This window comes from Saccharopolyspora sp. NPDC045941 (assembly GCF_056431445.1).
Window position 1 is genome coordinate 1 of record NZ_JBWKKU010000029.1, and the last position, 57,327, is coordinate 57,327.

The 57,327-nt window shown below is 71.1% G+C and carries 50 protein-coding genes (1 of these 50 only partly in view); 21 read left to right on the forward strand and 29 right to left on the reverse strand.

From position 1 onward, the window contains the following. Positions 1-101: 101 nt before the first annotated feature. Positions 102-1,262: a trans-sulfuration enzyme family protein gene (locus AC07FN_RS23135; RefSeq protein ID WP_478397491.1), complete on the reverse strand. Its 1,161-nt coding sequence runs from the start codon at positions 1,260-1,262 to the stop codon at positions 102-104. Positions 1,263-1,326: 64 nt separating this feature from the next. Here AC07FN_RS23135 and AC07FN_RS23140 point away from each other — a divergent pair, with 64 nt between their 5' ends. Continuing rightward, positions 1,327-2,763, forward strand: a complete 1,437-nt coding sequence (locus AC07FN_RS23140; RefSeq protein WP_478397492.1) for an aminotransferase-like domain-containing protein — start codon at positions 1,327-1,329, stop codon at positions 2,761-2,763. Here AC07FN_RS23140 and AC07FN_RS23145 read toward each other — a convergent pair. The 5 genes from AC07FN_RS23145 to AC07FN_RS23165 all read right to left on the reverse strand — a co-directional run bounded on the left by AC07FN_RS23145 (position 2,715) and on the right by AC07FN_RS23165 (position 7,698). Continuing rightward, entirely contained in the window at positions 2,715-4,271 is a 1,557-nt protein-coding gene (locus tag AC07FN_RS23145; RefSeq protein WP_478397493.1) for an ArnT family glycosyltransferase, read from the reverse strand. The two genes, AC07FN_RS23140 and AC07FN_RS23145, sit on opposite strands and share 49 nt — an antisense overlap. 171 nt (positions 4,272-4,442) lie before the next feature. Next, positions 4,443-5,633 (reverse strand): hypothetical protein, encoded by a 1,191-nt coding sequence (locus AC07FN_RS23150; protein WP_478397494.1) that lies wholly within the window; start codon positions 5,631-5,633, stop codon positions 4,443-4,445. After that, entirely contained in the window at positions 5,630-6,355 is a 726-nt protein-coding gene (locus AC07FN_RS23155) for an ABC transporter ATP-binding protein (protein ID WP_478397495.1), read from the reverse strand. The genes AC07FN_RS23150 and AC07FN_RS23155 overlap by 4 nt, the downstream gene beginning before the upstream one ends. 3 nt (positions 6,356-6,358) lie before the next feature. Further along, complete coding sequence (locus AC07FN_RS23160) at positions 6,359-7,162, reverse strand: anti-sigma factor family protein (RefSeq protein WP_478397496.1); 804 nt, start codon at positions 7,160-7,162, stop codon at positions 6,359-6,361. Then, on the reverse strand, positions 7,159-7,698 hold the full coding sequence (locus tag AC07FN_RS23165) for an RNA polymerase sigma factor (protein ID WP_452613489.1): 540 nt from the start codon (positions 7,696-7,698) through the stop codon (positions 7,159-7,161). The genes AC07FN_RS23160 and AC07FN_RS23165 overlap by 4 nt, the downstream gene beginning before the upstream one ends. A gap of 219 nt (positions 7,699-7,917) precedes the next feature. Here AC07FN_RS23165 and AC07FN_RS23170 point away from each other — a divergent pair, with 219 nt between their 5' ends. The 4 genes from AC07FN_RS23170 (at position 7,918) to AC07FN_RS23185 (ending at position 15,725) form a co-directional block, all read left to right on the forward strand. Beyond that, positions 7,918-9,423 (forward strand): cytochrome ubiquinol oxidase subunit I, encoded by a 1,506-nt coding sequence (locus AC07FN_RS23170; protein ID WP_478397497.1) that lies wholly within the window; start codon positions 7,918-7,920, stop codon positions 9,421-9,423. Between the two features lie 15 nt (positions 9,424-9,438). Next, on the forward strand, positions 9,439-10,452 hold the full coding sequence (gene cydB / locus AC07FN_RS23175; protein ID WP_478397498.1) for a cytochrome d ubiquinol oxidase subunit II: 1,014 nt from the start codon (positions 9,439-9,441) through the stop codon (positions 10,450-10,452). A gap of 267 nt (positions 10,453-10,719) precedes the next feature. Beyond that, a complete protein-coding gene (gene cydD / locus AC07FN_RS23180) occupies positions 10,720-14,259 on the forward strand; it encodes a thiol reductant ABC exporter subunit CydD (RefSeq protein WP_478397499.1) in 3,540 nt (1,179 codons plus the stop codon). Between the two features lie 308 nt (positions 14,260-14,567). Beyond that, positions 14,568-15,725 (forward strand): GAF domain-containing sensor histidine kinase, encoded by a 1,158-nt coding sequence (locus AC07FN_RS23185; RefSeq protein ID WP_478397500.1) that lies wholly within the window; start codon positions 14,568-14,570, stop codon positions 15,723-15,725. Positions 15,726-15,729: 4 nt separating this feature from the next. On the opposite strand, the gene AC07FN_RS23190 is transcribed toward AC07FN_RS23185, so the two are convergent. From AC07FN_RS23190 to AC07FN_RS23215, 6 genes are all read right to left on the reverse strand, one after another. Further along, a complete protein-coding gene (locus AC07FN_RS23190; protein ID WP_478397501.1) occupies positions 15,730-16,509 on the reverse strand; it encodes an NAD(P)-binding domain-containing protein in 780 nt (259 codons plus the stop codon). A 40-nt stretch (positions 16,510-16,549) separates the two neighbouring features. Next, positions 16,550-17,971 (reverse strand): L-lactate permease, encoded by a 1,422-nt coding sequence (locus tag AC07FN_RS23195; RefSeq protein WP_478397502.1) that lies wholly within the window; start codon positions 17,969-17,971, stop codon positions 16,550-16,552. An 85-nt stretch (positions 17,972-18,056) separates the two neighbouring features. After that, positions 18,057-18,815 (reverse strand): AraC family transcriptional regulator, encoded by a 759-nt coding sequence (locus AC07FN_RS23200; protein ID WP_478397503.1) that lies wholly within the window; start codon positions 18,813-18,815, stop codon positions 18,057-18,059. A gap of 50 nt (positions 18,816-18,865) precedes the next feature. Further along, positions 18,866-19,507: a response regulator gene (locus AC07FN_RS23205; protein WP_478397504.1), complete on the reverse strand. Its 642-nt coding sequence runs from the start codon at positions 19,505-19,507 to the stop codon at positions 18,866-18,868. A gap of 70 nt (positions 19,508-19,577) precedes the next feature. Beyond that, positions 19,578-20,090 (reverse strand): DoxX family protein, encoded by a 513-nt coding sequence (locus AC07FN_RS23210; RefSeq protein ID WP_478397505.1) that lies wholly within the window; start codon positions 20,088-20,090, stop codon positions 19,578-19,580. Between the two features lie 104 nt (positions 20,091-20,194). Then, entirely contained in the window at positions 20,195-20,806 is a 612-nt protein-coding gene (locus AC07FN_RS23215; RefSeq protein ID WP_358567929.1) for a macro domain-containing protein, read from the reverse strand. Between the two features lie 205 nt (positions 20,807-21,011). On the opposite strand from AC07FN_RS23215, the gene pheA reads away from it, so the two are divergent. Then, on the forward strand, positions 21,012-21,935 hold the full coding sequence (gene pheA, locus AC07FN_RS23220) for a prephenate dehydratase (RefSeq protein WP_452613497.1): 924 nt from the start codon (positions 21,012-21,014) through the stop codon (positions 21,933-21,935). Then, positions 21,932-22,579, forward strand: a complete 648-nt coding sequence (locus tag AC07FN_RS23225) for a histidine phosphatase family protein (protein WP_452613498.1) — start codon at positions 21,932-21,934, stop codon at positions 22,577-22,579. Before pheA ends, AC07FN_RS23225 begins: the two co-directional genes overlap by 4 nt. 197 nt (positions 22,580-22,776) lie before the next feature. On the opposite strand, the gene AC07FN_RS23230 is transcribed toward AC07FN_RS23225, so the two are convergent. Next, positions 22,777-23,127: a metallopeptidase family protein gene (locus AC07FN_RS23230; protein ID WP_132479255.1), complete on the reverse strand. Its 351-nt coding sequence runs from the start codon at positions 23,125-23,127 to the stop codon at positions 22,777-22,779. Between the two features lie 25 nt (positions 23,128-23,152). Continuing rightward, the gene (locus AC07FN_RS23235; protein WP_478397506.1) at positions 23,153-24,154 is read right to left on the reverse strand and encodes a septum formation family protein; all 1,002 of its coding nucleotides are present in this window, start codon (positions 24,152-24,154) and stop codon (positions 23,153-23,155) included. A gap of 117 nt (positions 24,155-24,271) precedes the next feature. Here AC07FN_RS23235 and AC07FN_RS23240 point away from each other — a divergent pair, with 117 nt between their 5' ends. The 3 genes from AC07FN_RS23240 to serS all read left to right on the forward strand — a co-directional run bounded on the left by AC07FN_RS23240 (position 24,272) and on the right by serS (position 27,541). Further along, positions 24,272-24,964: a hypothetical protein gene (locus AC07FN_RS23240; protein WP_478397507.1), complete on the forward strand. Its 693-nt coding sequence runs from the start codon at positions 24,272-24,274 to the stop codon at positions 24,962-24,964. A gap of 3 nt (positions 24,965-24,967) precedes the next feature. Further along, positions 24,968-26,137: a glutathionylspermidine synthase family protein gene (locus tag AC07FN_RS23245; protein WP_478397508.1), complete on the forward strand. Its 1,170-nt coding sequence runs from the start codon at positions 24,968-24,970 to the stop codon at positions 26,135-26,137. Between the two features lie 141 nt (positions 26,138-26,278). Then, positions 26,279-27,541, forward strand: coding sequence for a serine--tRNA ligase (serS, locus tag AC07FN_RS23250; RefSeq protein ID WP_478397509.1), 1,263 nt, complete (start codon positions 26,279-26,281; stop codon positions 27,539-27,541). Positions 27,542-27,642: 101 nt separating this feature from the next. Here the strand turns inward: serS and AC07FN_RS23255 are convergent, their stop codons facing one another. Next, positions 27,643-28,278, reverse strand: a complete 636-nt coding sequence (locus AC07FN_RS23255; protein ID WP_478397510.1) for an endonuclease — start codon at positions 28,276-28,278, stop codon at positions 27,643-27,645. 96 nt (positions 28,279-28,374) lie between these two features. On the opposite strand from AC07FN_RS23255, the gene AC07FN_RS23260 reads away from it, so the two are divergent. Further along, on the forward strand, positions 28,375-28,965 hold the full coding sequence (locus AC07FN_RS23260) for a helix-turn-helix domain-containing protein (RefSeq protein ID WP_478397511.1): 591 nt from the start codon (positions 28,375-28,377) through the stop codon (positions 28,963-28,965). Positions 28,966-29,076: 111 nt separating this feature from the next. On the opposite strand, the gene AC07FN_RS23265 is transcribed toward AC07FN_RS23260, so the two are convergent. After that, the gene (locus AC07FN_RS23265; protein WP_478397512.1) at positions 29,077-29,949 is read right to left on the reverse strand and encodes an LLM class flavin-dependent oxidoreductase; all 873 of its coding nucleotides are present in this window, start codon (positions 29,947-29,949) and stop codon (positions 29,077-29,079) included. 126 nt (positions 29,950-30,075) lie between these two features. On the opposite strand from AC07FN_RS23265, the gene AC07FN_RS23270 reads away from it, so the two are divergent. After that, positions 30,076-30,888 (forward strand): HAD family hydrolase, encoded by an 813-nt coding sequence (locus tag AC07FN_RS23270; RefSeq protein WP_478397513.1) that lies wholly within the window; start codon positions 30,076-30,078, stop codon positions 30,886-30,888. Positions 30,889-31,196: 308 nt separating this feature from the next. Here AC07FN_RS23270 and AC07FN_RS23275 read toward each other — a convergent pair whose 3' ends face one another. Next, a complete protein-coding gene (locus AC07FN_RS23275; RefSeq protein ID WP_478397514.1) occupies positions 31,197-32,228 on the reverse strand; it encodes a peptidoglycan recognition protein family protein in 1,032 nt (343 codons plus the stop codon). Positions 32,229-32,461: 233 nt separating this feature from the next. Further along, positions 32,462-33,703 carry a glycosyltransferase 87 family protein gene (locus AC07FN_RS23280; RefSeq protein ID WP_478397515.1) on the reverse strand — a complete coding sequence of 414 codons (1,242 nt, stop codon included), beginning with the start codon at positions 33,701-33,703 and terminating at the stop codon, positions 32,462-32,464. A 285-nt stretch (positions 33,704-33,988) separates the two neighbouring features. Here AC07FN_RS23280 and glf point away from each other — a divergent pair, with 285 nt between their 5' ends. From glf to AC07FN_RS23310, 6 genes are all read left to right on the forward strand, one after another. Further along, a complete protein-coding gene (gene glf / locus AC07FN_RS23285) occupies positions 33,989-35,179 on the forward strand; it encodes a UDP-galactopyranose mutase (RefSeq protein WP_452613511.1) in 1,191 nt (396 codons plus the stop codon). A gap of 1 nt (position 35,180) precedes the next feature. Then, the gene (locus AC07FN_RS23290; RefSeq protein WP_478397516.1) at positions 35,181-37,142 is read left to right on the forward strand and encodes a glycosyltransferase; all 1,962 of its coding nucleotides are present in this window, start codon (positions 35,181-35,183) and stop codon (positions 37,140-37,142) included. Positions 37,143-37,164: 22 nt separating this feature from the next. Next, the gene (locus tag AC07FN_RS23295) at positions 37,165-37,737 is read left to right on the forward strand and encodes a phosphatase PAP2 family protein (RefSeq protein ID WP_397527406.1); all 573 of its coding nucleotides are present in this window, start codon (positions 37,165-37,167) and stop codon (positions 37,735-37,737) included. Next, positions 37,730-38,920 carry a decaprenyl-phosphate phosphoribosyltransferase gene (locus AC07FN_RS23300; RefSeq protein ID WP_478397517.1) on the forward strand — a complete coding sequence of 397 codons (1,191 nt, stop codon included), beginning with the start codon at positions 37,730-37,732 and terminating at the stop codon, positions 38,918-38,920. Before AC07FN_RS23295 ends, AC07FN_RS23300 begins: the two co-directional genes overlap by 8 nt. Positions 38,921-39,061: 141 nt before the next feature. Beyond that, entirely contained in the window at positions 39,062-39,619 is a 558-nt protein-coding gene (locus AC07FN_RS23305) for a Uma2 family endonuclease (protein WP_478397518.1), read from the forward strand. Positions 39,620-39,702: 83 nt separating this feature from the next. After that, positions 39,703-41,289, forward strand: coding sequence for an alkaline phosphatase D family protein (locus AC07FN_RS23310; protein WP_478397519.1), 1,587 nt, complete (start codon positions 39,703-39,705; stop codon positions 41,287-41,289). Between the two features lie 272 nt (positions 41,290-41,561). Here AC07FN_RS23310 and AC07FN_RS23315 read toward each other — a convergent pair whose 3' ends face one another. Then, a complete protein-coding gene (locus AC07FN_RS23315) occupies positions 41,562-42,386 on the reverse strand; it encodes a helix-turn-helix transcriptional regulator (RefSeq protein ID WP_478397520.1) in 825 nt (274 codons plus the stop codon). A gap of 100 nt (positions 42,387-42,486) precedes the next feature. Between AC07FN_RS23315 and AC07FN_RS23320 the strand changes: the two genes are divergently transcribed. Both AC07FN_RS23320 and AC07FN_RS23325 read left to right on the forward strand, forming a co-directional pair. Further along, the gene (locus AC07FN_RS23320) at positions 42,487-43,257 is read left to right on the forward strand and encodes an SDR family oxidoreductase (protein ID WP_478397521.1); all 771 of its coding nucleotides are present in this window, start codon (positions 42,487-42,489) and stop codon (positions 43,255-43,257) included. A gap of 20 nt (positions 43,258-43,277) precedes the next feature. Beyond that, positions 43,278-44,036, forward strand: a complete 759-nt coding sequence (locus AC07FN_RS23325; protein ID WP_478397522.1) for an SDR family NAD(P)-dependent oxidoreductase — start codon at positions 43,278-43,280, stop codon at positions 44,034-44,036. A gap of 111 nt (positions 44,037-44,147) precedes the next feature. Here AC07FN_RS23325 and AC07FN_RS23330 read toward each other — a convergent pair whose 3' ends face one another. From AC07FN_RS23330 to AC07FN_RS23350, 5 genes are all read right to left on the reverse strand, one after another. Further along, a complete protein-coding gene (locus AC07FN_RS23330; RefSeq protein WP_478397523.1) occupies positions 44,148-44,372 on the reverse strand; it encodes a hypothetical protein in 225 nt (74 codons plus the stop codon). A 7-nt stretch (positions 44,373-44,379) separates the two neighbouring features. After that, the gene (locus AC07FN_RS23335) at positions 44,380-45,648 is read right to left on the reverse strand and encodes an NAD(P)/FAD-dependent oxidoreductase (RefSeq protein WP_478397524.1); all 1,269 of its coding nucleotides are present in this window, start codon (positions 45,646-45,648) and stop codon (positions 44,380-44,382) included. After that, positions 45,645-46,052 (reverse strand): GtrA family protein, encoded by a 408-nt coding sequence (locus AC07FN_RS23340; RefSeq protein WP_363899998.1) that lies wholly within the window; start codon positions 46,050-46,052, stop codon positions 45,645-45,647. Before AC07FN_RS23340 ends, AC07FN_RS23335 begins: the two co-directional genes overlap by 4 nt. Beyond that, on the reverse strand, positions 46,039-47,052 hold the full coding sequence (locus AC07FN_RS23345; RefSeq protein WP_478397525.1) for a glycosyltransferase family 2 protein: 1,014 nt from the start codon (positions 47,050-47,052) through the stop codon (positions 46,039-46,041). Before AC07FN_RS23345 ends, AC07FN_RS23340 begins: the two co-directional genes overlap by 14 nt. Before the next feature lie 413 nt (positions 47,053-47,465). Next, positions 47,466-50,639 carry an arabinosyltransferase domain-containing protein gene (locus AC07FN_RS23350; protein WP_478397526.1) on the reverse strand — a complete coding sequence of 1,058 codons (3,174 nt, stop codon included), beginning with the start codon at positions 50,637-50,639 and terminating at the stop codon, positions 47,466-47,468. Positions 50,640-50,826: 187 nt separating this feature from the next. Between AC07FN_RS23350 and AC07FN_RS23355 the strand changes: the two genes are divergently transcribed. Next, complete coding sequence (locus AC07FN_RS23355) at positions 50,827-52,302, forward strand: hypothetical protein (RefSeq protein ID WP_478397527.1); 1,476 nt, start codon at positions 50,827-50,829, stop codon at positions 52,300-52,302. Between the two features lie 117 nt (positions 52,303-52,419). On the opposite strand, the gene AC07FN_RS23360 is transcribed toward AC07FN_RS23355, so the two are convergent. The 5 genes from AC07FN_RS23360 to AC07FN_RS23380 form a co-directional block, all read right to left on the reverse strand. Continuing rightward, entirely contained in the window at positions 52,420-53,721 is a 1,302-nt protein-coding gene (locus tag AC07FN_RS23360) for a hypothetical protein (RefSeq protein ID WP_478397528.1), read from the reverse strand. A gap of 317 nt (positions 53,722-54,038) precedes the next feature. Next, positions 54,039-54,869 (reverse strand): hypothetical protein, encoded by an 831-nt coding sequence (locus AC07FN_RS23365; RefSeq protein ID WP_478397529.1) that lies wholly within the window; start codon positions 54,867-54,869, stop codon positions 54,039-54,041. 271 nt (positions 54,870-55,140) lie between these two features. Beyond that, a complete protein-coding gene (locus AC07FN_RS23370; RefSeq protein WP_478397530.1) occupies positions 55,141-55,902 on the reverse strand; it encodes a decaprenylphospho-beta-D-erythro-pentofuranosid-2-ulose 2-reductase in 762 nt (253 codons plus the stop codon). After that, entirely contained in the window at positions 55,899-57,260 is a 1,362-nt protein-coding gene (locus tag AC07FN_RS23375; RefSeq protein ID WP_478397531.1) for an FAD-binding protein, read from the reverse strand. Before AC07FN_RS23375 ends, AC07FN_RS23370 begins: the two co-directional genes overlap by 4 nt. After that, positions 57,260-57,327: the final stretch of an FAD-binding oxidoreductase gene (locus AC07FN_RS23380; RefSeq protein ID WP_478397532.1), read on the reverse strand. It continues 1,297 nt past the right edge of the window; the window shows 68 of its 1,365 coding nt (coding positions 1,298-1,365); its start codon lies beyond the right edge, outside the window — the gene reads right to left on this strand; it ends in the stop codon at positions 57,260-57,262. Before AC07FN_RS23380 ends, AC07FN_RS23375 begins: the two co-directional genes overlap by 1 nt.

The window sequence follows — 57,327 nt, forward strand, 5'->3', positions numbered from 1 at the left end:
CCCGCGAGGTCTACCGCGCCCTGACCACCACACCAACCGAACGAACCAGTCAAAACGACCTTGCTCCTGCCGCTTGACATCTATAGGAGCATCCCATGTGCTCACGCGGGCAGGGCCTGGTCGAGGTCGGCCCAGATGTCGTCCGGGTCTTCGATGCCGATCGAGACGCGGATGACGCCTTCGCCGATGCCGACCGCGCGCAGCTGCTCGTCGGTGAGCTGGCGGTGCGAGGTGCTGGCCGGGTGCAGCGCCAGCGTCTCGACGCCGCCCAGCGACGGGCCGAGCGATGCCAGCCGGATCGCCTGCACGAAGGCCAGCCCGGCCGCCCTGCTGCCCAGGTCGAAGGTCAGCACGCCGCCGTTGCCGGTCAGCAGCTTCCGCGCCAGTTCGTGGCTGGGGTGCGACGGCAGGCCCGGGTAGTGCACGGCGCGCACCGCCGGGTGCTCGGCGAGCCGTTCGGCGATGAACTGGGCGCTCGCGCAGTGCTGGCGCATCCGCAGCGCGAGGGTCTGCACGCCGCGCAGCGTCAGCCACGCCGCGAAGGGATCCGCCGACGCGCCGATCTCCACCAGCTCCGGCCACAGCTCGCGGTGCAGGTCGGCGTCCGCGAACACCGCGACCCCGCCCAGCACGTCGGAGTGGCCGCCGAGGTACTTCGTCGTCGAGTGCACGACGACGTCCGCGCCTTGCTCGATCGGGCGGCACAGCAGCGGGGTGGCGAAGGTGTTGTCCACGACGTTGATCAGGCCCGCCTCGCGGCCCACCGCGAACATCCCGGGCAGGTCGGCGACCTCCACCATCGGGTTCGAGATCGTCTCGGCGTAGAGCAGCTTGGTGTTCGGCCGCAGCGCCTGCCGCGCCTCCGCCGGGCCCGACACGTAGCTGACCTCGATTCCCCAGCGGTGCGCGAGGTTCTCGAAGGACGCGAACGTGCCGCCGTAGAGGCTGCGCTGGGCGATCACGTGGTCGCCGCTGCTCAGCAGCGTCAGCAGCACCGAGTTGATCGCGCCCATGCCGGAGCCGGTCGCGAAGCCGGCCTGCCCGCCCTCCAGCTCGGCGACGGTGTCCTCCAGCGCCCGCACGGTCGGGTTGCCCATTCGCGAGTAGACCGGCGTGCCGTCGGGGTTCGCCATGCCGTCGGCGACGACCGCGGGATCGGCGAAGGCGAAGCCGGAGGTCTGGTAGAGCGGCGCGGTCAGCGGCCGCCCCACGGGGGCCTCCGGGGTCTTGACGTGGACGCAGCGGGTGTTCAAGTGGGTCATGGGAACCAGGCTTCCCCCGGCGGCGGTCCGCGGGAAGCGCCAATGCGGGTAGATTGGCTCCCCGATGGAACCAATTTCGCTGGATCGCGTCGTGGGATTGCTCGGCCGCTGGTCCGCGCAGCGCGGCGCGCTGCACGAGCTGCTCGCGGGACGGCTGCGCCAGCTGATCGAAGACGGCAGCCTGCCGCCGGACACCGTGCTGCCGCCCGACCGCGCGCTCGCCGGCGCGCTCGCGGTCGGCCGCAACACCGTCGTGGCCGCCTACCGGACGCTCCGCGAGGAAGGGCGGCTCGAACGCCGCCAGGGCAGCGGAACCCGGGTCACGTCGGCATGGCTCACCGCCGCCCGCACCGCCGCCGTCGAGTCGGTCGGGCCGATGTACCTGCACCTGCTCGAACCCGCCGACGGCGCGATCCAGCTGACGTGCGCGAGCCCGCTGCTGCCGCCACCGGAACTCGCCGAGCTGCTGCCCGCGGTGACCGCCCGGCTCGCCGGCATCGGCCCCGACATGGGCTACCACCCGGCCGGGGTTCCCGAGCTGCGGCAGGCGATCGCCGACCGCTACGCGCAGCGCGGCGTGCCGACCCGCGCCGAGCAGATCCTCGTCGTGAACGGGGCGCAGCAGGCCCTTTCGCTGCTGATCAGGATGCTCGTGGCGCCCGGCGACGAGGTGCTGCTCGCCGCCCCGACCTACCCGGGATCGTTCGAGCTGTCGCAGGAGGCCGGTGCCCGGATCCGCGCGGTCCGCGCCGGCGACGGGCTGGACTTGGCTGGTTACCTGCGCGCGGTGGCGGATCGTCCGGCGCTGGCGTACGTGATCTCCGCCTTCCACAACCCGACCGGCGAACTGCTGCCGTCGTTGCAGCGCCGCCGACTGGCGGAGACCTGCGAGCGGCACGGCGTCCCGCTGGTCGACGACGAGGTGCTGGCCGAGCTCGACCTCGACGACGCGGCCCCGGAGCCGCTGGACGGCGCGGCGGTCATCAACGTGGGATCGCTGAGCAAGCTGGTCTGGGGCGGCCTGCGGGTCGGCTGGGTGCGCGCCCCCGAGCCGCTGATCACGAGGCTGGCGCGGCTCCGGGCGGTGCACGATCTCGGCGGCCCGGTGCTGGACCAGTGGCTGGCCGCCGCGCTGCTGCCGCGGCTGGACGAGGTGCGCGAGCGGCGGGTCGGCGAACTCCGCGCCCGGCGCGACCGACTCTGCACCGAACTCGACGCGAACCTGCCGTGGACGTTCCGGGTTCCTGCGGGCGGGCAGACGCTCTGGGCCACGCTGCCCTACGGCGACGCGAGCGCCTTCGCCCAGCACGCGCTGCGGTTCGGCGTCGCGGTGCTGCCAGGTCAGTCGCTGGATCCGCAGCGGCGCAGCGAACGCTGCCTGCGCATCCCGTTCCACTACCCGCCGGACGAGCTCGCCGAGGCGGTGCGCCGGATGGCGGAGGCGTGGCGTTCCTACGACGGCACGGCCGCGGTCGCCGCGGTGAACGCGCTGGTCGTCTGAGCGCCGGGGAGTTCGGTGCCGCTGCCGGCGGTGCCGTCGAAGATGCCCATGCGCTGGAACTGCGGCCACAGCTCGGCCCACGGCCGCCGCGGCCCGCTGGCGAGCCAGATCGTGGTGCCCTCGTAGTAGGTGTCGAGCCGGGTGTCCACTGTGGTCATCGGGCGGACGTCGCGGAAGGACCGGAGCAGGTCTTCGCGGGTGCCGCCCAGGTAAACCACGTGCTCGGTGTCCTCCGGCGGGCGGCCGAGGTACCAGAATCCCCGGCTTCCGCTGTACACCTCGGGAATCCCGGCCGCGCTCCCGTAGTGGTGCAGCGCGCCGGCCGACCAGTAGTCGTGGGTGATGACGGCGGTCCGCGGGGGAGCGCGGTGGTAGGCGTCGGCCACGGCCGAGGTCAGCTGCGGCCAGCCGATGCTGCCCCGGCCGAACGTGTCGAACCGCTGGATCGACGACACCGGGAGCACCGGCAGCGCGGTCAGCGCCAGGCAAGCGGAGACCGCGAAAGCCGTGCCGGTGAGCCGGCCCGGGAACTTCGGGGCCTCCACTGCGGCAACGGCGTAGAGCAGGCCGAACAGGCCCGCGACGTAGTAGGGGCGGCCGTCCGCGAGCAGGAAGATTGCCGTGGTTCCGATGGCGGCCCAGCCCAGGTAGCGGTACGGGCGCAGGTTCGGCGAGCGCAGGAGCCGCCACGAGCCGTAGCAGGCTGCGGCCCCACCGACGAGGCCCGCGCATGCGACGGCAGTCGGGAGGAACAGCCAGCCGTACCAGTTCTCGGCGGCGATCGCGGCGGGCATGCGCAGCTGCGGCCAGCCGTGGGCGTGCTGCCAGAGCAGCGTGGGAACCGCGGTGAGCGCGGCGAAACCCGCCCCGCACCAGAGCATCGGGCGGCGCAGCAGCTCGCGCGGTCCAGCCGCGAGGGCGGCGACGCCGACGCAGAGCCACCACGCCGGGATCAGGAACTTGACCTGCAGCGCGACCGCGGTGATCACGCCGGCCCACAGCAGCAGGTGATCCCGGCGGCAGCGCGTCCAGCGCACCACCAGCCAGCCGATCACCGTCCACAGGAACGGATCGAACGACCAGGTCGCGAGCAGGTGCCCGGCGCTGGCGAACTGCACGGTGACCGCCCAGGCCCCGGCGGCGAGCACCTGCGCGCGGCGGTCGCCGCCCAGTTCGCGCGCGGTCAGCGCCGTCACGACGACTCCGGCGGCGGTGACCAGCATCGGCGGAATCCGCAGCGCCATCAGCGAATCCGGGAGCAAGATGTCTAAAGTGGACGCTATCAGCGGGATCAGCGGCGGCTGGTCGGCGTAGCCCCAGGCGAGGTGGTGCCCCGCCGCGATGAAGTAGAGCTCGTCGGCGAAGTAGCCGTAACGCGGGCTGGTCAGCAGCAACGCGATCGCGACGGCCGCAGCGATCAGCAGAACCGGCCGCACCGCCGGCGGGAACGCCGGATCCCGGCCGATTCCCTTCGGCTGCACGGCTTTTCCGGGATGGGTCAACGTCACGGATGAGCCCCTTTCCGGGCGCGCGGAGGCACCGGCCGGAATCGGGTGTTTCCGGCCGATCAGAATCGGTTCTTCGTTGGGGTTCGGTTTGCGCTGGTCAGGGCTCGTGCGTGGTTTGGAGTGCCATAGCGATCCAAAACGCGCACGAGTGCCTACCGGCCGGAACGTTCGCTAATTCAGCAGCGCCAGCGTCGCATCGGTGTCGCAATCGGCGCGTGCCGCGAAATAGGCGGTCATCCATTCGCGATCCAGCGAGCGGCCGTTCTCGAGCAGCCGCGACTGCGCGGCCTGGTACACCCGGTAGAAGGGTTCGCCGTCGCAGGTCGGGACCGTGCCGACCAACATGTTCGCCAGCCATTCGCGCTCCTGCACGGGATCCGCGAGCCGCCCGGTGACGGTCGTGTTGTGCAGGTACACGGGCAGGTCCGGGTTCGCCGAGCTGCCGAACCGCAATTCCTCCGGAGCCCCCGGGATGCCGTGGAGCTTCTCCAGCATCGGCTGGCCGAGTTCGGCGAGCTCGCCGAGCACGTGCTCCTCGTAGCGCGCGACGCAGATCGTCGGCCCGCGCGTCGTGCACACCTCCTGCATCGCCACCGGATCAGCGACCACGTGCCGGTTCAGCGGGACCGACGCGATCAGCAGCGTCAGCGCGGCGACCAGTGCCGCCGGCACCAGCACGAGCCACCGTCGACGCGACACGGCCAGGACGAGGAAGCTCGCCGCGATCGCCGCGAACCACATCGCCTGCAGCGCGCTCGACGGCACCGCGTACATCGACCCGGTGGAGACCTGTGCGGAGAAGAGGATCGTGAACAGCGCGTCGTACCCCGACATCCAACTCGCCCAGCTGGCCGCCGTGTACACCAGAAGTGCCAACGCCGGGGTCAGCAGGACGATCAGCCGCCACCGGACGAGCCGCCCCAGCACCATGCCGAATGCGGCTGCCGCGCCGTGTGCGGGGACGCAGACCAGCAGCGCCGCGATCCAGTCGGTACCGCTACCGGTGGCGATCGGGAAGACGAACATTGCCGCGATTCCCCACGTTGTCGCGATGCCGAGCACCGCGCCCAGCACGAGTGCCGCCCACGACACGAGGAACGGCTGCCAACCCGGCCGGGGCAAGGTCGCCAGGAGTTCCTCGGTGCCGCGTCTGTTCTCCCTGCTCGCGGCCCATGCACCGGCAGTCGCCACCAACGGCCAGGTGAAGATCTGACCGCTGCGCACGACCACGGCGAGATCGTTCCAGCTGCCCGCCCACCACGGTTGCACGAACAGCACCGCGACCAGCGACACCAGCATCGCCATCGCGAGCGGGCCCGCGGTTCCGCGGTAGAACTCGTTCCCGAAGATCCTCCTGCTCATGCCGCGCCCGCCCTGCTGCTGCCCAGCACCGCGCGGTAGCCGTCCGCCAGATCGCCGCCGTCGGCCAGCTCCGCCGGCGTCCCCCGGAAGACCGGCCGACCCGCGTCCAGCACCAGCAGCCGATCGCACGCCTCCGCATCGCCCATGATGTGCGTGGCGAGCACGACGCACCGATCCCGCCCGAGCTCGCGCAGCAGCTCGCGGAATTCGTCCTGCTGCTCGGGATCGAGCCCGGTGGTCGGCTCGTCGAGCAGCAGGAGTCCGGGATCGTTGACGATGGCCTGCGCGATGCCGACGCGGCGCCGCATCCCGCCGGAGAGGCGCTTCAGCTTCTCGTCGGCGCGGTCGCCGAGCCCGACGCGCCGCAGCGCCCGGTCCACGGCCGGCATCAGCTCCGCGGCCGGGACCTCCTTCAACCACCCGAAGTGCTCCACGAACTCGCGCGCGGTGAACCTCGGGTACCACCCGAATTCCTGCGGCAGGTAGCCGATTTCGCGCCGCAGCGGGCGCAGGTCGGCGCCGGCCGGCGGGTGGCCGAGCAGCCGGACCGAGCCGCCGGAAGGCGCGGTCAGCGTGGCCAGCACCCGGATCAGCGTCGACTTCCCGGCACCGTTGGGACCGAGCAGGCCGTGCACGCCGGCGCCGAAGTCCGCGGTGATCGCGTCGAGCACGCGGCGGCGGCCGAATCGCACGGCCAGGTCCTGGATCTCGATGGCGGGCATGGTTCAGCTCCTCGACGTGTGCTGGAAGTTCGTGCGGCGGAGGTAGAGCACCGCGGCGGACAGGACGATCAGCGACGACCACAGCAGCGGCAGCGGCCGGTCGAGCAGCACCGGCACCCGGGCGACGACCAGCGGGCCGCCGGCGAGCACCAGCCAGCCGGTGGCGACCGCGGCGGCCACCGGTTCGAGCCGGAACCGCGAACCGAGCGCCAGGGTCAGGCCGGTCAGCGCCAGGCACGGCAGCAGCCAGCCGACGATCGACGTCCGGTCGGTGATCGCGCCGATCACCGCGCTCGCCGGCACGGTGGTGAGCAGGATCGACAGGGTGCGCCAGAGGACCAGCGGCAGCCCGCCGAGCGCGGTGCCCGCGGTGATCTCGTAGGCCGGGTCGCCCAGCCTGCCGAAGCACAGCGCAACGCCGGCGACGGGCAGGATCGGCGCGATCAGCAGCAGCGCGGAGCCGTGCTGCGACCACCAGCCGCCGGGTTCTTCGATGCTGAGCAGGTCCATCCCGACCGCGCAGGCCAGCGCGACGAGCACCGCGAACAGCCAGGCGCCGCGCACCGCGGGGGCGGCGTTGAGCAGCACCCGCAGCCGGCGCCCCCGGCTCGGCCGGGGGAACTGCGGGGGGAGCGTGGCGAGGCCGGCCTGCGCCTGCAGCACCACCGGATCGCCGGACGCCGCGTCGTTGATCAGCCGTCGGCAGGCGGCGCAGTCGAGGGCGTGGTCCTCCACCTCGTCCGCCTCCGGCAGCAGACCCGCTGCGTAGGCACGCAGGGTGGACGCGGGGAAGTGCTCGTGCGTCATGCGAGTGCCTCCTTCAGGATGTGGCGGGCTTTGCGCGCGCGGGTCTTGACCGTGCCCTCGGGAATTCCGAGCAGCTCGGAGGTCTCCCGCACGGTCCGGCCGTCGAGCACGGTGGCCTGCAGGACCGCCCGGAGCTCGGGGGAGAGCCGGTGCAGGGCGCCGGCCAGCTCGGGGCTGAAGGCCCGGGCCAGCACCTCGTCCTCCGCGGATTCCGCGGTGATCGCCGAATCGACCGGCTCTCCGACGGGCTGGATGCGGACGTTGCGGCGGCGGTGCGCGTCGATCAGCCGGCTCGTCGCGATGGTCCACAGCCAGCCGGCGGCGCTGCGCGACGGGTCGAATCCGCCCGCCGAGCGCCACGCCGTCAGGAAGCAGTCCTGCAGCACCTCGGCGGCCAGTTCGGGATCGCCGCAGCGGCGGCGCAGCCGGACCGCCAGCCAGCCCGCGTTGCGCTCGTAGAGCGCGTCGAAGGCGGCCCGGTCGCCGCGTGCGATCCGCCTGAGCAACCGCTCGTCTTCCCGCTCTTGATCGCGCACACACCTCTAGACGCACGGACGGCCGGAACGGTTTTCGGTCGGCGTGTTCACGCAGAGGTCTTCCGCGTCGCCGGATCGCTTGGTACAAGTAATCGATCCGGTGATTTCGGCTGCCCTACGTGACCGGGACCAAGGTCCCGTCCGGGACAGGACTCTCGACCGGGCGAGATAGGGCCCTTGCCTCTGCGCATTCGCACTACGGAGCGGCAGGGTGGAGTCGTGGATCTGCTCGACATCGCCCGATGGCAGTTCGGGATCACTACCGTCTACCACTTCCTGATGGTGCCGCTGACCATCGGGCTGGCGATCCTGGTCGCCGGCATGCAGACCGCTTGGTACCGCACCGGCAAGCAGCGCTACCTGAAGATGACCAAGTTCTGGGGCAAGTTGATGCTGATCAACTTCGCCATGGGCGTGGTCACCGGCATCGTGCAGGAATTCCAGTTCGGCATGGCCTGGAGTTCCTACTCGCGCTTCGTCGGCGACGTCTTCGGCGCGCCGCTGGCCATGGAGGGCCTGCTCGCGTTCTTCGTCGAGTCGACCTTCCTCGGCCTGTGGATCTTCGGCTGGGACCGCCTGTCCAAGGGCGTGCACCTCGCCTGCGCCTGGGCGTTCTCGCTGGCCACCGTGCTGTCCGCGTACTTCATCCTGGCCGCCAACTCGTGGATGCAGCACCCGGTCGGCATCGAGGTGGTCGACGGCCGGCCCCGGCTGACCTCGATCTGGGCGGTGCTGGGCAACAACACCGTGCTCGCCGCGTTCCCGCACACCGTGTTCGGCTGCTTCGCGGTCGCCGGCTCGTTCCTGATCGGCATCGCCGCCTGGCAGATCGCCCGCCACCACCGCAAGTCCGACCCGGACGACGAGGACCGCCGCGCCTGGCACGGCTCGCTGCGGCTGGGCGCGTGGGTCGCGGTGATCGCCTTCGCCGGGCTGGCGATCTCCGGTGACATCCAGGGCAAGCTGATGTTCCAGCAGCAGCCCATGAAGATGGCCTCCGCGGAGGCGCTGTGCCACAGCGAGGCACCCGCCAGCTTCTCGATCTTCGCGATCGGCGACGTCGCCCGCCCCGACTGCGAGAACGTCAAGAGCATCACGGTGCCCTACATCCTGTCCTACCTCGCCGAAGGCGACTTCTCCAGCGAGGTCGAGGGCGTGCAGGCGCTGATCCCGGAGTACCAGGCCAAGTACGGCACGCACTACCCGGACGACCCGCGGCTGGGCTCGTTCGCGGGGCAGCCGATCGACTACACGCCGAACCTGCCGGTGACCTACTGGGGCTTCCGGTTCATGATCGGCTTCGGTGGCCTGGCCGCGCTCGGTGCGGTGTTCGTGCTCTGGTTGACCCGCAAGCGGAAGTTCCCGCCGGGCAAGTGGTGGGCGCCGCTGGCGGTGCTGAGCATCGCGCTGCCGTTCCTCGGCAACATCGCCGGCTGGGTGTTCACCGAGATGGGCCGCCAGCCGTTCGTGGTGGTGCCCAACCCCGATGCGTCCGGCGTCGACGGCGTGTGGATGTTCACCGCGTCGGCCGTGTCCTCGGGGGTGTCCCCCGGCGAGTTGCTGACCTCGGTGATCGCCCTGACCGCGCTGTACGGGGTGCTCGCGATCGTGGAGATCTTCCTGATCGTCCGCTACGTGCGCGGCGGCTTCGACGGGGTGATGCCGCCGAAACCGCCGGAGGGCGAGGAGAAGTCCGACGCCGAAGCCCTGTCCTTCGCGTACTGAGAGGCTGCACCTGCGATGGATCTGCCCACCTTCTGGTTCTGCGTGATCGCCCTGCTGTGGCTGGGCTACCTGTTCCTGGAGGGCTTCGACTTCGGCGTCGGCATGCTGCTGCCGGTGCTGGGCCGCCGCAACGAGGAGCGGCGGGTGCTGATCAACACGATCGGCCCGGTCTGGGACGGCAACGAGGTCTGGTTGATCGTCGCGATCGGCGCGACCTTCGCCGCCTTCCCCGGCTGGTACGCGTCCCTGTTGAGCACGGCCTACCTGCCGCTCCTGGTGCTGCTGCTGGCGCTGATCGGGCGGGGCGTGGCGTTCGAGTACCGCGGCAAGGTGGACACCGCCCGTTGGCGGCGCACCTGGGACGTGGTGATCGTGCTCGCCTCGTGGATCTCGCCGCTGATCGTGGGGCTGGTGCTGTCCGCGAGCGTCTTCGGGCTGCCGCTGGACGCCAACGGCGACCGGATCGGCGGCTGGTGGACGATCTTCACGCTGCCGAACGTGATCGGCGCGCTCGCGGTGTGCGCGTTCTCGCTGCTGCACGGCGCGGTGTTCCTGTCGCTCAAGACCGAGGGCGAGATCCGGGAGCGGGCGAGGCGGTTCGCGCTGCGGGCCGGGCTGCCGCTGCTGCTGCCGGTGATCGCGCTGGTGGTCATCGCGCAGCTCCGGGAGGGCGAAGCCTGGACCTGGGTGCCGCTGGTGATCGCGCTGGTCGCGGCGCTGGCCGGGCTGGCCCGGCTGTACCGGTGGCGGGACGGCCAGGCGTTCGCGCTGCAGGGCGTGGCGCTGGCCGGTGTGGTGGTGACCCTGTTCGGCGCGCTGTGGCCGAACGTGATTCCGTCCACTTTGGACCCGGCGTGGTCGCTGTCCATCGCGGACACCGCGTCCAGCCCGTACACGCTGACGGTGATCACCTGGGTGGCGGCCCTCGGCACCCCGGCGGTGCTGATCTACCAGGGCTGGACGTACTGGGTGTTCCGCAAGCGCATCGGCACCAAGCACATCCCGCCGGTGCACGTACCCGGTGCCTGACGGTTTCCGCTGGTCCGCCAGTTGGTGAAACAATGTTTGATCTTTGTCGTTGAAGCGGCGCAGCCGCTTAGCCCACCTGAGCAACTTGCACCGCCGCGGGTTCTCAGACTGTGCCCACCCCGCCGGGGTTCTCGGCGAGGACAAGCCCCGATGCCGCGTATTGGTCATACACAAATCGGGGATCCCACAGCGAGAAGGCGTCCCGCAGGGGGGCCGCTACCCGCACCGCCACGCAAAACGAGCCTGGAAACAAGTAGGGAGTTCGTGATGGGTCCGCTCGGAGCTCTGCCTCGGCTTTCGGGGTCGGCCCGGCGCGCGCTCGTCGTGGCCGGGCTGCTCTCCGTCGGCAACGCGGCCGCGCTGATCGTGCAGGCCTGGGCGTTGGGCAGCGCGCTCGCGGCCGTGGTGACCAGCGCCGCCTCGCCGGAGGAGATCGGCGACCACCTCGTGGTGCTCGCCGGCGCGGTGGTGGCGCGGGCCGCGCTGGGCTGGGCGACCGAGTCGGTGTCCGCCCGGGCCGCGGCGGGCGCGAAGGAGGAGCTGCGCGGCCTGCTGCTGGATTCCGCGCTGCGGCGGGGCCCGGAGTGGATCCACCGGCGCGGCCCGGCCGAGCTGACCGCGCTCGCCACCAAGGGCCTCGACGCGCTCGACGCGTACTTCACCAAGTACCTGCCCGCGCTGGTGACCGCGGCGGTGGTGCCGCCGCTGGTGGGGGCCTGGATCCTGTTCTCCGACTGGGTCTCCGCGCTGGTCATCGTGATCACCGTGCCGCTGATCCCGCTGTTCGCGTGGCTCGTCGGCAAGTACACCGAGCAGCGCACCTCGCGCGCCGCCGACGCGGTGCAGCGCCTGTCCGGGCAACTGCTGGAGCTGATCCGGGCGCTGCCGGTGCTGATGGCGTTCGGACGGGCGCGGGCGCAGGGCCAGGTCGTCCGCCGCGTCAGCGACTCGCACCGCCGCACCACGATCGCGACGCTGCGCATCGCCTTCCTCTCCGCGCTGGTCCTGGAGCTGCTGTCGTCGCTGTCGGTGGCGATGGTGGCGGTCGGCATCGGCCTGCGGCTGGTCTCCGGCGACCTCGACCTGGCGACGGGCCTGCTGGTGCTGGTCCTCGCGCCGGAGTGCTACCTGCCGCTGCGCGCGGCGGGCGCGGCGCACCACGCGAGCGAAGACGGCGTCGAAGCCGTCCGCCGGGTCGACGAGATCGTGCGGGACGGTCACCCTGCCGGTGCGGGTGGTCCGCAATTTCCATTGAAATCGAACCTTCGATTTCAATGGAAATTGCGGCACCCCGAACCCGGGCGGGACGGTCCTGCGGTGCGGGGGACCGGCGAGCCCGGGGGCTCGGGCGGGACGGTGCGGGTGGCCGGGTTGCGGGTGCGGCGGCGGGACGGGTTCGCGCCGGACGGCCTGAGCTTCGTGGCGCGGCCCGGCGAGATCGTGCGGCTGGAGGGCTTCGATGGGATCGGGCCGAGCGGTAGCGGCAAGTCGACGACGATGTCTGTGCTGCTCGGCTTCGCCGCCCCGGAAAGCGGCACGATCACCTGCGACGACGTGGACATCGCCGAGCTGGACCCGGCCGAGTGGCGCCGCCGCATCGCGTGGGTGCCGCAGCGCCCGACGTTCACCGGCGGCACCGTCGCCGACGAGCTCACCGTCGCCACCGCCGACCAACCCGACCTGACGGCGCACGTCGGCGAAGCGCTCGCCGACGCGGCCGCCGCCCACCTCCGCGACCGCCGCATCGACGAACTGTCCACAGGAGAGCGTCAACGGGTCGCGGTGGCCCGCGCCCTGCTGAGGCTGCGCGGCGACGCGAAGATCCTGCTGCTCGACGAGCCGACCGCGCACCTGGACGCCGCGACGGCCCACCAGGTCAACGAGGCGGTTCGCCGCGCCGCCGAAGAGGGCGCGACGGTCGTGCTCGCCAGCCACCGCCCGGAGACGGCCGAAGCCGAACCCGAAGCGGCCACCGCGGCCCTTCCGGCCGCCCCGCCCGACCTGCCGGCGGCGACCGGTCGCATCCGCGACCTGATCACGCCGCGAACGCTCCTCGGCGTCGGCCTCGGCGCGCTCTCGCTGCTCTCCGGCCTCGCGCTGACCGCGACGTCGGCCTGGCTGATCGCCCGTGCTTCGCAGCAGCCGCCGATCCTCACGCTCTCCGTCGCGGTCGTGGGCGTGCGCACCTTCGCGCTGTCGCGCGCGGTGCTCCGCTACGCGGAGCGGCTCGTCACGCATGACGCCGCCTTCCGGCTCTCCGGCCGCCTCCGGCGGCAGCTGTGGGATGCCCTCGTGCGACTCGGGCCGGTGCGCACCGCCGGGCTCCGCCGCGGCGAGGGCGTCGCGCGCCTCGTCGACGATGTCGACTCCGTCCGCGATCTGGAGCCGCGCGTGATCCTCCCGCCGCTGGTCGCGGCGGTCGTCGTGGTCGCTGCGGTGGTGCTCCAAACGCTGGTGCTCCCCGAAGCGGGCGTGGTGCTCGCAGCTGCGCTGCTCGTCGCCTTCGTCGCGAGTCCGCTCGCTGCGCTCGCCGCGGAGCGCCGCGCGACCGCTGCCGTGGCGGAAGGGCGTCGCCGCGTCGCGGCTCGTGTCCTCGCGCTGCTCGACGGCTCGGCGGAACTGCTCGCCTTCGGCGCGCACGAGGAGCGTCGAGCCGAACTGGCCGCTGCCGACGAGCGCCTCGCCGCTCGTGCCCGCCGAGCGGCCTTCGGCGCGGGTGCCGCGACGGCCGTGAACACGCTCCTCGTCGGGATCGCGGTTCTCGGCGGGGCGTGGTTCGGGGCGGCGGCGGTGGCCGAAGGCTGGTTGGCGCCGGAGCTGGCTCCGCTGCTCGGGCTGGTGCCGCTCGCCGCGGCGGAAGCCGTCGCGTTGCTGCCGCCCGCTGCGCAGCAGTGGAAGTCGTTGCGTGCAGCGCAAGCACGTCTGGCGCCGTTGCTGGCGGTCGCCTCGGGCGGTGGATCCGTTGGTGCTTCTGCTGATCGGGTGGCGTGGTCGGGTGTCGAGCTGGTCGGTGGTGATGTCCAGCGACAGGGCTCGGGTGGTGAATCTGTTGTTCCTGCCGGTTCGGGACGTCAGGTGGCGCCGTCCGGTGGTGATGCCCAGCAGCAGGGCTCGGACGGCGAACTTGCCGATCCGGAGCGCCGCGCAGCTGATCCGGCGGCACGGTCGGGTGTCGAGCTGACCGGCGTCGATGTCCGGTGGCCGGGTTCGGGCGGAATCGCCTTGCGGGGCGCGGACTTGCGGGTGCCCGCCGGGGCGCACGTCGCGGTGGTCGGACCGTCCGGCGGCGGGAAGTCGACGATCTTGGCGCTGCTGCTGGGATTCCTGGAGGCCGAGCGGGGCGACGTGCAGGTGCCGCGGAAGGTCGCGTGGTGTCCGCAGGAGCCGCAGCTGGTGTCGACGACGGTCCGGGAGAACCTGCGGCTCGCCGCGCCGGAGGCGGACGACCGCGAGCTCGGCGAGGCGCTCCGGGTGGCGGGGCTGCCGGGCTGGGAGGACCGGCTGGACGCGATGGTCGGCAGCGGCGGCACGGCGATGTCGGGCGGCGAGGCGCAACGCCTCGCGCTGGCCCGGGCCCTGCTGGCCGCGGACGCGGAGCTGGTGCTGCTCGACGAGCCGACCGCGCACCTGGACGTGCCGACCGCGGAGGCGCTGCTCGCCCGCCTGCGCCATGAGCTGCGCGACCGCACCGTCATCCACGTGACGCACCGCTGGTCGGAGACCGAACACGCGGACATCGTCCTGCGCGTCGAGGCCGGCGAGATCGCGGTCGTCCGCGAGGCCCAGAGCGAAGGCGCCCTCCCGTGACCTCCGCTGTTTACGGGGCCGTGCGTTGCAGGTGCTGTTCGAGATGTGGTGGCGTGGGGTCGTGCTAGGGCGCGTTCGGCTTCGAAGCGGTGCAGCGACCTGTCGACCGGAGCTGGTGAGGCGAACAGTCCGTTCACTCCGCACCGGCAGCGCGCACCGGCGTCGGGTGGAGGAAGCGAACGGCCTGTTCACCTCGTCCATCGGGACGAACGGTCCGTTCACCTCGCCGACCGCGTCCCGGATGGGCTGTGACCTGCGTCGTCCGGACCGGCCTTCGCACTCGCGGGAGCTATAGCCTCGTGCATGACATGGATTCCACCCTCGCCAAGCGCATGCTGGCGGCGTCCACCGAGATCACCCGGCTGGCGCTGTCCGCCGAAGATCCGGAGGCCGTCCTCCCTCTGGTCGTCCGCCGGGCCGCCGAACTCGCAGAGGCCGACCTCGGCGTCGTCACCGTGCGAGCCGACGACGGCCGCCTGACCGTCGAGGCCGCCTACGGCGCGCCCACCGCGACCGGCCCGCTCGGCGACCCGGTCGGCACCGTCCTCTCGTCGCGTTCGGCCGCGGCGCGGGTCGCCCGCAGCGGCGTGCCGGTCGTCGTCGACGACCTGATCGACGACCCGCTCACCGCCCCTTACGTCCCCGCTGCGCTGCGGGTTTACGGCCCGTTCGCGGTCGCGCCGTTCGGCACCCGCGAGCGGCGGCTCGGCGCGCTCGCCGTGTATCGGCGACGCGGTGCCAGCACCTTCACCCGGGTCGCGGTGGACGTGCTGACCTCGTTCGCGGCGCAGGCCGGGCTCGCGCTGGTGCTCGCGGAGGGCTCCACGGCGCGCCAGCGCATCGCCGTCTACCAGGAGCGGGAGCGCATCGCGCGCGACCTGCACGACGTGATCGTCCAGCGGCTCTACGCCACCGGCGTGCAGCTGGAGGTCCTGGAGCGGCGGCTGTCCGGTCGCCTCGACACCGCCGACGCCGCCCGCCTGTCCGAGACGATGGAGCAGATCGACCAGGCGATCGCCGAGGTCCGCGCCACCGCCCGCACGCTGCGCTCGGCGGATCCGGAGGACCCGGCGCACGCGCCCGCGCTCGACGATTCGATGCGTTCCGAGGTGCAGATCGCCGGGGAGCTGCTGGGCTGGCCGCCGCGGCTGGAGATCGAAGGCAATCTCAGCGACGTGCCGGTGCCGGTGGCCGACCATGCCCGGGCCGCGCTCCGCGAGGCGCTGTCCAACGTGGTCCGGCACGCCGGCGCGAAAACCGTGCTGGTGCGGGTGCGGCGCTCGGAATCGGGGCTGTTGCTGCAGGTGGTGGACGACGGCTGCGGAATTCCCCGCGACGTGAGCAAGCGCGGCCTGCGAAACCTCGAAGAGCGCGCGGTCGCGGCGGGCGGCCGCTGCGTGATCACGTCCTCGCCGGACAGCGGCACCACGGTCACCTGGGAGGTGCCGCTGACGGCGGCCACCTGAGGCGTCAGCGCCGCGGCGACTTCAAATCGGCGAGGAGCGCGTCGAGCGCCGCGCTCAGCGCGCCGACGTTCGCCGCGTCGAACCAGGTGGTGCGGATTCGCTGGTTGGTCCCGTTCGGCGTCTCGTGATCGGCCGCGATCCGGGGCAGCGGCCGCGACTCGTCGCCCAGCGCCCGGCCGGCGGCCTGGAACAGGCCGCGGACGTACCGGTCCGCGTCATCCGCCGGAATCCCCTGCCGGGCAGCCCATTCCGCGATCGTGACCAGGTACCGGTAGTGCGAGGTGATGGTCGCCGTCATCGCGGAGAAGACGTTGAACGAATCCTCGTCCGTCGCCGGGAGCGCCCCGCCGAGCCGGTCGAAGAGCGCCGCCGCGGCCGGGTGGGACGGGTAGATGACGGTGACCGATCTCCGCTCGCGCGCGGCGGGCAGCGGGATCGAGCGCACGACCGGCGCTTCGGTGCCGAGGATCCGGCGCACCTCGTCGACGTCCACGCCGGCCATGGCGCTGACCACGATCTTGTCCGCGGCGACCGCCAGCCCGCCGAGGGCCTCATCGCGGTCGGCGGGGCGGACCGCGACGATCACCACCGCGGCGCGGTCGACCACGTCCTGGTTGCCGGCGCACACCCGAACGCGCGAAAAGCGCTGGGCCAGCTCGGCGGCCGCGTCCGCGCCCCTGGGGGAGAGGAAGATCTCCGGCGGGTCGTCCACGCCCGTGCACAGGCCTTCCACGATGGCGCGGGCGATCTCGCCGACGCCGATGATCCCGACGCGATCGGTCATCGCGCGCCTCCGCTTCTGGGTTCGGTCAGGGGAGCAGCAGTCACGCAACCAGGGCCACCGCCGTCACCGCCAGGGCCGCGTACACCGCGACCGCCACCCGCAGGCCGAAGCGCAGCAGGGCGTGCTCCGCGACGCCCGCGCCCTTCACGCGGTCGCCCGCCACGGCCAGGACCAGCATGATCATCGGCAACGAGGTGAAGACGGCGTGACCCGCCGCGCTGTTCTGCAGGGCCGCGAACCACACGTCCAGGCCGCTCGGGGCGAGCTGCTCCTGCAGCGGCATCATCAGCGCGTTGCCGCCGACGTTGGAGCCGGTGAGGAAGCCGCTGAGCATGCCGAGCGCGGGCGCGGCCAGCGCGATGACCAGCGGTGGCGCCGTGGCGACCGCCGCGCCCAGCTGCTCGATCATGCCGCTGTCCGCCATCAGCCGGCCGAGCACGACGAAACCGGTCAGGGCCAGCAGCGGACGTCCGACGCGAGCCAGCGCGGCTCGGGCATCCGGGGCGTGCGGGCGGCCGCGGTCCAGCAGCAGGGCGGCGGCCAGCAGCGGAAGGCACGGCGAGGACAGCAGCGCGAAGCTCGCGGTGCCCGCGTGCAGCTCCAGGAGAGGAACTCCCGCCGCCGTCGCCGCGCGGGTGAGGACGATGCCGCCGAGGACGAGGCCGTAGGCCTGCAGGACCGCCCGCGGCGGCAGCAGCCGACCGCCCGGCTCGGTGCGGCGAACCGCACACACCACCAGCCCGATCGCCGTGGTCAGCAGCCCGGCCAGCACGCCCGCCGGCTGGACCACGCCCGCCAGGTTGAGCCCCAGCAAACCGAGCGAGAGAGACCCACCCGCGAGCACCGCCGCGATGGCGGCGCGGAGCCGTCGCTGCGGGCGGGCCAACAGCGCCGCCCATACGGTGACCAGCGGGAAGACCAGGCAGCTGGTGACCGCGGTGGCGGTGCCCAGGACTGCCGCGTCCGTGCCTGCCAGCGCGGCGCCGATGACGGTCGCGAGCCCGAGGGTGCCCCACGGCATGATGTTCATGCCGAGCATGGCCTGCCGCAGCGCGGTCCCGGGCGGCGCGAGGGCGAGCAGTACCGGCACGGTGACCAGCAGGGACACCCCGAAGCCGGTGAGCGCCTCCACCGTGGGGGCGATGCCCGCCACCACGAGGGCGATCTTCGCCGGGCCGGGCAGCGGCAGCCCGCGCACCCATTCCTGCAGGGATCGGTGCACGCCCCGGCGGGTGAGCACCTGGCTCAGGTAGACGCCGGGCAGCATGACCGCGGCGGCGTTGAGCACCAGCAGGCCGGCCCCGCCGGCCCCGTCGGTCAGCGCGTCGTCCGGCAGCGCGAAGTCCGGCAGCCACCAGGTCAGCAGCGCGGCCAGCACGGCGCCCGCGACCGCCGCCCAGTGCGCCGGCCGGCGCAGCATCGTGATCATTCCCAGCACCATGACGAGCGGGGACACCGCCATCGCCCACACCATCGTTCCGCCTTTCGCTCCGCACCGGCTCGGACCCAGCCTCGCGGCGCGACCGGCGGCGGTCTTGAACGAAAGTTCAGGGGCGGATCGCGCCGGGCGTGACCCCGAAGTACCGCTTGCAGACGCGGGTCAGGTGGGCCTGATCGGCGAAGCCCGTGGCGGCGGCGACCTCCGCGGGCCGCTGCCCGGCCAGCAGCAGCCGGCGGGCGCGGTTGGCGCGCAGCCGCAGCAGGTAGGCGTGCGGCGGCAGCCCGTACTCCCGGCGGAAGGCGGTGATGAGCGAGGCCCGCGGCATGCCGGCGGCGGCGCTGAGCTCCGCCACGGTGACGGGCTCGGTCCACCTGTCGTGCAGCAGCTGCCGGGCAAGCGCCGGGCCGCGGCGCCCGGCGGACGCGGGGGAGGCCGCCCGCCCGGCGCGGGCGTGCCGGTGCAGCACCGCACCCAGGCCGCCGAGCAGCAGGGACTCCGCGGTCAGCGGGTCGCCAGCGTGCTCCTGCTCCCGGTGAACGCGGCGCAGCCGGTCGAACAGCGCGGCGTCCCGCACGGCGGTGTCGGGGAACCAGACGTCACCGGTGCCGAGGTGCTCGCGGGCCAGTTCGGCGACCATCGCGGTGTCGAAGTAGAACATCCGGTACCGCCAGCCGGATTCGTCGGCGGCGAAGCCGGTGTGCACCTGACCCGGGTTCAAGACGACCAGCTGCCCGGCCGGGATCACCACCTTGCCGCCCGCCATGTGCAGCCCCTCCGCGCCCTGCTCGATGACGCCGACGGCGAGTTGCTCGTGGCTGTGCCGGTCGAAGGCGAAGCGCTGGAAGCGGGCGGCCAGCAGCTCCACCTGCGAACCGCCGGGCGCGGCCCACAGCCGCGCGTGCTCGCCTTCCGCGGTCAGCTCTGGCTCTGGCGGCGGGCGACCCAGGCCGCGGCCTGGGTGCGGCGCTCCATGCCGAGCTTCGCCAGCACCGAGGTCACGTAGTTCTTCACCGTCTTCTCCGCCAGGAACAGCCGCTCGGCGATCTGCCGGTTCGTCAGCCCCTCGCCGATCAGCTCCAGCACCTTGCGCTCCCGCTCGGTCAGCGCCGCGAGCTCGTCCGGTTCGGGGCTGGTGGACTTGCGCAGCCTGTCCAGCACCCGGCCGGTGGTGACCGGGTCCAGCAGCGACCGCCCGGCCGCGACCTCGCGCACCGCGTTGACCAGGTCCTGCCCGCGCACCTGCTTCAGCAGGTAGCCGGACGCCCCGGCGTTGATCGCGCCGACCAGCGCGCTCTCGTCGTCGAAGGCGGTGAGCACGAGGCAGTACGGCGGTTCGGGCAGGGCGCGCAGCTTGCGGCACAGCTCCAGGCCGTCGCCGTCGGGCAGCCGCATGTCGATGACCGCGACGTCGGGCCCGGTCGCCTGCGCTCGCACCAGGGCTTCGCCGACGCCGCCGGCCTCCGCCACGATCTCGACGTCGTCCTCGGTGTCCAGCAGGTCGCGGAGCCCGCGCCGGACCACCTCATGATCATCGACTAGCAGGACCCTCACTGGCACGCACCCCACGCTACGTACGTGCTCGGCGAGAGGTGAGCTGAGGGTTGCCTGACAAACCGGGAATTCGCGGCTACTTCTTGCCCTTCTTCGCGCCCTTGATCGCGCCGACGGTCTGGTGGGTGTGCGCGGAGACCTTGCGCGCGCGGCGCTTGGCCCGGTAGCCGACGGACGGCTTGCCGCCGGTGTCGACCGCGGTGATCAGCAGCCCGCCGAGCAGCCCGACGTTCTTGAGGAAGTGGATCTGCTGGTTGGCGCGTTCCTGCGGGTCGTCGATCTCCCAGAACGCGTGCGCGGCCAGCGTCGTGGGCACGGCGCTCCCGGCGAGCAGCAGCGCGGCCAGCCGGGGGAACCTGCCGATCGCCAGCAGGGTCCCGGCGCCGATCTTCACCGCCCCGTCGATGCGCACCAGCGTTTCCGGATCGGTCGGGAAGTGCTCGGGAAGCGAGTCCTTGAGCGGTGCCGTCGTCTTCTCCAACAGCGGCGCGGCGGCCTTCGCGTGGCTCGGCGCATCGCGCAACGCCCCGATCCCGCCGTAGATGAAGATCGCGGCGAGCATCGGCCGGGCCAAACGGCGAATGAGCATCTGGGACCTCCTGGGTGGTCGGCCGGTGCGCCCGACGGTACTCACTCGGATCGCGCTCCGCCTGATCGTCCGCACCGCCGGGCGAATCACTGGGGACCGGCTCGTCAGAGCTGCTCGACGCGGGCGAAGACCTCGTCCCACGCCGCGGCGACCTGCCGCGCGCACAGCTCCGGCGACACCCCGCCGACGCCGGTGCCCAGGCCGGGCATCGCGACGGACCGGGCCACGTGCCGGACCGGCGTGCCGTTCTCCAGCACCGCGCTCGCCCAGAGCCGCAGCACGGCCCGCGCCGCGAGGTACGGGTGCACCGTGTCGGCGGGCAGCCGCTCGCCGGGTTCCCGCATGGTGGGAGCGCTGATCAGCCAGATCGGGTTCGGGGCGCCGGTGGGCACCAGCAACGCCTCGCCGACCGGCAGCTCGCCGCCGTGGTAGGCCAGCACCGCGCTGCGGACCTGCTCCTCCACCTCGGGGAAGGTGCGGGCGTACACCGCGTCGATGCCACCGCGCATCCAGCCGTAAGAGTTCGCCGGGCTCACCACCGCGTCGACCTGCAGGTCGAGGACCGATCCCTGGTGCACGGAGAGGCCGGCTCGGCTGTCGGCGATGTCGTGCCAGGCGGCGGCCAGCGGCTCGTCCAGCGCGCAGAGGACGAGCTGCAGCTCCGGCTTCGCTCCATCCGCTGAGCGCCCCGAATCTGCGGTCACGCCCCACAGCATCGCAGGAATGCACGGCGCGGTGGCATCGGGTAGGTCACACCTGGCGCCGATTCCGGCCGCCGGTCCCTCGGGTGCCGCAGGACGCGGAAGGCCGACGCGATCCAGCCGCGCATCCGGACGATCGTCGGGTACGTCTTCCGGGGGTCTCGGTTGCGCCATCGGAACCTGCCCGCGTGCCGGGGACGTCTCCTCTTAGTCTGGGCGGGTGCCACAAATCGCGTATCTCGGCCCGCCGGGCACCTTCACCGAACAGGCCACCCGGCAGTTGACCGGTGGTTTCGACGCCGAACTCGTGCCCTTCGAGACCGTGCCGCTGGCGCTGGCCGCGGTGCGCGCCGGCGACGTGCTGGCCGCCGGGGTGCCGGTGGAGAACTCGGTCGAAGGCTCGGTGCCGGCCACGCTGGACGCGCTGACCACCGACGATCCGCTGGTCGCGGTGCAGGAGGCCGTGCTGCCGGTGCAGTTCGACCTGCTGGCCCGGCCCGGCATCGCGCTGTCCGAGATCGCCACCGTCGCGAGCCACCCGCACGCGCTCGCGCAGGTCCGCGGCTGGCTGGCCGAGAACCTGCCGGGCGCCAGCGTCCACGCCGCCAGCTCCACCGCCGCCGGGGCGGCCGCGGCGGCGGCCGGCGAGTTCGACGCGGCGATCTCCGCGCCGGTGGCCATCGAGCACTACCCGTCGCTGGTGCGGCTCGCCGGCGGCGTCGCCGACGTGCGCGACGCGGTCACCCGGTTCCTGCTGGTCCGCCGCCCCGGCGCGCTGCCGGAGCCCACCGGCGCGGACCGCACGTCGGTGTGCGCGGTGATCAGCGACGAGGTCGGCACGCTGGCCGACATGCTGGCCGAGCTGTCGCTGCGCGGCATCAACCTCAGCCGCATCGAGTCCCGGCCGCTGCGCGAGCGGTTCGGCGAGTACCGGTTCTTCCTCGACTTCGACGGGCACGTCGCGGACGCCCGGATCGGCGACGCGCTGGCCGCGCTGCACCGCCGCTGCAGCACCGTGTGGTTCCTCGGCTCCTACCCGAAGGCGGACCGCTCGCCGGCCGGCGTCCGCCCGTCGGCCTCGGAGCAGGCGTTCGAAGTCGCGGCGAAGTGGCTCGACGACGTCCGGGCGGGGCGGTTGGCATGACCGAGTTGCTGCTGGAAGCGCCGACCGGATTGCGCCTGATCCTCGCCCGCCACGGGCAAACGCCGGCCAACGTGGCGCACCTGCTCGACACGCTGCCGCCGGGCCCCGGCCTGACCGAGCTCGGCCAGCAGCAGGCGGCCCGGCTCGCCGAGCGGCTGGCCGACGAGAAGATCGTCTCGGTGCACGCGAGCCGCGCGGTGCGCGCGCAGCAGACGGCGCAGCCGCTGGCGCAACGGCACCGGCTGCCGCTTGAGGTCGTCGACGGAACGCACGAGGTCTACGTCGGCGAGCTGGAAGGCCGCGGCGACCAGGAGGCGCTGCAGATCTTCGACGACGTCTACGAGAGCTGGCACGCCGGGCGGCTCGACGTGCCGATGCCCGGCGGGGAAACCGGCCGCGAGGCGGTGACCCGGTTCGTTGAGGGGGCTCGCAACGCCATCGACGGAGCGGGTGACGGCGCGGTGGCGCTGGTCAGCCACGGCGCGATGCTGCGGCTCGCGGCGTGCGCCCTGGCGGCGAACGTCGACGGCGCCCATGCCAACGCGAGGTACCTGCCGAACACGGGCGTGATCGTCCTCGAAGCCGACCCCGACGCCCGGACGGGCTGGCGCTGCCTCTCCTGGGACGGCCTCGACGCGCCCTGATCCCAGTTTCAATTGAAACTGCAGGTCGGAACCCTGGAGGACCCGATGAACCAGTTTCAATTGAAACTGCGGTTTCCGAGGTCTCGGGTGTCCAGTTTCCATTTGGACATACATAAGTCAGGGCACCCACAGACCAGGGAGTCTCTGAGGTCCCGCTACCCGCACCGTCACGCAGAACGAGCCTGGGAACAGGCTTTTCAGCCCCAGCCGAGGGCGTGGAGCTTCTCGTCGTCGATGCCGAAGTGGTGTGCGATCTCATGCACCACCGTCACGGCCACCTCGTCGACCACTTCTTCCTCGTCCGCGCACATGTCCAGCAGGGGTTCGCGGTAGATCGTGATCCGGTCCGGCAGCACGCCGCTGTAGGTGCTGTCCCGCTCCGTCAGCGCGATGCCCTCGTACAGCCCGAGCAGCGATGGGTCCTCGGGGTTGGCGTCCTCCACCAGCACCACGACGTTGTTCATCGCCGCCGCGAACTCCGCGGGCAGCAGGTCGAGGGCGTCGCCCACGAGCTCCTCGAACCGAACGCGGGTCATCTCCACCGGCATGACCCCGTTCTACCGCACCCGGGCGTCAGCGGGGCTCGGTCGCGGGCACGCCCGGTTCGATCGGCGCGGTGTCCTTCTGCGCCGGTTCCCTGCCGACCTGCACCTGGCCCTTGACGCCGCCGGTCACCGGCGCGAGCCCGCTGCCGTCCGGCAGCTGCGCGCTGACCTTGCAGTTGACCTGCCGCGATCCGGCGTCCCAGCTCTCCGGCGCCAGCGTGTCCCAGTAGACGATCAGGCCCTTGTCCTTGGCGACGGTCGGGCCGCCCGCGTACTGGCCGGTCAGCTCCTCGCACCTGGTCGCCAGGAAGTCGTCCTGCGGCTTCTCCTCCGGGTAGCCGCCGGGGAACTGCTCGCCCAGGTCGACGAGGCCGGTGATCTCCACCGCGTGCGGCCGGGCGCAGTCCACCGGGTCCCACACGGCGGTGCCGTTGATGCCCAGGCAGCGGCCGACCGGGTAGGCGTTGGACTGGTCCGTGTTCGCCGCGCTGCCGGTGATCGGGTAGAGCTTGCCGGACGGCCCGGGCTGCTGGATGCCGCAGTGCAGCGTCCGGTCGGCGTTGCCCCAGCCCTCCTCGCTCGGGGTGAACGCGCCCACGTTGAACCTGCCGTGCGGGTCGAACCGGTTCGACAGGAACTGCTTCGACACCTCGGTGCAGTGCTGCTGCTTGAGCTGCTGCCACTGCTCGGTGTCCGGGAACGGGGCGGCGGGGCCGAACTCCTGGCCCAGCTCCGCGCTGCCGGTGACCTGGAAGAGGTGGGGCTCGTTGCAGGTGACCTTGCGGATGTCGGCGGCGTCGGGCTCGGTCCAGTTCAGGCAGTCGCCCGCGGCGGCCTCGAAGACCACCTCCGGCGCCGGTGCCGAGCCGATCCTGCCGGACCCGCCGACACCGGGTCCGCCGCCGGTCGGCCAGTTCAGCGCCGCGCTGACCACCAGGATCAGGAGGGCGCCGATGGCAGCCGAGATCATCACGAGCCGGGTGTTGGGCTTGTTCCGGCCTGGTTTGGGAGGGGAATCGGGGGCTGCCATCGATCACATGATGCCTCGCCGTGTGGCGGCGTGCGCGGCGCCATCGCAGATGTTCGGAACCGATTCGTTGCCGGACACGTCGCCACGGTAGGTAATGTTGCGTTCGGGAGTGGGGCTATGACGGAAGATGGCAAGCCAGTGGCAGACGACGACCGGCAGCAGTGGGGCGGGGGGAACCCGCCGGGCAACCCGGAGCAACCGGAGCAACCGGTGTCGCCCGAGTCGGCGGGGCACGGCCGGATCCGGTACCAGGACGAGAACACGACGCCGCGCGAGCCGACGCTGGCCGAGCAGCGCGCCCGCATCGCTGCGGAGAAGCGCCGCGAGGAGCAGCACAACGCCGAGTTGGCGGCCGCGGAGGCGAAGACGAAGAGGCGGCGCCGCCTCATGATCGGCGGCGGCGCGACGGTCGGCGTCGTGGCGCTGGTGGCCGCGATGTACTCCGCGTCGGAGATCAGCAACGAGGCCAACGCGTCCCAGGAGTACTGCGCCACGGACCAGTCGGGCCAGCCCGGAGTCCGCGACGAGGACCAGTTCTGCGACGAGAACTACGTGAACACGCACCAGGGCTACCACAGCGGCGGCATGTTCTTCATGCCGATCTTCCTGCCTGGTGGTGGGATCGGCGGCTACAACTCCTACCGGTACGCCTACACGCCCGCCGGTGTGTCGGCGCCGCCGGTCGGCTCGCCCGCGTCCGGGTCGTCGTTCACCAAGCCGTCCGGCTCGACGATCAAGGACAGCAGCGGCAAGACCATCCAGCGCGGTGGGTTCGGCATCAACAACAAGAGCGGCAGTAGCGGGAGCTGACGAGTGCGGCGCAGGACCACGGCACGACGACCGGACTGGCAGGCCAAGGTCGAGGAGCTCGGGCTCGTCTTCGGCACGCCCGCGCGCGCGGCCGACGGCTCGGCCCGGCCCTACTGGGACGAGGGCGTGCACTACGAGTTCAGCCTCGACGAGGTGCTCTCGCTGGAGGCCGACGTCGAGCTGCTGCACTCGATGTGCCTGGACGCCGTCGACCACGTCGTCACCACCGAGCGCTACAAGGACTTCGGCATCCCGGAGTGGGTCTGGCCGCACATCGCCGAGTCCTGGAAGCGCCACGACCCGCACCTGTACGGCCGGTTCGACCTGCGCTACGACGGCACCGGCCCGGCGAAGCTGCTGGAGTACAACGCCGACACCCCGACGTCGCTGCTGGAGGCGGCGGTCGTGCAGTGGCACTGGCTGACCGAGTGCCACGAGGGCGACGACCAGTGGAACTCCATCCACGAGAAGCTCGTCGAGCGCTGGGGCGAGATCAAGGAGCAGCTGGCCACCAACGAGGCGCACTTCACCTGGTCGTCCGCCGACGTCACCGGTGAGGACAACATCACCGCGGCCTACCTGCAGGAGACCGCCGCGGAGGCCGGGCTGGACACCGTCGGCCTGCCCATCGAGGAGATCGGCTGGGACAGCCTGCTGGAGCGCTTCGTCGACCTCGAAGAAGCGCCGATGAACTCCGTCGTCAAGATCTACCCCTGGGAGTGGATGGTCGACGACGACTTCGGCAAGCACGCCGTCAAGACGCTGCCGGCCACGCAGTGGGTCGAACCGCTGTGGAAGATGCTGCTGTCCAACAAGGCGCTGCTGGCGATCCTGTGGGAGATGCACCCGGGGCACCCGAACCTGCTGCCGACGTTCCTGGACCAGCCCGGGCTGCTCACGGAGTACGTGCGCAAGCCGCGCCTGGGCCGCGAGGGCAACAACATCCAGGTCGTCGCGCCGGGCTGGGAGACCGAGACCAGCGGCGTGTACGGCGAGGAGGGCTACGTCTACCAGGCGTTCGACCCGCTGCCGGAGTTCGACGGGATGCGCCCCGCGCTCGGTGCCTGGGTGGTCGGCGACTCCTCGGCGGGCCTGGGCATCCGCGAGACGGCGGGCCTGATCACCGACGACGGCGCGGCCTTCGTCCCGCACCGCATCCCCGGCACCGCCTGACACCTACGAGCCTCGCGACCCGCAGGATCGGCTTCCCTGTTTCGCCTGAAATCGGGTGCCTCGCGCCCGTGCGCGCAGGCGACGGCGCTGAGCGCACCCTGCGGGTCGGTACGTCGGCGGTGCGGACTACGCTGACCAGCTGTGATCGACCTGAAGACGCTACGCGATGATCCGGAAGCGGTGCGCGCTTCGCAGCGCGCGCGAGGAGAGGACGCGTCCCTGGTGGATGCGCTGCTGTCCGCCGACGAGCGTCGCAGGTCCGCGGTGTCCCGGGCGGACAACCTGCGTGCGGAGCAGAAGCAGCTCGGCAAGCAGGTCGGCAAGGCCAAGGGCGAGGAGCGCGACGCCCTGCTGGCCCGCGCCAAGGAGCTCGCCGCCCAGGTCAAGGAGGCCGAGGCGGAGCAGTCGGCCGGTGACGAGGAGCTGCTGCGGGCCCAGAAGGCCGTCTCCAACATCGTCGAGCCCGACGTGCCGCCGGGCGGCGAGGACGACTACGCCGTGCTCAAGCACGTCGGCGTCCCGCGGGAGTTCGACTTCGAGATCAAGGACCACGTCGAGCTGGGCACCGCGATCGGCGCCTTCGACATGGAGCGCGGCGCGAAGGTCTCGGGCGCCCGGTTCTACTTCCTGACCGGCATCGGCGCGCAGCTGGAGCTGGCGCTGCTGAACATGGCCGCCGCGCAGGCCGCCGCCGCCGGTTTCACGCTGGTCGTGCCGCCGGTGCTGGTGCGCCCGGAGATCATGGAGGGCACCGGGTTCCTCGGCGCGCACGCCACCGAGGTGTACCGGCTGGAGGAGGACGACCTCTACCTGGTCGGCACCTCCGAGGTCCCGCTGGCCGGCTACCACGCGGGCGAGATCGTGGACTTCTCCGCCGGGCCGCTGCGCTACGCGGGCTGGTCGACGTGCTTCCGCCGGGAGGCCGGGTCCTACGGCCGGGACACCCGCGGCATCATCCGCGTGCACCAGTTCAACAAGCTGGAGATGTTCGTCTACTGCCGGGAGGACGAGGCCCGCGACGAGCACGAGCGGCTGCTGGCGTGGGAAGAGGAGATGCTCGCCAAGATCGAGGTGCCCTACCGGGTGATCGACACGGCGGCGGGGGATCTCGGTGCCAGCGCGGCCCGCAAGTACGACTGCGAGGCGTGGGTGCCGAGCCAGCAGACGTACCGCGAGCTGACCTCGACGTCGAACTGCACCACGTTCCAGGCGCGGCGGCTGAACACCCGCTATCGCGACGAGGACGGCCGCCCGCAGATCGCCGCCACCCTCAACGGCACCCTGGCGACGACCCGCTGGATCGTCGCGATCCTGGAGAACCACCAGCAGCCGGACGGCTCGGTGCGAGTGCCCGAAGCGCTGCGCCCGTTCCTCGGCGGCCGCGAGGTCATCGAACCCAAGTGATCGACCACGGGCAGGGCCGCAGTTTCAATTGAAACCGTGGCCCTGCCCGTGTCCGGTCCACAGTTTCAACTGAAACTGCCGAAAACCGGTGACCAGCGGCGTCATGCCGCCTTGGTGATCTCCGCGGCGAGGCCGCGGTCCAGCGTCGCCCGCACCAAGGCCGCCGCCAGGCGGGCGAGATCGGGCCCCTCGACGAGCTTCGCGAGCTTGTCCGGATGGGTCGGCAGGCCCAGCTTCTCCGCGCCCGCCAACGCCTTCTTGTCGAAGAACGGCCGGAGTTCCGGCCACACCAGCTGCGCTTCGCGGCAGAAAATGTCCGCGCCCACCGGGCCGAGCCTGGGCAGCTCGGTGAGCTTCTCCTGCAGCACGTCGATGTCCCCGTCCGCCTTCGCCCGGATCCGCCGCAGGTCCCCGTGGTACTGGTCGATCAGCAGCTGCGCACCCTTGCCGAGCGCCGTGGCGGTGCTCTCGTCGTACCGCGCGTAGTGCCCGCGGTCGAGCGCGTCGACGCGCTGCTGCCAGGTCGCGTCGCACATCTTCTGCGGCGTCCCGAACTCCGCGAGTTCCCGCGCGGCCGACACCGCCAGCTCGGCCTTGATCCGGGTGGACAACAGCACCGCCAGCACCAGCAGCCGGTACAGCGGGGCCGGCTTGTTCGCCAGCGAGATCCCGGCCTGGGCGGCGTAGGTGGTGCCCGCCTCGTCCAGCAGGCGTTGCACGACGTTCTTGGCCGACATCGTCACCACCTCCTGCCGCGCAAGGCCTACCCGGCGACCGTCGAGGGCACACCTGCCATCACGGCGAACCCGCGGTGCCCGACTTATGGTGGGGGCGTGTCGGACATTCCTTCGCAGGCCCGCGCCCTGGCCGGTCTCGGCGACCGGATCCGCCGGCTGCGGGCGGCGCACGGGCTGGACCAGGCGCACCTGGCGGAGCGGGCCGGCCTGGGCGTGGCTCTGCTGGGGAACGTGGAGCGCGGTGACGCGACGCCGTCCCTGGACGTGCTGGCCCAGCTGGCGACCGCGCTGGGCGTCGGGCTGTCCGAGCTGTTCACCGACAACAAGCCGGGGCCGGCGGTGATGGTGTTGCGCGACGACGAGGCACCGACGGTCGACGCCGACGGCATGGCCTTGCAGGTGCTGACGCCGCGCGCGGTGATCCCCGGGCTCTACGCCGCCCGCTACCGGATTTCGCCGTCCAGCGAGGGAGTGCGGCCGGTCCGGCACGAGGGCCACGACTGGCTCTACGTGCTCAGCGGGCAGCTGCACGTCGAGTTCGACCAGGGGACGACGACCCTGCGGGCCGGCGACAGCGTCAGCTTCAGCTCCCGGGTCCCGCACCGGCTCTCGGCTCTCGGCGACGAGCCCGCGGAGTTCCTCGCGGTCGGGGCGACGCTGCAGACGTCGCCTCGCGGCGAAGCTTGATCACTCCGGGCCCCAGGACTTCCGGTCCTTGATCCCGCCCGGAACCCAGGTCCTCATACGTTGAACTCCAGCATGCCTGACCCAGGACGTGCTCGGGTCGTCACGGGGAGGTCACAGCTCGGGGAGGACCTCCGAGGCGATCTCCTCGACGGTGGACTCCTTGCCCGCGTAGGGCTCGTCGGCCCGCGGCCAATGCGTGATGACGTCGGTGAAGCCGAGCTCGGCGGCCCGGCCGACCACGTCCCGGAAGTGGTCCACACTGGACATCGAGTACACCGGACCGGCGTCCACCTGCAGGTACCGGTCGACCTTCGCCGGGTCCCGGCCCTGCTCGGCGAGCACCTCGGCGAACCGCAGCGACAGCTCCCCGACCGACCGCCACCAGGCCTCCGGGTCGTCGGCCTCCCGCCCGGTGGTCACCCAGCCCTGGCCGTACCGGGCCGCCAGCCGCATCGACCGCGGCCCGTTGGCGGCGATCACGAACGGCATCCGGGGCAGCTGCACGCAGCCGGGCGCCCGGTGGGCCTGGACGGCCGTGTAGTACTCGCCGGAGTGGTCGGTGCAGTCGCGGGTGAGGATCTGGTCGAGCAGCTCGACGAACTCGGTGAACCGGTCGACGCGCTGCCCGGCGGTCAGCTCGGGGTGGCCCAGCACGTGCGCGTCGAAGCCGACGCCACCGGCGCCGATGCCCAGGGTGATGCGGCCGTCGGCGATGTCGTCCAGCGCGGTCAGCTCCCGCGCGAAGTGCGCGGGGTGCCGGAAGTTCGGCGACGCGACCAGGGTGCCCAGCCGGATCGTCGAGGTGACCGTGGCGGCCGCGGTCAGCGTCGGAACCGCGTCGAACCACGGCTTGTCCACAAGGGACCGCCAACCGAGGTGGTCGTAGGTCCACGCGTGGGCGAAGCCGTACTCCTCGGCCATCCGCCACAGCGGCTCGGCGGCCCACCACCGGTGTTCGGGCAAAATCACGATCCCAACTCGCACGCCGTCGACCGTACTGGTACCGCCCCGCCCTTATCGACCCGATCAGGTGATGCGGAAACGTGGCCCGGGTCGCGGCGGCGGGTCCTCGACTCCTGGGCGGCGACCGGGACCAGGCAGGATGGCGGCGTGCGCAAACCTGGCCTGGTGGCATCGGACGTGGACGGAACCCTGCTCGACCCGATGGAGCGGGTGAGCCCGCGAACCGCGCGGACGGTGCAGCGGGTGGTGGCGTCGGGAACGCCGTTCGTCCTGGTCACGGGGCGTCCGCCGCGCTGGGTGCCGATGGTGGTCGAAGGCCTGGGCGTGTCCGGGGTGACGGTGTGCGCGAACGGCGCGGTGCTCTACGACGCGGCCGCCGACCGGGTGCTGCAAAGCCACGTGATCGACCCGGTGCTGCTGCACGACGTGGCCCGCGAGCTCCGGCACGAGCTGCCGAGCTGCGCCTTCGCGGTGGAGCGGACCACCGACAGGGCGCGGGACCGACTGCACGAGCAGTTCCTCGCCGAGGTGGGCTTCCGCCGGGCGTGGCCGAATTCGGACATCCGGGTGGCCGGCACCGACGAGCTGACCGGCAAGCCGGCGGTGAAGCTGCTGGTCCTGCACGAGCACATGACCAGCGCGGAGATGGCCGCGGCGGCGGGCGAGGTGCTGGGCTCGCAGCTGCAGCTGACCTACTCGACCACGGCGGGCCTGATCGAGCTGTCGGCGCCGGGCGTGGACAAGGCGACGGGGCTGGCGGCGGTGGCCGAGGAGCTCGGCGTGGCCCAGGCGGACGTGATCGCCTTCGGCGACATGCCCAACGACGTGCCGATGCTGGAGTGGGCGGGCCACGGCGTGGCGATGCGCAACGCCCACAAGGAGGCCCTGGCGGCGGCCGACGAGGTCACGATCACCAACGCCGAGGACGGCGTCGCGCACGTCCTCGACCGCTGGTGGTGACCGCAGTTTCACTGAGGTTTTTCCAACCTCGTTTTGCGTGGCGGTGCGGGTAGCGGAACCTCAGAGGCTCCCTGGACTGTGGGGGCCCTGACTTATGTATGTCCAATACACGGCGGAGGGGCCGTCCTCGCCGAGGGAACCCCGGAGGGGTGGGCACCGTGAACCCGCGGCGGTGCGAGTGTCGTAGGTGGGTTATGCGCCTGCGGCGCATGCGGCACCTCATCGACGTGCAGCTTTATGGACCCGCGGTTGCGGGCCGACCAGGATGAAAAACGCTCAATTGGAACTGCGGTCACGGGGTCGCGGGGTCACGGCCGGTGGTCGCGTTGCATGGCCGTCGCGCGGGCGCGGATCTCGTCGAGCTGCTCGTAGCCGCGCTGACCCGGGCAGGCCGTCCTGCTGACGTCGCGGTGGCCGAAGATCGTCGGTAGCGGGACCGTCGCACCGGCCGGGAAGTGCGAGTTGTTGGCGGGCCCCGCGATCAGCTCGGTGCGGCCGTCCGCGGCCACCCGCGCCGTGCCCAGCCTCCACGCGCTGATCGCCGCGACCGACTCGACGGTGTCGGGGGACGGCACGACGCGGTCGTAGTTGCCCATCATCGACACGCCGAACGTGCCTTGGTTGAAGCCCCGCGCGTGCCCGCCGACGATGGCGTCGCGCAGCCCGCCCGCGCGGCCCTCGAAGATCGTGCCGCACTTGTCGACCAGCGCGTGGTAGCCGATGTCGCCCCACTTCAGCTCGACGGCGTGGTAGCGGTAGATCGCCCGCACGATGGCGGCCGACTCGCGGCAGCCGTAGTCGTTGGTCCCGGCGGTGTGGTGCACCACCACGGCCTTGGTCTCGGTGCGCTCCGGCGGCCAGGTCATCTGGCCTTCGTCGGCGCCCCACTGCGCGCGGCCGACGACCGGCGGCTGGCCGGGAGCGTTCGATCGAGGCGCCGCGGCCGGTGCCGTGCCCGGGTCGATCGCGACGAGCTCCAGATCACCGGTCACGTCGACGCCGCCCCGGCTGGCCCGCACCTGCGCGGTGTCGGCGCGGCCGGTCCACAGTGGTTCGCTGCCCTGCAGGGTGGCGCGGTCGGGAGCCGAGTCGATCGGCTCCAGCGCCGTCCACGGGGTCCAGCCGGAACCGGTCCGGGTGCGCACCTCGATGTGCTCCGGCGCCGGCCCGCGCCAGGTCAGTCCGACCAGGTCGAAAGCGCGGTCGGCGTGCACCTCCCGCGTCGCGTCGCGGGTCAGCGGCGCGTCGCGCAACGCGATCCGGGTGCTGGTGGTCTCGGGGGGCTCCGCCGAGGCGGGCAGAGCGGTGGAGGCGAGCAGCAGTGCGATCGGAACGCTCAACCGGAGACGCATGGTCGATACCTCGCTTCCGCACGGCGATCTGGGCTGTGCGAGGCGAGTATGCGGTGGGCACCGATCAGCCGCCGCTCCAACTGCTCTGGACGAGTGACCACCCTCCGCGTCCGATGTGGACAACTCCCGCAATTTCAATGGAAATCAGATCTTCGATTTCCATTGAAATTGCGGGACATCGGCGTGTCGGGACACGACACGCCGGAGGATGTGGACAACTTCTACGGTTTCAATGGAAATCGGATCTTCGATTTCAATGGAAGTTGCGGGGCGTCCGGGGGCGGGCGGAAGCGGAGGTAGGCGACCGCGGCGGCGATCAGGAAACCGATGCCGATCAGCGTGTAGGCGTTGCCGACGATCTGCTGCGCGAACGTCCAGTCCAGCTCGCGGTCCTCGGTGTTCGGCAGGTACCACTGCGGACCGACGAGCACCGTCAGCGCGCACAACCCGACCGCGAGCAGCACGCCGTACCAGCGGTGCCGCAGCGACATCGCGAACAGCAGCGCCAGCGCCGGCCCGGCCCAGACCCAGTGGTGCGACCAGGAGATCGGCGAAACCAGCAGCACCAGCACGGCGTTGAGCACCAGCGCCAGCGGCACGTTGTCCATCCGCAGCGCGTACCGCATGCCGAGGACCGCCAGCACGAGCAGCAGCACCGAACCGAGCAGCCACAGCGAGTTCAGCTCGAACCCGGTCAGCGACTGCTTCGCCAGCAGGCTCCGCAGCGTGAGGTTTCCGGCGTAGACGGTGCCGAAGGAGTCCCCCGTGGACAGCATCTTGTCCAGCCACCAGTCGGCCGAGTCCTTCGGCGCGGCGATCCACCCGATCAGCACGGTGGCGGCGAAGGTGGCGCCGGTCACGGCCATCGCCCGGTAGTCCCGGCGCAGCAGGAACAGCAGCAGGAAACCCAGCGGTGTGAGCTTGATCGCCGCCGCGATGCCCACCAGCAGCCCGCGCGGCCACCGGGTGCGCGGCAGCAGGCAGTCGGCCGCGACCAGCGCCATCAGCACCAGGTTGATCTGCCCGTAGTTGATCGTCTCGCGGGACGGCTCGATCAGCGTGAACCACGGCATCAGCACCGCCGTGGCCACCGCGACCTGCCCGGCGCGCGGCGCGAGGTAGCTGGACGAGCGGGCCAGCGAGTAGGCGGTGACGAGGATCGAGATGTGCGACAGCACCGCCACCAGCACCACCGCGCCGTCCACCGACAGCCAGGTCAGCGGGATGAACAGCAGCGCCGCGAACGGCGGGTAGATGAACGGCAACGTGCCGTAGTCCGGCGTCTCCGGCGTCAGGTCGGCGCCGTACACCTGGTAACCGTTCAGCCACGCGCGGGCACCGAGCCGGTAGATCTCGGTGTCCATGTAGCCGCGGGTGTCGATCCAGTGCACGAACCAGATCGCGAGGATCTCGACGATCACCGCCGCGACCAGCAGTACCCGCCCATCACGTGCGCGTGCCAAAACCGATGCTCACCGCCCCCTGGAATGCGGCGCGGCGCACTCGCGTCGCGCCGGGCGCGATGTTATCGAAGGCACGACACGCCGGTCGGGTCGCCTGACGAGTAATAACATTCGGGAATAGCTGCGAACGGTACTGCCGGAATCACCCGCTGTTGTGAAAAATGCCTGATCAAGGGCGAAAATGCGTCCCGCAGAAGCGATATCGACACGCCCTGTAGCCATGCGTAGCCTGGAACGTCAACGCGGTTTCGGGCCGGTGGTTCGTCCCCGCTACCCTCGACGGCTGTGAGCTTCGCAGGCTATGACCTGATCGTTGTTGGTTCCGGATTCTTCGGCCTCACGATCGCAGAGCGCGCCGCCACCCAGCTGGACAAGCGGGTGCTGGTGCTGGACCGACGTGACCACATCGGCGGCAACGCCTACTCGGAGGCGGAGCCCGAAACGGGTATCGAGGTGCACCGCTACGGTGCGCACCTCTTCCACACCTCGAACAAACGCGTGTGGGACTACGTGAACCAGTTCACCGAGTTCACGGACTATCAGCACCGGGTGTTCACCAAGTACCAGGGGCAGATTTACTCGTTCCCGATGAACTTGGGCCTGTTGGGCCAGTTCTTCGGCCGCTCGTTCACCCCGGACGAGGCCAAGGCGCTGGTCGCCGAGCAGGCGTCCGAGATCAACACGGCGGACGCGCAGAACCTGGAGGAGAAGGCCATCTCGCTGATCGGCCGCCCGCTGTACGAGGCGTTCGTGCGCGGGTACACGGCCAAGCAGTGGCAGACCGACCCCAAGGAACTGCCCGCGGCCGTCATCAGCCGCCTGCCGGTCCGCTACAACTTCAACAACCGGTACTTCAACGACAGCTTCGAGGGCCTGCCGGTCGACGGCTACACGGCCTGGCTGCAGAAGATGGCCGACCACCCGAACATCGAGGTCCGGGTGAGCACCGACTTCTTCGACGTGCGCGCCGAGCTGCCCGCCGACGTGCCGGTCGTCTTCACCGGCCCGCTGGACCGCTACTTCGACTACGTCGAGGGTGAGCTGGGCTGGCGCACCCTGGACTTCGAGACCGAGGTCGTGCCGACCGGGGACTTCCAGGGCACGTCGGTGATGAACTACGCCGACCAGGAAGTCCCGTACACCCGGATCCACGAGTTCCGGCACTTCCACCCGGAGCGCGACTACTACCCGAAGGACAAGACGGTCGTCGTCCGCGAGTACTCGCGGGCCGCGGAGAGCGGCGACGAACCGTACTACCCGATCAACACCCCGGAGGACCGGCGCAAGCTGGAGGCCTACCGCGAGCTGGCCAAGAAGGAGGCCAAGGAGCGGAAGGTCGTCTTCGGCGGGCGGCTCGGGACCTACAAGTACCTGGACATGCACATGGCCATCGGTTCGGCGCTGAGCATGTTCGACAACAAGATCGCCCCGTACTTCACCGAGGGGCGCTCGCTGGACGGCTCGCTGGAGGACTGACGTGACCGACCGGACCCCTCGAGAGGACCGTGCCGCCGCCGCGGGCGAGAGCAAGCTCAGCGACGTGACGTCGGTGCGCACCGGGACCGCCGACGTGGCGGCCGAGCAGGTGCTGCAGCGCGTCGTGTTCCCGCGCGGCGAGGACCCGCTGGACGTGCGCCCGCTGTACCTCGACGAGCCCACGGCGCTGAACAGCTCCGCGACCGTCGTGTCGCGCCGCCGCCTGGTGGTGCCCGCGAACAGCAAGATCTCCCTGGCCTCCTACTTCAACGCCTTCCCGGCCAGCTACTGGAAGCGTTGGACCAAGGTCGACGAGGTCGTGCTGCGGCTGAAGGTCAAGGGGGCCGGTCGGCTCGACGTCTACCGCTCGAAGGCCAACGGCGACAGCGTCCACCTGCAGGGCAGCCCGGTCGACAGCCCGGACTGGACCTCGCTGGAGTTCCGGGTGGCGCTGACGCCGTTCGAGGACGGCGGCTGGATCTGGTTCGACCTGTTCACCAACGACGCCGCGCTGGAGATCGACGAGGCGGCGTGGACCACCGACGTGCCGCTGCCCAAGCAGAAGGTGCTGATCGGCACCACCACGATCCGGCCCGCCGACTGCGTGCTCGCCCTGCAGACGCTGGGTGAGGACCCGGACGTGATGGCCGTCGTGGAGCGGGTCGTGGTGGCCGACCAGGGCCCGCAGAAGATTCGCGACACCGAGGGCTTCGACGAGGCAGCCCGCCGGATCGGCGACAAGCTGCACGTCATCGAGCAGGACAACCTCGGCGGCTCCGGCGGCTTCACCCGCGTCATGTACGAGGGCGTGCACAACTCGGACGCCGAGCAGGTCATGGTCATCGACGACGACATCGCGCTGGAGCCCGACGGCGTGCTCCGCGCGAACGCGTTCGCGCGCGCGGCGTCGAACCCGGTGATCGTCGGCGGCCAGATGCTGAACCTGCAGGCCCGCTCGCGGCTGCACACCATGGGCGAGGTCGTCGACCTCGCGCAGGGCATCTGGCGGTCCGCGCCGGGCGCGGTCACCGACCACGACTTCGCCAAGAAGACGCTGCGCAAGACGGCCAAGCTGCACCAGCGCATCCACTCCACCTACAACGGCTGGTGGATGTGCCTGTTCCCGCGCGAGGTCATCGAGCGCACCGGGCTGCCGCTGCCGCTGTTCATCAAGCACGACGACTCCGAGTACTCGCTGCGCGCGGGCGGGCACGGGTTCCCGACGGTGACGCTGCCGGGCGCTGCGATCTGGCACATGCCGTGGACCGACAAGAACGACGCCACGGACTGGACCGCGTACTTCCACACCCGCAACCGGCTGATCCTGGCCGCGCTGCACAGCCCGGAGGAAGTCAAGTCCAACATCGTCAAGCAGGGCCTGAAGCTCACGCTCCGGCACCTGCTGTCGATGGAGTACTCCACGGTCGCGGTGCAGCAGAAGGCGATCGAGGACTTCATGGCCGGCCCGGACGGGCTGTTCGAGACGCTGCGCACGGCGTTGCCGGAGGTCCGCGAGCTGCGCAAGGACTACGACGACGCCAAGACGCTGCCGTCGGCCCGCGAGTTCCCGCCGCCGTCGGCGGACCCGATCATGGCCGAGGGCCTGCTCAAGCCGCCGGTGAACCCGGCGGTGATCGCGGCCCGCGCGTCCAAGGCGCTGCTGCACAACCTCAAGGAGCCGACGAAGGCGGCTTCCGACAGGCCCCAGCTGAACGTGCCCGCTGCCGCCGCCCGGTGGTTCCTGCTGGGCAACCTGGACAGCGCGACCGTGTCGAACGCCGACGGCAGCGGCGTGGCGTTCCGGCGCCGTGACCCGGAGGAGTTCCGCCGGCTTGGCCTGCGCGCGCTGGCGAACTACAAGCGACTGGCGCAGGAATGGGGCCGGCTGCGGTCGGCCTACCGCGCCGCGCTGCCCGAGCTGACCAGTGCGGAGTCCTGGAAACAGGTCTTCGACAAGAAGTGACCCCGACTCACCCGGAGACGATGTGGCAGAGCTGACGACGGCGACCGCCCCCGAAGAACTCGCTGAAGAGGCATCGGCGGCGGCGGTCACCCCCGAGACCGTCGCGCTGCGCAAGGTGCAGGGCGCGCTGGCGAAGCCGGCGGTGGTGAAGACCGCGCGGGCGATGTCGCTGTTCGGCGAGCACGCCGGCGGCTGGCTGGCCATCGGCGCGGTCGGCGCGCTGGTGGACCGCAAGCGCCGCGGCGAGTGGCTGACCGCCGCCGCCGGGGTCGCCGCCGCGCACGCGGCGTCGATCGCGGTGAAGCGAGTGGTGCGGCGCCGGCGGCCCGCCGACCCCGAGGTGCAGGTGCTCGTGGGCACGCCGAGCAAGCTGAGCTTCCCGTCCTCGCACGCGACGTCCACGACGGCCGCCGCGGTGCTCTACGGCGGGATGACGGGCAAGAAGCTGACCCCGGTGCTGGTGCCGCCGATGATGGTCAGCCGGCTTGTCCTGGGGGTTCATTATCCGAGCGATGTGGTCGCCGGCTCGGCGCTCGGCGGTGCCGTGGCGTGGGGCGTGCGGCGATTCATGAGACGGCGGAGGAACCGTGGCTGACAAGAACGAAACCGAGGTCGACACCGGGAAGCCCGATGCCTCGGCCGAGGCGGCAGGCAGCAACGGTGCCGCCGTCGGCGACGCGCTGCTGACCGGCGCCGAGAAGCCCGGCACCGACGAGTCCGACGCGGACGAGTCCGGTGCCGGCAAGGCCGCGAAGGCCAAGCTGGCCGAGGTCGAGGCGGACGCGGACGGCACGATCGGCGCCGAGTTCGGCGACGAGGTGCTGGAGGCCGCGCCGGTCAAGTCCGATGACATCAAGGACAAGTCCTCGGACGCCTACCACGCGAAGGTGACCGCGAAGGCGGGCACCACGGCGGGCCTGGTCACCGGCCTGATCAAGGAACTGCGCCCCAAGCAGTGGGTGAAGAACGTCCTGGTGCTGGCCGTGCCGTTCGCGGCGGGCGAGATCCTCAACCCGGGCGTGCTGTGGCACTCGGTCGTCGCGTTCATCGTGTTCTCGATGGCGGCGTCCGGCATCTACTTCGTCAACGACGCGATCGACGTCGAGGCGGACCGGCAGCACCCGACCAAGCGGAACCGCCCGATCGCCGCCGGTCTGATCCCGGTGCCGATCGCGTACGTGGTGTGCGTGCTGCTGCTCGGCGGCTCGCTGCTGATCTCGGCCGTGACCAGCATGCAGCTGTTCGCGGTGATGGCGGTCTACATCGCCGTGCAGCTGGGCTACTGCTTCGGCCTGAAGCACCAGCCGGTGATCGACCTGTGCATCGTGGCGTCCGGCTTCCTGCTGCGCGCCATCGCCGGTGGTGCCGCCGCGAACCTGGTCATCACGCAGTGGTTCTACCTGATCGTGGCGTTCGGTTCGCTGTTCATGGTGGCGGGCAAGCGCTACGCCGAGGTGAAGCTGGCGGCGGAGACCGGCGCGAAGATCCGCAAGTCGCTGAAGGCCTACTCGCCGTCGTACCTGCGGTTCGTGTGGGCGATCGCGGCGGCGATCACGATCATGTGCTACGCCCTGTGGGCGTACGCCATCCAGGAGGACGAGGCGTCCCGCTGGGGCTTGATCTCGATCATCCCGATGGTGATCGCGATCCTGCGGTACGCGGTGGACATCGACAAGGGCGTGGCCGGGGAGCCGGAGGAAGTGGTCCTGAAGGACAAGGTCCTGATGGTCCTCGGCGTGATCCTCGCCGGCTGCCTCTTCCTGGCGTTCTACCTGTAGCGAAGCACCACAACGGCGCCCCCGACCGAATCAGGTCGGGGGCGCCGCTGCATTTCGGCGCAACCCGCTGACCAGGGGCACCATCGGGTGAGTAGGGCACAATGGTCAAGTACCGGTACCTGGCCTGAGGAGGAGGGCGCGATGAGCGCTGTGGCGTGGCCGGACCACCTGCTGTCCCTGGAAGACTGGGCCGAGCTTCCCGAGGACAACAGCCATCGCGTTGAACTCGTCGAAGGGACCCTGCACGTGAGTCCTCGGCCGGTGTCCGACCATCAGTGGGCCTTGATGGAACTTGGTTTCCAATTGCGGGCGCAGCTCCCGAAGCCGCTTGTCGCACTGCCTGAAGTCGAGGTCGTGCTGTTCGAGCACTTGGCGACCGTGCGAATTCCCGATCTTGTCGTGGTCCCCGTCGAAATGGCCAAGGAGAATCCCGCGCGATACCGGGCGTCGGACGTGGTGCTGGCGATTGAGGTGGTTTCCCCAGGGTCGGGGAGGACCGACCGAGTCCTCAAGTTCGCCGAGTATGCGGAGGCCGGGATTCCCAACTATTGGATCGTCGATCTCGAAAAGCCGATCAGCCTGGCTGCGTACGAGCTCAAGAACGGGCGTTACCTCCTGGTCACCGAAAGCGCGACGACCATGCATCTGGAGGCTCCGGCTCAGTTGACCGTTGATCCTGCGGCGTTGTTGCCGCGGTGAGGCGTTGGTTGTTCATTTGCTGATCACCCGGTGGGCAGGGTGCCTTCATCGTTCGGGGTGAGAGTTGGGGCATTTCCCGAACGATGGAGGTCGTCTTGTCTGAACCCACCGGCGTCTCGCGGCGCAGCGTGTTGCTCGGCGGTACCTTGGCGGGTGCCGCCGCACTGTCCACTGTGGTCGCGTTGCCGGCGGTCGCGCAGCCGGGCGCCGGCGTCGCCCGGCGGGGCGAGGTCTTCGCGCTCGGCGTCGCGTCCGGCGACCCCGCGCCCGACGGCGTCGTGCTGTGGACCCGCCTGGCGGTGAACCCGCTGGCCGAGGACGGCATGGGCGGCATGCCGAACCGGACCTTCCCGGTGCAGTGGGAGGTCGCCGAGGACGAGAGCTTCAAGCGCGTCGTGCAGCGCGGCGAGGCGCAGGCCGCGCCGGAGCTGGGGCACAGCGTGCACGTCGAGCTGTTCGGGCTGCGCCCGGACCGCGAGTACTTCTACCGCTTCCGCGCCGAGGGCTCGCTCTCGCCGACCGGCCGCACCCGCACCGCGCCGCTGCCGGGCGCGCTGACCAGCCTGTCGATGGCGTTCGCGTCCTGCGCGCAGTACGAGCACGGCTACTTCACCGCCTACCGGCACCTCGCCGAGGAGCACCCCGACCTGGTGCTGCACCTCGGCGACTACCAGTACGAGTACAAGGCCGGCGTCTACGTCGCGCCGGGCGGCAACCCGCGCGATCACGCCGGACCGGAGACCGAGACGCTGGCCAACTACCGCCAGCGGCACGCCCAGTACAAGGCCGACCCGGACCTGCAGCAGGCGCACGCGGTGGCCCCGTGGGTCGTGGTGTGGGACGACCACGAGGTGGACAACAACTGGGCGGACGAGATCCCCGAGAAGCCGGAGATCCCGCAGCCGAACTTCCTGGAGCGCCGCAAGGCCGCCTTCCAGGCCTACTACGAGAACATGCCGCTGCGCCGCGCGCAGATCCCGCACGGCATCGACCTCCGGCTGCACCGCCGCGTCCAATGGGGACGGTTGGCGACGTTCCACATGCTCGACACCCGGCAGTACCGCGACGACCAGGTCGGCGGCGACAAGTTCCCGACCCAGGACCCGGCCCGGCTGGATCCGAAGCGCAGCCTCACCGGCGCCGAGCAGGAGCGCTGGCTGCTGCACGGCCTGCGCAGCTCCAACGCCAAGTGGGACGTGCTCGGCCAGCAGGTCATGTTCGCCGAGATCGACTACCTCAACGGCCCGGACAAGGCCTACAACCCGGACGCCTGGGACGGCTACGTCGGCTCGCGGACCCGCGTCATCAAGGGCTGGGAGCAGGCGAAGACCCGGAACCCGGTGGTGCTCACCGGTGACGTGCACACCAACTGGGCCAACGACATCCACGACGGCGACGTGGTTGTCGGCACGGAGCTGACGACCACGTCGATCACCAGCGGCGGCGACGGCTCGCCGAACCTGACGAACAAGGAGAAGGGCTACCTGGCGGAGAACCCGCACATCCGCCTGTACAACAACCAGCGGGGCTACATCCGGACGAAGTTCACGGCGGGCGAGCTGCGGGCGGACTACCGAGTGGTCCCCTACGTCTCGAAGCCGGGCGCCCCGGTGGAAACCCTGGCGTCGTTCGTGGTCGAAGACGGCAAACCCGGCCTCAACAAGGCCTGACCCGGAGGTGGCGCGCAGCTCCACCGAGCTGCGCGCCACCTTCATCGGCCGGCTTAGGGGCCTAATACCCGTCGCCATCACCGCGCATCAAGGGAACGCGAACGCCGCCGACCGGTGGTGCCGCAATTTCAATGGAAATCGGAGGTCCGATTTCCATTGAAATTGCGGGAGTTGTCCACAGGTTCCGGCGTGTCGTGGCCCGACACGCCGGAAGAGTTCAGTTTCAATTGAAACTGGGCGAGGCACGCAAACCGATCCTGCATCCTTCTTCGTTAGCCGCGTTGGGTGGCGGCGAGCGTGCCGAGCAGGGTGAGGGCTTCGCTGCTCGGCGAGCCCGGCTCGGCGTGGTACACGACGAGCTCCTGCCCGGGGCTGGATCGGACGTCGAAGGTCTGTATGGTCAGCGTCAGCGCTCCGACGTCGCGATGCTCGAAGCGCTTGCGCTCCAGCGCCTTGCCGCGAGCGTCGTGGCTGCGCCACAGCTCCGCGAACTCGGGGCTCTCGGCCAGCAGCTCCCCGAGCACCTGCTGGATCCGCGGGTCGTCCGGGGCTTTGCCGTGGCCGAGGCGGAAGCCGGCGACGGAGTTGCGGGCGACGTCGTACCAGTCCCGGTAGAACGTCCGCGCCGCCGCGTCGGTGAACACGACGTGCATCAGGTTGCGCGAGTGCGTCCAGTCGTGGAAGAGCGCGTCCGCGATCGCGTTGGACGCCAGCACGTCGTAGGCCCGGTTGTAGACGATGGCCGGGTTGTTCGGCCAGGCCGACATGAGGGTCAACAGGCTCGGGTCGACGCGGTCGGGCACCGCGGCGACCCGGTCGCGCGGGCTGAGCCCGGCCAGGCGGAACAGGTGCTGGCGGCCGTCTTCGCCGAGCCGGAGAGCGACGGCCAGGGCGTCGACGACCTGCGCCGAGGGCGTTCGCTCGCGCCCCTGCTCCAAGCGGATGTAGTAGTCGACGCTCATGCCTGCCAGCAGTGCGACTTCCTCGCGCCGCAGGCCGGGGACCCGGCGGGGCCCGGTGCTGGCGAGGTTCACCTCGTCCGGGCCGAGCTGCGCCCGCCGGTCGCTGAGGTAGGCCCCGAGTTCGGATCGTGCCATGTCAGCAGCGTAAAGGCCGCGCCAGGCGATGTCGTGGGTGCAGCGCTCCCATGAAGACAGCGCCCTCCCGCCGGGATGCCGCGACGGCCATCGTCGTGGCATGTCCACCAACGAGTCACCGGACCGCGATCCTGCCGAGGGCAAGGTCGTGCTCGTCACCGGCGCCAGCAGCGGGATCGGCGAGGCCATCGCGTCCCGCTTGCTCGGCCGAGGCCACCACGTGGTCGCGGGAGCACGCCGGGAAGACCGGCTGCAGGCGCTGGCCGAGCGCACCGGGCAGGCGGCCCGCAGTTCGGGCGGCAGCCTCCACCCGGTGCGGCTGGACGTCACGGAGCGGGCCGACGTCGAAGCGTTCGTCGCGCTGGCCCGCGAACGGTTCGGGCGCATCGACGTTCTTGTCAACAACGCCGGCGTCATGCCGCTTTCGCGGCTGGACAGCCTGCTGGTCGACGAGTGGGACCGGATGGTCGACGTGAACGTCCGCGGCCTCCTGCACGGGATCGCCGCCGCCCTGCCGCACTTCACGGCTCAGGGATCGGGCCACTTCGTGACGATCGCGAGCATCGGAGCCCACCAGGTCGTGCCCACCAGCGCCGTGTACTCCGGCACTAAGTACGCGGCCTGGGCGATCACCGAGGGGCTGCGCCAGGAGTCAGACCCCACGATCCGGGTCACGACCATCTCTCCCGGGGTGGTCGCCTCCGAACTCGCGGACTCCATCACCGAGAGCGGTGCGGCCGAGGCGATGCGCACCTACCGCGCGCACGCGATCGGCGCGGACGCCATCGCCGGAGCCGTGTCGTACGCCCTGGACCAGTCGAGCGACGTCGACGTGAACGAGATCGTCGTGCGCCCGGCCCGGCAACGCTGACCCATCACGAGAAGGAATCCATGACCACCGCTCTCCCCACCGCTTGGGACCTCACCGGCCGCGTCGCGGTCATCACCGGAGCCGCTCGCGGCATCGGCCGCGCCACCGCCCTGCTGCTGCGCGAGCGCGGCGCCCGCCTGGTCGTCACCGACTGCTCCGAGGCCGTCGAGGAGCTCGCCGACCCGGACCACGTGGCCGCGCTCGTCGGCGACGTCGCAGACGAGGAGCTCGCACGAGAGACCATGGAGTTGGCCGCCGATCGGTTCGGACGGCTCGACATCCTCGTCAACAACGCGGGCCGAACCCTGAACAAGCCGATCACCGAGACCACCGTGGAGGACTTCGAGTCCATCCTGCGCGTCAACGCGCGCGGCAACTTCGTGCAGGCGCGCGAGGCGTTCCGCGCGATGGAAGCGGCCGGAGGCGGTGCCATCGTCTCGATCGCGTCGGTCTCGTCGGTCGTCGCCTTCGAGACCCAGACCGCTTACGCCGCATCGAAGGGAGCCCTGGCCCAGATCACCCGCGTGCTCGCGATCGAAGGCGGCCGCAAGGGAATCCGCTCCAACGCAGTGCTCCCCGGGGTGATCGACACCGACATCATGGAAGGTGTCGTGGAGAACGGACGCGAGATGCTCGCCTCCTTCGGCGGAGCGCACCCGATCGGCCGCATCGGACGCCCCGAAGAAGTGGCCGAGGCGGTCGCATTCCTCGTCTCCGACGCGGCGAGCTTCATCACCGGCGCCCTCATCGCCGTGGACGGCGGATTCACCGCCCAGTAAGCGCCCCGCCCGCCGCGGGATCAGCCGCGCTGCCCCGTCGCACATCGGCGAATCGGGCACCTCGCTCGTGACGAGGGTGGCGCGCAGCCTCGCCGGGCTGCGCGCCACCGTTCAGGTCTCGTGCGTGTAGATGATCAGCCAGGTGTCGTCGCGTTCGGTCAGTTCGAGCGTGGCGACGTAGGAGTTGCCGGACGCGGCACCGGTGATGCCGGCGGTGGCCTGGTAGTTCGCCACGCCGGGATGCACCGCGACGGTGTCGATCCGGATGTTGCGACCGCCGTCCCGCAGCAAGCGGTCCGCCTCCGGGCCGCCGAAGTGTGGAGGGGTGTCCTGCACCCGGCCGTCAGCCGTGGTTGAGGCCGAGGTGGCGGGTTACTTCGTGGGCCATTGCGATGGCGTAGGACTGGCCTCGGTCCTGGGGGTAGATCTGGGACATCGTCGCCAGGGTCACTCCCGGCATCGTCGTCCGGTGGCCCGGGATCAGGGCGCGGTACTGCGGCGTCACGATCGGTTGGGCGAAGCCCGCCTTGGAGAAGTGCCAGTCCAGGATCCAGGAGCGGTCGAAGTCCGGGTTCAGCTTGCGCAGCCACGGGATGTAGCGCTCCAGCAGCTCGGCCGGATCGGTGGTGAACCGCCAGTCGCCGCGCGGCACGTAGTTGCCGACGTACACGACGTGCCGGCCGCCGTACTCGCTGCGGTCGACCATGTTCGTGTGCTCGACGACCGCCAGGAACGGGAACGCGGTGTCGTTGATGTTCAGCCAGTAGTGCGGGATGACGCTGCGGTCGCACTCCAGGATGAAGCAGGTCGCGCCGAGGTACTGGTTCTGCCACAGCACGTTGTCGGCGTCGATGCCCGCCGCCTCCGCGAACACCGGCTGCGGGACCGTCACGATCAGCCGGTCGAACTCGTAGCTGCTGCCGTCCCGGGCGCCCACCAGCACCGTCGCCCCCGGCTGGCGGATCGTCTCGACCGGCTTGCCGAACTCGATCTTCCCGCCGCGCTCGGTCACCGCGTCCAGCAGCGCCCGGTACACCTGCTCGAAACCGCCGTGCACGTAACCGAGTTCGAAGGTGCGGTAGTGGATCCGCGCCCACAGCCAGGCCATCGAGATCTGCTCCGCGTGGCCGCCGAACTTGCCGGTCAGCAGCGGTTCCCAGATCTTCTCGGTGACCCGCGGCCCGGCCCAGCGGCGCATCCAGTCCAGCGCCCGCACCGAGTTGAACCGCTGTCCGTTCCGGACGAACTTCAGCGCCGCCGAGGACGCCCCGAAGCGGAACCGGTCCAGCAGCGAGAACTTCGGGAACCGCAGCATCTCCTGCGGCGTGCCGAAGTCGTGCAGCTCCCCGTCGACGTACACGCCGGTGCTGGGCCGGTGGAAGCGCAGCAGGTGCCCGAGCCCGAGCTCCTCGACGAGCTCGATCATCGCGCGGTCGGTCCGGAAGCTGTGGTGGTAGAAGCGCTCCAGCGGCGTCCCGCCGACCTCGATCGACGCCGCCAGCCCGCCCAGCTCCGCGGACGCCTCCAGCACCGTCACTTCGTGCCCGGCCTTCACCGCGTCGAACGCCGCGGTCAGCCCGGTCGCGCCCGCCCCGACGATGCCCACCCTCATCCGAAGCTCCACTTCTTGTTGATCGAGTACTGGAAGATCAGCACCACCGGCAGCGAACCGGCCTTGACCAGGTTCGGGTCGATGCCCAGCCAGCCGGAGAACACCTGGAGCAGCACGAACGTCAGGCCGATCCCGGCGACGCCGACGGCGTAGAACCGCAGGAACCGAACCGCGATCCGGTCCCGCTTGCGGAAGTTGAACAGCGTGTTGAGCACGAAGTTGTTGGTGATCCCGGCCGTCGTGCTGATCGCGTTCGCGAGCTGCTCGTGCAGCCCGGCCGCGTTGAACAGCAGCAGGAACAGCAGGTAGTCCAGCAGCACGCCGCTCGCGCCGATCACCGCGTACAGCAGCAGCGACCGGCTGATCAGCCGGTCGCGGGCCTCGACGTGCTCAGTCTTCGTCATGCGATACCACGTTCCGCACGATGTAGAGGGGGCGCTGCTGCACCTCGTGGTAGATCCGGCCGACGTAGCTGCCGATGACGCCCAGCGACACCATCTGCAGCCCGCCGAGGAACAGCATCGCGACCATCAGCATGGTCCACCCGGAGACGGTGATCGCGGGGAAGAACAGCCGCAGCGCCACCGCGTAGACGATGCCGAGCATCGCCAGGACCAGGGTGATGAAGCCGATCCGGGTGATCAGCTTGAGCGGCACCGTGGAGAAGCTGGTGACCCCGTCGGCCGCCAGCCGCAGCATCTTGCGCATCGGGTATTTGGTCTCGCCCGCCACCCGCTCGTCGCGGTCGAACAGCACCTCCCGCTGCTCGAAGCCCATCGACGCGACCATGCCGCGGATGAACCGGCTGCGCTCCCGGAAGCCCCGCAGCTCCTCGGCGGCCCGCCGGTCGAGCAGCCGGAAGTCGCCGGTGTCGACCGGGATGTCCACCTCGGCGCAGCGCCGCAGCACCCGGTAGTAGGTGTGCGCGGTGGCGCGCTTGAACGGCGTGTCGCGGCGGGTGCGCCGCCGGGCGGACACGATCTCCGCGCCGTCCTGCCACGCGTCGATCAGCTCCAGGCTGACCTGCGGCGGGTCCTGCAGGTCGGTGTCCATCACGATCACCGCGTCGCCGCCGGCGTGGTCCAGCCCGGCGGTGATGGCGATCTGGTGGCCGAAGTTGCGGGCGAAGTCCACCACCCGCACCCGCGGGTCGTTCTTGGCGACGTCCTTCAGGACGCCCAGCGAACCGTCCGAGGAGCCGTCGTTGACGTAGACGAACTCGTAGTCGAACTCGGCCCGGGTGGCGGTGGCCGCGGTGAGCTCCTCGTGGAACCGCTTGATGCCCGCGACCTCGTTGTAGACCGGCAGCACGTACGAGATCAGCGGCGGCGCGCCCTCGCCGGTGGTTCTCCGCTGCTGTTGCGGGACCGGAACCCGGACCCGCTGGTGCATCGTGTCGGCCATGGCCACTCCCCTCGCCAACCCCACCGTGGAACAGGAACGCTCCGCGCGCCGAGGTCGTTGCCCTGCAACGGGTAATCCACCCCGATCAGGTGGTCACGTTCGGCGTAGTCGAGGGTTCTTCCGGCCTCGGACGGCCCGGTCACGGGCGCTTCGGTGGAATTGCCGTCGGCCGGCCGGAGAGACGAGCAGATCGAGATCGCCACCGCTACCCCCAGTGCTCCTGCGCCGATCACGGTGCGAAAACCGCCGCAAGGGTAACGGCCTCGACTCCGCCCGGCGCGCCGAAACAATGCGCCCGATCGGGCGGTGTCGATGCCGTCGGAGTGATCGTGATCGACGGCTCCCGGGGCCGTGCGTACTTTGCGCCGCTCTGGCAGCACAACGTACGCACGGGCCCTGACCAGCTGAAACGGTCAGTGCTCCTCGAAGGGGTAGGCCGGATCGCCTGCGGCGCCGCCGATCCGCTCGCGGTGCTGCGTCGTCGCGTACGCGTCGCGTTCGATCGAGTAGCGCGCGTAGAGGACGTGGCCCCAGGTGTTGCCGGGGGCGTCGCGCAGGCGGCTGGGCAGCTCGTAGCGCTGGGAGAGCATCGGAACCCCGGCGAACACGCCGCCGATGTCGGGCCCGAACGCCATCGATCCCTCGCCGAGGGGCGGCGTGATCAGCATCCGAGGGGCGCCGGCGACGCCGTGCGACACCCGCGGGTAGTCGGACAGGCAGGGGAACACGAAGCTCATCGTCCAGTCGATCAGCACCGGTTCCCGCTCCGCGAGCGCCTGCCGCAGCGGCACCACGTCCCGCACCGCCGGGCCGCTGACCGTCAGCCAGCCCTGCTGGTCGGTGGTGCGGTCCTCGGCGAGCACCCGGACCCGGTCGGCCCCGGCCGGGATCTGCCCGGGCTCGACGGTGAGCAGCCGCCAGCCGCGGAAGTCTCGCCAGTCGATCGGCCTGCCGTGGCGCGGGTCGTCGAACGGCAGCTCGGTGGGCGGTGGATCGCGCAGCTCGCGCGTCGCCACCGGCCCCGCCGCGGTGCCGAACTCCAGTGCCAGCGAGTTGCCCTGCTCGGGCCGGCCGGACACCCACACCGACAGCGCCTGGTCGGCGGTGAGGCCGGGCAGGCCGAACCAGGCCGAGGTCAGCGAGCCGGTCGTCTGCGGCCCGCCCGCCGTGCTGGTCCAGGCGAACTGGCTCGCCGCCGTCGTCGCCACCTCGCCCTCGGGGGCCTTCGGGTCGTCGGGCCGCTTCGCCAGCAGCGGCTCGCCGGGGTGCTCTTCGCGCAGGTCGGGCTCCTGCGGCGGCCCACCGGCCGAGGTGAAGCCGTCGAGGTCGGCGGTCCCGGCGATCGGCGCGAGCCGCTCGGCGATCGGCAGCGCCTCGATCTCGTTCTCCAGCCCGCAGCTGCTGCCCCGGATGCTCTGCGAGTTCATCCGCGCGATGGAGAAGCGGTCGCCCATCGTCTGCGGCGCGGCGATGAACGATCCGATCAGCACCGCCACCGAGGCCAGCGCCGCCGACCCGAGCACCGACATCGGCATGACCGTCCACATGAGACCGCGAGGGGTGGGCCGCGACAGCGTCGCGCGGATCCGGACGAAGCAGAAGGCGAGCACGCCGACGGCCGCGCCGGCGGCGAGCCAGAGCGCCGGGTTGTCCAGCGGCAGGCCCGGCCGGACGGGCGTGTCGGACCACGGCATCGCCAGGTCGGACTGCATCGGCCACACGTTCGGCCCCATGAACGCCAGGGCCGCGGCCACCGATGCGGCGATCCCGCCGAACACGCCGACCAGCCGCGCCTCGCGCCTGGCCCGCTCTATCCTGCCGATCCGCCCCAGCAGCACGACGGTCACCGCGAGCAGCGCCGAGCCGACCCCGGCGAGCGCACCGAAGTGGTGGGTCCACTTCGACGGCGTCAACCACAGCGTGACCAGGACCGCGACGACGGAGCCGAGCACCATCGGCAGGTCGGGCAGCTCGGTCCAGCGGTGCACCTGGCGCATCGCGCACGCCGCCGCGATCAGCACGCCGGCCACCACAAGGAACACGACCAGCCGCTTGGTGGCGGTGCCCCAGATGTTGGTGCCCAGCAGGTTCGCGTACCGGTCGATCTCCTGGTACCAGCCGAGGCTCGGCCCGAACTCGTCGTGGATCGCGGTCGCGCTCCGGACGCCGTTGAGCGTCGAGTCGGCGAACATCGCCACCAGGCCGACCGCGCCCACGCAGCCGAGCAGCACGACGCGCGTGGGCAGGCTGACCCACCGCGGCAGGGTGCCGCGCTGCGCGAGCACCCGCCAGATGCGCGGCGCGAACACGAGCACGGTGAGCAGCGCGCTCACACCGGTCGGCGTGACGGACACCGTCAGCCCGGCGGTCAGCGCGGCGACGCCCAGCCAGAAGTGCGGCGCGCGCGTCCGGTCCATCTTCAGCAGCGCCGCGACCAGCGCGGACGTGCCCAGCGCGACGAACGGCTCCGGCCGGATGCCCAGCCCGAACGGCAGCCAGCAGGCCAGGAAGAACACCGCGGTGAGCAGGTGCAGCGGCAGGCGCCGGGTGCCCCGGCACACCGGCAGGACGATGCCGCGGCTGACGACGAGCCAGGTCAGCAGCCCGGCGATCGCGCTGGGCACGCGCAGCCAGGCGGGCGCGAGGCTTTCCTCCGACACCCACCGCATCAGGTGCTGGACCAGCGTGAACGGCGTCTCGGAGGCGTTGAACCAGCGGTAGTAGTTGCCGATGTCGCCGGCGTCGTCGTAGTTGCGGACGGTCATCATCGCGAAGCCGTCGTCGTCGGTGAGCGGCCCGATCACCAGCCAGCCCGCCAGCACCGCCGCGACCAGCGCGTCGACCGGTAGGAGCAGCGGCGACACGCGGATCCGACCGAGGGCGGGCGGGGCGTGGACGAACAGCAGGGCCAGCGACACGAGCGCGAGCACCAGCGTGGTCGTGATCAGGGTGCTCTTGATGTCGGTCGGCGAGGTGTCGAACCAGGAGAAGGTGCGCGCGGTGACCGAGATCCCGGCGAGCTCCTCGGGTTCGAGGTCGGTGGCGAAGGTGAAGATCTCCGGCGCCGCCATGCCGGGCAGCACGATCGGCGGGCGGCCGCCCGCGGTCACCGCGGAACGCGTCGAGTCCGCGTGGATCGACAGCTCGCAGGTGCCGGGCGGCAGCGGGATCTGGTGCTGGTCGAGGACGAGCTCCGGCTTGCCGTCGCGGGTGGTCAGGACCAGGCCTTCGCGGTCGCTGCCCGGCGGCAGGGTGGTCAGCACGGTCGTCCGCCCCGGCCGGTCGAGCGCGGCGCGCAGCACCGGGCACGGCACGGACGCGTCGAACGACGCGGGCCGGTAGGGCGCGAAGAACGCCGTGGTGGACCGGGCCTCGGCGGCCGGCCAGCTCACCTCGGTGCGATCCACCCAGACGGGCGCGAACGGCAGCGCGAGCGCGCAGCCGAGCCCGACGATGCCGATGCAGCACGCCAGGAGGTGCACCACCCACAGGCCTGCGCGGGAGCGCCGCGGGCGGTCGGCGCCGGTTCCGTCGGTCTGCGGCTCGGCCGGCGGATCGAGCTGTGCCGGACTGCTCAAGTACTTCACCGCGCTCCTCGCAGATCGGAATCTTCCTCGCCTGCTCAATCCTGGCCAACGCTGCGCGCGACGCATGGCGGCGGCGCGCCGAATTCGTCCAGCCGATTGACGATCGGGGCGCCGCGCGGGTTGCCCGCGGCGGGCAACCCGTCGCCCCGCTCCGGCGTGCACCTGTCGGACAGACAGGAGCGGGCACATGGTGGGCGTTGCGGAAGTTGCGGTCGCGGAGGAGCAGCGGGAGCGGACTCGGTCCGCGGGCTGGTTCTGGATGCCGCTGGTGGTCGGCGTCGTGGCCGGCGCGCTGTTCTGGGTCGTCCACAGCGCACTCATCGACGACAGCTACATCACGCTGAGCTATGCCCGGAACCTGGCGTTCCACGGCCACTGGGGGCTGATCGGCGCCGAAGTCTCGAATTCCGCGACCGCGCCGCTGAACGTGCTGGTGCTCGCCGCGGTCACGGAGGTGGTGCGGCAGCCGGTCGTGGCGCTGGGCGTGGTGTTCGTGCTGGCCAACGTCCTGCTCGCGGTGTCGCTCCGCAGCGCGGCGCGGACCAGTGGCTTCCCCGGTTGGACGGGAGCTGCGGGGGCGTTGCTGGTGGCGGCGAACCCGCTGGTGCTCTCGACGGTGGGCCTGGAGATGACGCTCGCCTCGGCACTGCTCGGCGTGCTGCTGCTGGCGGCGGCGCAACGCCGGCCGGTGCTGTTCGGCGTCGCCGCCGGGCTGCTCGCCCTGACTCGGCTGGACCTCGGCGTGTTCGTGCTGGTGGTGCTGATCGGCCGGCCGGGCCTGTGGCGCGGCTGGTGGCGCTGGTTGTCGGCGGCCGCGGCGATCGTGGTGCCGTGGTTCGCGTTCAGCTGGCTGTACTTCGGCTCGGCCGTGCCGGACACGCTGGTGATCAAGCAGCTGCAGAAGTCCTGGGGCGACTGGGACTTCAGCAACGGCCTGGAGCTCTACCACGGGGTTTTCCCGACGGCCGTGGTGGTTTCGCTGATCCCGGCCGTGCTCGGCCTGGTGTGCTTACCGATCGCGTGTGTGCTGCGGGCGTTCCGCCGCGCCGTGTCGCTGTGGCCGTGGGCGCTGATCGGGCTCGGCGCGGTCGCGCACTACTACGTCTACACGCTCATGGGCGTTCCGCCGTACCACTGGTACTACGCGCCGAGCCTGATCGGGCTGTCGTTGTTGCTGGCCGGAGGCATCGGCGCGGTTGCGGCGCGGTGGTCGTTGGCGGGGTTGGCCGGGTGCGCGGTGCTCGCGGCGCAGCTCTGGTTCGCCGTCCAGCACGGCCTGCCGTGGCGCGAGGCGGCGATCATGACGAACTGGGCGACGGCGGCCGAGTACGAGCGGATCGGCACCGACCTCGGACGCCTCGTCGGCGACCGCACGGTCACCAGCCCGGGCGAGATCGGCGCGCTCGCGTACTTCTGCGACTGCGCGATCGTCGACACCTTCTCCGACCGCGGCTACCTCGCGCCGCAGATCGAGCGGCGGCTGGCCGACGCGACGCCGTTCGTCCGCGCGCTGCTGGAGTTCAACTACCGCCACTTCACCCCGACCGAACCGCGCCCGATCGACGTGGTCCTCCGCCGCGAACCCGGCCCGGGCCCGGACCCGCGCTGGGACATCGGGTCGACCTGGGCGGAACACGCCCACCTGGTCCTCGAACCCCGCTGACGCCGGTCACGTTGTCCGCGCACGTCGAAATGGCGGTCTCGAAGTCGGCCACGAATTCGAAGCACGCGTGCGGGCAACCGGAAATCGCCCCGCCGATCTCCGGTTGCCCGCCCCTGCTCAGCCCTTCGGGATGTCGATGACCGCGCCGGAGTCGCTGTGCCACTCGATGAAGCCGTGCTCGAACTCGCTCGCCCGGCCCTGCGGGACGTCGTGCTCGCCCGTCACCGGATAGCCCAGGTAGGAGCGCTCCCAGCCGAGCTGCGACCAGCGGGCGCGGATGCCGCCGTACACCTCGTGCGCGCCGGTCTGCGGCGTCCAGTAGATCGACGCCCCGCCGGTGCCGGTGAAGTGGTTGAAGCGGCCCCGCCCGTCGGGCGTGCCGAGCTCATCGGTGGTCGGGTAGCCGAGCACGCCCGCCGGGCCGCTCAGCTCGATGTAGCGCTGCGCGATCACGCCCTGCACCGAGTGCGCGCCGGTCTGCGGGCTCCACACGATCCCGGCCGGGAAGGTGCCGTCGCCGTTGAACCGGTTGTAGCGCCCCACACCGTCCGGTGTGGACAGCTCGTCGGTGACCGGGAAGCCCAGCGGGCCGCGCTCCCAGCCGGTGGCCGCCCACTTCTCCCGGATCGCGCCCTGCACCGCGTTCGCCCCGGACGGCTGCGTCCAGTAGATCGACGCGTCCTCGTGCTGGGCGTTCGGCGTCAGGAAGTGGTTGTAGGCGCCGAAACCGTCCGGCGTGAGCCGCGTGTCGGTCGCCGGGTAGCCGAAGCGGGCGTCCTCGCCGAGCTCGCGGAAGTGCTCCAGGATCGGGCCCACGACCAGGTGTCCCCCGGTGCGCGTCGACCAGTAGATGGCCGAGTGGATCACGCCGTCGCGGGTCAGGAAGTCGCTGTACCGGCCGCCGCCGCTGCTGGCCAGTTCGTCGGTGATCGGCACGCCCAGCGCGTCGTGCCCGCCGCGCTCCAGGTACCCCAGGTAGATCATCCCGCGCACGACCGTCACGTCGGTGTCGGGAGTCCAGTAGAAGCGGGCGTTCTCGAAGTCCTGCCAGCGCAGGCCCTCGTCCTCGACGACCTCCTGCCCGGCGGGCGCGCCGACCTGCGCCTTCTCCTCGGCGGACATCGAATCGTAGCGCTGCTGGATCGCGCCCTCGCCCGGATCGGCTTCGCCCGGCGCCGAGGTCGTCTGCTCAGCAGGAGCCGATGTCGTCCGCTCGGACGGCGCGGAAGTCGTCGGCTCGACAGGTGCGGACGTGGTCGGCTCGACGGGTGCCGAGGTGGTCGGCTCGCTCGGGACCTCGGCGGACGTGCTCGGCGCCGAGGTCGTCGGTTCGGTCTGCGCGACCGCCGGCGCGGCGGTGGCCAGCCCGGTGATCGCTGCAGTGGCGGCCACGGCCGCCACGAGTCGTTTGACGTTCACTCGCAACCCTTTCGGTCAGGTCATCTGGTGATCGCCGAAAGACCCCCGCAGGTTGCCCGGAATCGCGGTTTTCCCCTGAACGGACCGACGGGCAGAATCGGTGCGTTCCGTGGGTCCTCCAGACGTTATGGGCAGGTGGAGGACCCACGGACACGGGCACCCGATGAACCCCACTTCGCCGGGCATCCGCGCTTCCTCTGCGCGAAGCGCGTCGGGAAGTCACATATCGGACGGAACGCCTTAACAGCGCCGTCACATCGATGATCGCCGGAGCGCCTCGAAACGTTGCCTCCGGAGCGAAATTTCTGCGCCTATCGTTACCGCCCGGCCGGCTCCGTTCCATCCAGGTGCGCCGGCGCGGCCACCGGCCGCGGTCCACCGCGGAACCGGTAACCGGACAACCAGGCGTGCCGGTACTCGAAGACGGAGAGCACCAACGTCGAGGCCACCCCGCAGAGGTTCAGCCCGAGCCACAGCTGAGCGGGCACGCCCTTGGTGTCGAGGCTGATGATCTCCTGCCCGGCGATCAGCAGCACGAAGAACGACGAGGCGACCGGTGCTAGCAGCGGGTGGATCTCGCTGATCCAGAAGCTGGTGCGAGCGGCCCAGTAGAGCGTGCAGAGGCAGAAGGCCGCGTACCAGCCGATCACGGCCACCACGATCAACGCGACGAGCAGCCCTGCCAGCGTGGTGACCTCGTAGCTGCCGCCGTCGGTGGCGAAGAGCACGGCCAGCGGCAGCGCGAACGCGGCCAGTGCGAGCGCCCCCCGACCCAGCATGCGACGGCCGCCAGGGAGGAGTTCGTAGCGGTACCCGGATCGGGTCACGGCGAGCAGTACCAGGAACGGCAGCGGCGCGGCCAGCATGGCGAATACCGCGGTGCGCAACGCCTTGGCGTAGTTGTCGCCCAGGACCATGAACGGCGAGAGGTAGGCGTTGGTCGTCACCAGCACGACGAGCAGGCCGACCGCCGACCGCCAGAACGCCAGCCGATCCAGCACCCGGTCCCGTCGTTGCCGCCCGACGCGCGGTTTGTACACGAACCTGGCGGCGAGCCACGGGAAGACCAGGTGCGCGATCACGCGGAACGCCAGGATCACGTGATCGGGCTTGATCTCGCGGGAGCGTCTCGGCTGTTCGGCGGACATCTGTCCCTCACGCGGCGCGGAATCGGGTTGGCGGTGCCATCGTGGTGCGCACCCGTTCTGATTCCCGATTCTTCACGACGGCCGCCCTGTTTTCGCGCACAACGGCGAATGAGCGGGAAATCCCTCGGAATTGCAGGGGTCCCTTTCCCCCGAATGCCGCGGTTTCACTCGGACGGCGCACTGCGGAAGCCGGATCCCCGTAACGCTCAACGCTTCCCGCAACGTCGAAGGGCCGCCGAGGCGTTGCCCCGGCGGCCCCGCGGAAAACCGATCAGATCGGCAGGCGGCGGAAGATGGCGCGCGGCACGTGCCGCAGGATCGACATCACGAACCGGAACTGCGCGGGGGCGTACACCAGCGGGCTGCCCTTGCGGACGCCGTTCACGATCACCTCGGCGACGCTTTCCGGGGTGTTCGCCATCGGCGCGGCCTTCATGCCCTCGGTGAGCTTGGTGTGCGTGAAGTTCGGCCGCACGACGGTCACCTTGACGCCGTGCTCCTCCAGCGCGTAGCCCAGGCCGGAGAAGAACATGTCCAGGCCGGCCTTCGAGGAGCCGTAGACGAAGTTCGACCGCCGCGCGCGCTCACCGGCGGGGGAGGACATCACCGCGACGTTGCCGTGGCCCTGCTTGCGCAGCTTCTCGGCCAGCAGCACGCCCAGCGACACCGGGGCCAGGTAGTTGATGTCGGCCACCGCGCGGGCCGCCTCGACATCGGTCCAGCCCTTCTCGTTGTCGCCCTGGATACCGAAGGCGATCAGCGTGACGTCGACGTCTCCGTCGGCGAAGGCCTTGTCGATGACCTCGGCGTGCGTCTCCGGCTTGCGGGCGTCGAACGTCAGGATCGACACCGTGCTGCCGGTCTTGCGCAGCTGCTCGGCGGCCTCGTCCAAGCGCGCCTGCTCCTCCGGGCGGTCCGCGAGGATGATGCGCAACGGGCGCTGCTCGGCGTACTTCCGCGCCGTCGCCAAGGCGATGTCGGAGGTGCCGCCGAGCACGAGCAGGGACTGGGGGTTTCCAACGGCGTCGATCACAGCTCAAGCCTCCGGCTCATGTCTGAAGCGAAAATGCCTTCGGGGTCAACGGATTGGCGAATCTTGCGGAACTCGTCGACTCGCGGATACATCTGGTGGAACGTCTCCGCCGTGGTCCGCGAGTCCTTCGCGGTGTAGAGCCGACCGCCGATGCCGAGCACCATCTCGTCGAGATCGGAGCACAGGCGGGAGAGGCCCGGCTTGATCGGGAAGTCGACGCAGACCATCCAGCCGGGGTGCGGGAACGACAGCGGCGCCCGGTTGCCCTCGCCCATCTGCTTGAAGACGTTGAGGAACGAGTAGTGCCCGGAGTGCGCGATCCGCAGCAGGATCCGGCGCAGGTCCTCGTGCGCGTTCAGCGGCGTGCTGAACTGGTACTGGAGGAAGCCCTTGGAGCCGTAGGCCCGGTTCCACTCGCCGAACATGTCCAGCGGGTGGTAGAAGGCGGTCAGGTTCTCCACCACGCCGAGCTTGCGCTTGGGCGACTTGCGGAACCACGCCTCGCCGAGCGCGCTGAAGGTCAGCTTGTTGGCCAGCCCGTTGGGGAACACGTCGGGCAGCGTCGCCAGCTTGGGCGCGTCGAACTTCAGCGGGTCCGCGCGCAGCTTCGGCGGCAGCTCGTCCAGCTTGGCCAGCGAGCCGCGGCTGAACGCGGCGCGGCCCAGCTTGGGGCCGGTGGAGATGGCGTCGAACCAGCCCGAGGAGTACGTGTACTTGTCCTCGGAACCGTTGCTCACCAGTTCCAACGTCTCGTCGAGGTTGTCGGTGCGCTCGAGGTCGGCCACGAAGTACGCGGTCTCGGTCCGGGTCATCTTGATCTTGGCCCGGGTGATGATGCCGGTGAGGCCGATGCCCGCCACGGTCGCCCAGAACAGGTCCGACTCGTCGCCGTCCGGCGTCACCGTCCGGACCTGCCCGTCCGCGGTGATCAGGTCCATCGACAGCACGTGGTTGCCGAAGCTGCCCGCGCTGTGGTGGTTCTTGCCGTGGATGTCGTTGGCGATCGCGCCGCCGATGGTCACCTGCCGGGTGCCCGGCAGCACCGGGACCCACAGGCCGTGCGGCAGCGCCGCCTTAATCAGCTGGTCCAGGCTGACGCCGGCGTCCACGTCCACGATCGCGGTGTCCGGGTCGATGTCGTGGATCCGGTTCAGCCGGGTCATGTCGACGACCACGCCACCGGCGTTCTGCGCGACGTCGCCGTAGCTGCGGCCCAGGCCGCGGGCGAGGACGCCGCGCTCATCGGCCGTGCGCACCGCCTCGGCGATCTTCCCGACGTCGGTGGTGCTCAGCAGGCGAGCCTGAGTCGGCGCGGTGCGGCCCCAGCCGAAGAGTTCCTTGGTTTCGAACGCGGTCATCAGAGACTGAGCCTCCGGGAGAGGTCGGAGCGGAAGATGCCCTCCGGGTCGACCGAGGCGCGGATCT

Excerpts from the sequence above, each read along its gene's own strand:
- AC07FN_RS23135 (WP_478397491.1), bottom strand. The coding sequence starts at position 1,262 with ATGACCCACTTGAACACCCGCTGCGTCCACGTCAAGACCCCGGAGGCC.
- AC07FN_RS23140 (WP_478397492.1), top strand. The coding sequence starts at position 1,327 with ATGGAACCAATTTCGCTGGATCGCGTCGTGGGATTGCTCGGCCGCTGG.
- AC07FN_RS23150 (WP_478397494.1), bottom strand. The coding sequence starts at position 5,633 with ATGAGCAGGAGGATCTTCGGGAACGAGTTCTACCGCGGAACCGCGGGC.
- AC07FN_RS23155 (WP_478397495.1), bottom strand. The coding sequence starts at position 6,355 with ATGCCCGCCATCGAGATCCAGGACCTGGCCGTGCGATTCGGCCGCCGC.
- AC07FN_RS23160 (WP_478397496.1), bottom strand. The coding sequence starts at position 7,162 with ATGACGCACGAGCACTTCCCCGCGTCCACCCTGCGTGCCTACGCAGCG.
- cydB (WP_478397498.1), top strand. The coding sequence starts at position 9,439 with ATGGATCTGCCCACCTTCTGGTTCTGCGTGATCGCCCTGCTGTGGCTG.
- cydD (WP_478397499.1), top strand. The coding sequence starts at position 10,720 with ATGGGTCCGCTCGGAGCTCTGCCTCGGCTTTCGGGGTCGGCCCGGCGC.
- AC07FN_RS23185 (WP_478397500.1), top strand. The coding sequence starts at position 14,568 with ATGGATTCCACCCTCGCCAAGCGCATGCTGGCGGCGTCCACCGAGATC.
- AC07FN_RS23190 (WP_478397501.1), bottom strand. The coding sequence starts at position 16,509 with ATGACCGATCGCGTCGGGATCATCGGCGTCGGCGAGATCGCCCGCGCC.
- AC07FN_RS23195 (WP_478397502.1), bottom strand. The coding sequence starts at position 17,971 with ATGGCGGTGTCCCCGCTCGTCATGGTGCTGGGAATGATCACGATGCTG.
- AC07FN_RS23210 (WP_478397505.1), bottom strand. The coding sequence starts at position 20,090 with ATGCTCATTCGCCGTTTGGCCCGGCCGATGCTCGCCGCGATCTTCATC.
- AC07FN_RS23215 (WP_358567929.1), bottom strand. The coding sequence starts at position 20,806 with ATGCTGTGGGGCGTGACCGCAGATTCGGGGCGCTCAGCGGATGGAGCG.
- AC07FN_RS23225 (WP_452613498.1), top strand. The coding sequence starts at position 21,932 with ATGACCGAGTTGCTGCTGGAAGCGCCGACCGGATTGCGCCTGATCCTC.
- AC07FN_RS23230 (WP_132479255.1), bottom strand. The coding sequence starts at position 23,127 with ATGCCGGTGGAGATGACCCGCGTTCGGTTCGAGGAGCTCGTGGGCGAC.
- AC07FN_RS23235 (WP_478397506.1), bottom strand. The coding sequence starts at position 24,154 with ATGGCAGCCCCCGATTCCCCTCCCAAACCAGGCCGGAACAAGCCCAAC.
- AC07FN_RS23240 (WP_478397507.1), top strand. The coding sequence starts at position 24,272 with ATGACGGAAGATGGCAAGCCAGTGGCAGACGACGACCGGCAGCAGTGG.
- AC07FN_RS23255 (WP_478397510.1), bottom strand. The coding sequence starts at position 28,278 with ATGTCGGCCAAGAACGTCGTGCAACGCCTGCTGGACGAGGCGGGCACC.
- AC07FN_RS23305 (WP_478397518.1), top strand. The coding sequence starts at position 39,062 with ATGAGCGCTGTGGCGTGGCCGGACCACCTGCTGTCCCTGGAAGACTGG.
- AC07FN_RS23310 (WP_478397519.1), top strand. The coding sequence starts at position 39,703 with ATGGAGGTCGTCTTGTCTGAACCCACCGGCGTCTCGCGGCGCAGCGTG.
- AC07FN_RS23315 (WP_478397520.1), bottom strand. The coding sequence starts at position 42,386 with ATGGCACGATCCGAACTCGGGGCCTACCTCAGCGACCGGCGGGCGCAG.
- AC07FN_RS23320 (WP_478397521.1), top strand. The coding sequence starts at position 42,487 with ATGTCCACCAACGAGTCACCGGACCGCGATCCTGCCGAGGGCAAGGTC.
- AC07FN_RS23325 (WP_478397522.1), top strand. The coding sequence starts at position 43,278 with ATGACCACCGCTCTCCCCACCGCTTGGGACCTCACCGGCCGCGTCGCG.
- AC07FN_RS23335 (WP_478397524.1), bottom strand. The coding sequence starts at position 45,648 with ATGAGGGTGGGCATCGTCGGGGCGGGCGCGACCGGGCTGACCGCGGCG.
- AC07FN_RS23340 (WP_363899998.1), bottom strand. The coding sequence starts at position 46,052 with ATGACGAAGACTGAGCACGTCGAGGCCCGCGACCGGCTGATCAGCCGG.
- AC07FN_RS23345 (WP_478397525.1), bottom strand. The coding sequence starts at position 47,052 with ATGGCCGACACGATGCACCAGCGGGTCCGGGTTCCGGTCCCGCAACAG.
- AC07FN_RS23355 (WP_478397527.1), top strand. The coding sequence starts at position 50,827 with ATGGTGGGCGTTGCGGAAGTTGCGGTCGCGGAGGAGCAGCGGGAGCGG.
- AC07FN_RS23365 (WP_478397529.1), bottom strand. The coding sequence starts at position 54,869 with ATGTCCGCCGAACAGCCGAGACGCTCCCGCGAGATCAAGCCCGATCAC.
- AC07FN_RS23375 (WP_478397531.1), bottom strand. The coding sequence starts at position 57,260 with ATGACCGCGTTCGAAACCAAGGAACTCTTCGGCTGGGGCCGCACCGCG.